At 72.0% G+C, this 56,164-nt stretch carries 46 protein-coding genes, 2 tRNA genes and 2 pseudogenes (1 of these 50 cut by a window edge); 23 read left to right on the forward strand and 27 right to left on the reverse strand.

The genetic code is table 11. The features are described from left to right. Positions 1 to 97: 97 nt before the first annotated feature. Both tig and ACZ53K_RS04135 read right to left on the reverse strand, forming a co-directional pair. On the reverse strand, positions 98 to 1,495 hold the full coding sequence (gene tig / locus ACZ53K_RS04130; RefSeq protein WP_468831925.1) for a trigger factor: 1,398 nt from the start codon (positions 1,493 to 1,495) through the stop codon (positions 98 to 100). A 292-nt stretch (positions 1,496 to 1,787) separates the two neighbouring features. After that, a tRNA-Pro gene (locus ACZ53K_RS04135) sits at positions 1,788 to 1,864 on the reverse strand. 213 nt (positions 1,865 to 2,077) lie between these two features. Here ACZ53K_RS04135 and ACZ53K_RS04140 point away from each other — a divergent pair. The 3 genes from ACZ53K_RS04140 to ACZ53K_RS04150 all read left to right on the forward strand — a co-directional run bounded on the left by ACZ53K_RS04140 (position 2,078) and on the right by ACZ53K_RS04150 (position 2,824). After that, positions 2,078 to 2,151, forward strand: a tRNA-Gly gene (locus tag ACZ53K_RS04140). 71 nt (positions 2,152 to 2,222) lie between these two features. Next, positions 2,223 to 2,411 carry a hypothetical protein gene (locus tag ACZ53K_RS04145; protein ID WP_468831927.1) on the forward strand — a complete coding sequence of 63 codons (189 nt, stop codon included), beginning with the start codon at positions 2,223 to 2,225 and terminating at the stop codon, positions 2,409 to 2,411. 35 nt (positions 2,412 to 2,446) lie between these two features. Further along, complete coding sequence (locus tag ACZ53K_RS04150) at positions 2,447 to 2,824, forward strand: arsenate reductase family protein (protein WP_468831929.1); 378 nt, start codon at positions 2,447 to 2,449, stop codon at positions 2,822 to 2,824. 53 nt (positions 2,825 to 2,877) lie between these two features. Here ACZ53K_RS04150 and ACZ53K_RS04155 read toward each other — a convergent pair whose 3' ends face one another. Beyond that, the gene (locus ACZ53K_RS04155; protein WP_030020551.1) at positions 2,878 to 3,072 is read right to left on the reverse strand and encodes a hypothetical protein; all 195 of its coding nucleotides are present in this window, start codon (positions 3,070 to 3,072) and stop codon (positions 2,878 to 2,880) included. Between the two features lie 574 nt (positions 3,073 to 3,646). Here ACZ53K_RS04155 and ACZ53K_RS04160 point away from each other — a divergent pair. After that, positions 3,647 to 4,813, forward strand: coding sequence for an acyltransferase family protein (locus ACZ53K_RS04160; protein ID WP_468831930.1), 1,167 nt, complete (start codon positions 3,647 to 3,649; stop codon positions 4,811 to 4,813). A gap of 30 nt (positions 4,814 to 4,843) precedes the next feature. On the opposite strand, the gene ACZ53K_RS04165 is transcribed toward ACZ53K_RS04160, so the two are convergent. Then, positions 4,844 to 5,638, reverse strand: coding sequence for an ABC transporter ATP-binding protein (locus ACZ53K_RS04165; RefSeq protein WP_468831932.1), 795 nt, complete (start codon positions 5,636 to 5,638; stop codon positions 4,844 to 4,846). A 322-nt stretch (positions 5,639 to 5,960) separates the two neighbouring features. On the opposite strand from ACZ53K_RS04165, the gene ACZ53K_RS04170 reads away from it, so the two are divergent. Continuing rightward, the gene (locus ACZ53K_RS04170; RefSeq protein ID WP_468831933.1) at positions 5,961 to 7,160 is read left to right on the forward strand and encodes a cation:proton antiporter; all 1,200 of its coding nucleotides are present in this window, start codon (positions 5,961 to 5,963) and stop codon (positions 7,158 to 7,160) included. Positions 7,161 to 7,192: 32 nt separating this feature from the next. On the opposite strand, the gene ACZ53K_RS04175 is transcribed toward ACZ53K_RS04170, so the two are convergent. Together ACZ53K_RS04175 and ACZ53K_RS04180 are read right to left on the reverse strand one after the other, a co-directional pair. Then, positions 7,193 to 7,654, reverse strand: a complete 462-nt coding sequence (locus ACZ53K_RS04175; RefSeq protein ID WP_468831935.1) for an SRPBCC family protein — start codon at positions 7,652 to 7,654, stop codon at positions 7,193 to 7,195. A gap of 43 nt (positions 7,655 to 7,697) precedes the next feature. Beyond that, positions 7,698 to 8,840, reverse strand: a complete 1,143-nt coding sequence (locus ACZ53K_RS04180) for a SpoIIE family protein phosphatase (RefSeq protein WP_468831937.1) — start codon at positions 8,838 to 8,840, stop codon at positions 7,698 to 7,700. 127 nt (positions 8,841 to 8,967) lie between these two features. Between ACZ53K_RS04180 and ACZ53K_RS04185 the strand changes: the two genes are divergently transcribed. Continuing rightward, complete coding sequence (locus tag ACZ53K_RS04185) at positions 8,968 to 10,197, forward strand: GNAT family N-acetyltransferase (RefSeq protein ID WP_468831939.1); 1,230 nt, start codon at positions 8,968 to 8,970, stop codon at positions 10,195 to 10,197. Between the two features lie 19 nt (positions 10,198 to 10,216). Here ACZ53K_RS04185 and ACZ53K_RS04190 read toward each other — a convergent pair whose 3' ends face one another. Together ACZ53K_RS04190 and ACZ53K_RS04195 are read right to left on the reverse strand one after the other, a co-directional pair. Further along, the gene (locus ACZ53K_RS04190) at positions 10,217 to 11,026 is read right to left on the reverse strand and encodes an Fpg/Nei family DNA glycosylase (RefSeq protein ID WP_468831941.1); all 810 of its coding nucleotides are present in this window, start codon (positions 11,024 to 11,026) and stop codon (positions 10,217 to 10,219) included. 86 nt (positions 11,027 to 11,112) lie between these two features. Beyond that, complete coding sequence (locus ACZ53K_RS04195; RefSeq protein ID WP_468831943.1) at positions 11,113 to 11,601, reverse strand: ribose-5-phosphate isomerase; 489 nt, start codon at positions 11,599 to 11,601, stop codon at positions 11,113 to 11,115. Between the two features lie 204 nt (positions 11,602 to 11,805). On the opposite strand from ACZ53K_RS04195, the gene ACZ53K_RS04200 reads away from it, so the two are divergent. Beyond that, on the forward strand, positions 11,806 to 13,317 hold the full coding sequence (locus ACZ53K_RS04200) for an amino acid permease (protein WP_468831945.1): 1,512 nt from the start codon (positions 11,806 to 11,808) through the stop codon (positions 13,315 to 13,317). On the opposite strand, the gene ACZ53K_RS04205 is transcribed toward ACZ53K_RS04200, so the two are convergent. Next, positions 13,278 to 14,921: a protein kinase domain-containing protein gene (locus ACZ53K_RS04205; protein ID WP_468831947.1), complete on the reverse strand. Its 1,644-nt coding sequence runs from the start codon at positions 14,919 to 14,921 to the stop codon at positions 13,278 to 13,280. The two genes, ACZ53K_RS04200 and ACZ53K_RS04205, sit on opposite strands and share 40 nt — an antisense overlap. 64 nt (positions 14,922 to 14,985) lie before the next feature. Between ACZ53K_RS04205 and ACZ53K_RS04210 the strand changes: the two genes are divergently transcribed. After that, positions 14,986 to 15,741, forward strand: a complete 756-nt coding sequence (locus tag ACZ53K_RS04210) for a hypothetical protein (protein ID WP_468831949.1) — start codon at positions 14,986 to 14,988, stop codon at positions 15,739 to 15,741. A 136-nt stretch (positions 15,742 to 15,877) separates the two neighbouring features. Here ACZ53K_RS04210 and ACZ53K_RS04215 read toward each other — a convergent pair whose 3' ends face one another. Continuing rightward, complete coding sequence (locus ACZ53K_RS04215) at positions 15,878 to 16,477, reverse strand: biotin transporter BioY (RefSeq protein WP_468831951.1); 600 nt, start codon at positions 16,475 to 16,477, stop codon at positions 15,878 to 15,880. A 310-nt stretch (positions 16,478 to 16,787) separates the two neighbouring features. Here ACZ53K_RS04215 and ACZ53K_RS04220 point away from each other — a divergent pair, with 310 nt between their 5' ends. The 4 genes from ACZ53K_RS04220 to ACZ53K_RS04235 all read left to right on the forward strand — a co-directional run bounded on the left by ACZ53K_RS04220 (position 16,788) and on the right by ACZ53K_RS04235 (position 21,126). Beyond that, positions 16,788 to 18,200, forward strand: a complete 1,413-nt coding sequence (locus tag ACZ53K_RS04220) for an amino acid permease (RefSeq protein WP_468831952.1) — start codon at positions 16,788 to 16,790, stop codon at positions 18,198 to 18,200. Positions 18,201 to 18,442: 242 nt separating this feature from the next. Further along, positions 18,443 to 19,888, forward strand: a complete 1,446-nt coding sequence (locus ACZ53K_RS04225) for an amino acid permease (protein ID WP_468831954.1) — start codon at positions 18,443 to 18,445, stop codon at positions 19,886 to 19,888. 228 nt (positions 19,889 to 20,116) lie between these two features. Further along, on the forward strand, positions 20,117 to 20,758 hold the full coding sequence (locus ACZ53K_RS04230; RefSeq protein WP_468831956.1) for a superoxide dismutase: 642 nt from the start codon (positions 20,117 to 20,119) through the stop codon (positions 20,756 to 20,758). Positions 20,759 to 20,907: 149 nt separating this feature from the next. Next, positions 20,908 to 21,126: a hypothetical protein gene (locus tag ACZ53K_RS04235; RefSeq protein WP_468831958.1), complete on the forward strand. Its 219-nt coding sequence runs from the start codon at positions 20,908 to 20,910 to the stop codon at positions 21,124 to 21,126. A 21-nt stretch (positions 21,127 to 21,147) separates the two neighbouring features. Here ACZ53K_RS04235 and ACZ53K_RS04240 read toward each other — a convergent pair whose 3' ends face one another. Next, positions 21,148 to 21,804, reverse strand: a complete 657-nt coding sequence (locus ACZ53K_RS04240) for a mycothiol-dependent nitroreductase Rv2466c family protein (RefSeq protein ID WP_468831960.1) — start codon at positions 21,802 to 21,804, stop codon at positions 21,148 to 21,150. A gap of 123 nt (positions 21,805 to 21,927) precedes the next feature. Here ACZ53K_RS04240 and pepN (ACZ53K_RS04245) point away from each other — a divergent pair, with 123 nt between their 5' ends. Further along, complete coding sequence (pepN, locus tag ACZ53K_RS04245) at positions 21,928 to 24,510, forward strand: aminopeptidase N (protein WP_468831962.1); 2,583 nt, start codon at positions 21,928 to 21,930, stop codon at positions 24,508 to 24,510. A 252-nt stretch (positions 24,511 to 24,762) separates the two neighbouring features. Beyond that, the gene (locus ACZ53K_RS04250) at positions 24,763 to 25,809 is read left to right on the forward strand and encodes a hypothetical protein (protein ID WP_468831964.1); all 1,047 of its coding nucleotides are present in this window, start codon (positions 24,763 to 24,765) and stop codon (positions 25,807 to 25,809) included. Positions 25,810 to 25,840: 31 nt separating this feature from the next. On the opposite strand, the gene ACZ53K_RS04255 is transcribed toward ACZ53K_RS04250, so the two are convergent. Continuing rightward, the gene (locus tag ACZ53K_RS04255; protein ID WP_468831966.1) at positions 25,841 to 27,613 is read right to left on the reverse strand and encodes a TIGR03767 family metallophosphoesterase; all 1,773 of its coding nucleotides are present in this window, start codon (positions 27,611 to 27,613) and stop codon (positions 25,841 to 25,843) included. A 401-nt stretch (positions 27,614 to 28,014) separates the two neighbouring features. Here ACZ53K_RS04255 and ACZ53K_RS04260 point away from each other — a divergent pair, with 401 nt between their 5' ends. Both ACZ53K_RS04260 and ACZ53K_RS04265 read left to right on the forward strand, forming a co-directional pair. Beyond that, entirely contained in the window at positions 28,015 to 31,344 is a 3,330-nt protein-coding gene (locus tag ACZ53K_RS04260; RefSeq protein WP_468831968.1) for a S8 family serine peptidase, read from the forward strand. Positions 31,345 to 31,427: 83 nt separating this feature from the next. Then, entirely contained in the window at positions 31,428 to 32,459 is a 1,032-nt protein-coding gene (locus tag ACZ53K_RS04265) for an aspartate-semialdehyde dehydrogenase (protein ID WP_468831970.1), read from the forward strand. Between the two features lie 70 nt (positions 32,460 to 32,529). Here the strand turns inward: ACZ53K_RS04265 and ACZ53K_RS04270 are convergent, their stop codons facing one another. From ACZ53K_RS04270 to ACZ53K_RS04280, 3 genes are all read right to left on the reverse strand, one after another. Then, positions 32,530 to 33,051 (reverse strand): DUF1203 domain-containing protein, encoded by a 522-nt coding sequence (locus ACZ53K_RS04270; protein WP_468831972.1) that lies wholly within the window; start codon positions 33,049 to 33,051, stop codon positions 32,530 to 32,532. Positions 33,052 to 33,148: 97 nt separating this feature from the next. After that, positions 33,149 to 33,496, reverse strand: coding sequence for a type II toxin-antitoxin system PemK/MazF family toxin (locus ACZ53K_RS04275; RefSeq protein ID WP_468831974.1), 348 nt, complete (start codon positions 33,494 to 33,496; stop codon positions 33,149 to 33,151). Beyond that, entirely contained in the window at positions 33,483 to 33,713 is a 231-nt protein-coding gene (locus ACZ53K_RS04280) for a ribbon-helix-helix domain-containing protein (RefSeq protein ID WP_468831976.1), read from the reverse strand. Before ACZ53K_RS04280 ends, ACZ53K_RS04275 begins: the two co-directional genes overlap by 14 nt. Before the next feature lie 112 nt (positions 33,714 to 33,825). Here ACZ53K_RS04280 and pepN (ACZ53K_RS04285) point away from each other — a divergent pair, with 112 nt between their 5' ends. Next, positions 33,826 to 36,402 carry an aminopeptidase N gene (gene pepN / locus ACZ53K_RS04285; protein ID WP_468831977.1) on the forward strand — a complete coding sequence of 859 codons (2,577 nt, stop codon included), beginning with the start codon at positions 33,826 to 33,828 and terminating at the stop codon, positions 36,400 to 36,402. 200 nt (positions 36,403 to 36,602) lie between these two features. Here pepN (ACZ53K_RS04285) and alc read toward each other — a convergent pair whose 3' ends face one another. The 7 genes from alc to ACZ53K_RS04320 form a co-directional block, all read right to left on the reverse strand. Further along, a complete protein-coding gene (alc, locus tag ACZ53K_RS04290) occupies positions 36,603 to 37,760 on the reverse strand; it encodes an allantoicase (protein WP_468831978.1) in 1,158 nt (385 codons plus the stop codon). A gap of 119 nt (positions 37,761 to 37,879) precedes the next feature. Next, positions 37,880 to 38,845, reverse strand: a complete 966-nt coding sequence (locus tag ACZ53K_RS04295) for a LysR family transcriptional regulator (RefSeq protein ID WP_468831980.1) — start codon at positions 38,843 to 38,845, stop codon at positions 37,880 to 37,882. A gap of 61 nt (positions 38,846 to 38,906) precedes the next feature. Further along, positions 38,907 to 39,881 carry an acyl-ACP desaturase gene (locus tag ACZ53K_RS04300; RefSeq protein WP_468831981.1) on the reverse strand — a complete coding sequence of 325 codons (975 nt, stop codon included), beginning with the start codon at positions 39,879 to 39,881 and terminating at the stop codon, positions 38,907 to 38,909. 196 nt (positions 39,882 to 40,077) lie between these two features. Beyond that, positions 40,078 to 40,320: a hypothetical protein gene (locus ACZ53K_RS04305; protein ID WP_073761391.1), complete on the reverse strand. Its 243-nt coding sequence runs from the start codon at positions 40,318 to 40,320 to the stop codon at positions 40,078 to 40,080. Between the two features lie 69 nt (positions 40,321 to 40,389). Further along, positions 40,390 to 42,090, reverse strand: coding sequence for an alpha-L-fucosidase (locus ACZ53K_RS04310; RefSeq protein WP_468831983.1), 1,701 nt, complete (start codon positions 42,088 to 42,090; stop codon positions 40,390 to 40,392). 128 nt (positions 42,091 to 42,218) lie between these two features. After that, on the reverse strand, positions 42,219 to 44,459 hold the full coding sequence (gene malQ / locus ACZ53K_RS04315) for a 4-alpha-glucanotransferase (protein ID WP_468831984.1): 2,241 nt from the start codon (positions 44,457 to 44,459) through the stop codon (positions 42,219 to 42,221). Next, positions 44,459 to 44,761 (reverse strand): hypothetical protein, encoded by a 303-nt coding sequence (locus ACZ53K_RS04320; RefSeq protein WP_468831985.1) that lies wholly within the window; start codon positions 44,759 to 44,761, stop codon positions 44,459 to 44,461. Before ACZ53K_RS04320 ends, malQ begins: the two co-directional genes overlap by 1 nt. 773 nt (positions 44,762 to 45,534) lie before the next feature. Between ACZ53K_RS04320 and ACZ53K_RS04325 the strand changes: the two genes are divergently transcribed. Then, entirely contained in the window at positions 45,535 to 48,660 is a 3,126-nt protein-coding gene (locus ACZ53K_RS04325; RefSeq protein ID WP_468832338.1) for a beta-N-acetylglucosaminidase domain-containing protein, read from the forward strand. 152 nt (positions 48,661 to 48,812) lie between these two features. Here ACZ53K_RS04325 and ACZ53K_RS04330 read toward each other — a convergent pair whose 3' ends face one another. Further along, positions 48,813 to 49,349 (reverse strand): HNH endonuclease, encoded by a 537-nt coding sequence (locus ACZ53K_RS04330; RefSeq protein ID WP_468831986.1) that lies wholly within the window; start codon positions 49,347 to 49,349, stop codon positions 48,813 to 48,815. A gap of 493 nt (positions 49,350 to 49,842) precedes the next feature. On the opposite strand from ACZ53K_RS04330, the pseudogene ACZ53K_RS04335 reads away from it, so the two are divergent. Further along, positions 49,843 to 50,256, forward strand: a pseudogene (locus ACZ53K_RS04335) (mechanosensitive ion channel family protein); the annotation flags it as partial. 322 nt (positions 50,257 to 50,578) lie between these two features. Here ACZ53K_RS04335 and ACZ53K_RS04340 read toward each other — a convergent pair. Next, positions 50,579 to 50,644, reverse strand: a pseudogene (locus ACZ53K_RS04340) (hypothetical protein); the annotation flags it as partial. Between the two features lie 141 nt (positions 50,645 to 50,785). Then, complete coding sequence (locus ACZ53K_RS04345; protein ID WP_468831987.1) at positions 50,786 to 51,244, reverse strand: hypothetical protein; 459 nt, start codon at positions 51,242 to 51,244, stop codon at positions 50,786 to 50,788. 50 nt (positions 51,245 to 51,294) lie between these two features. On the opposite strand from ACZ53K_RS04345, the gene ACZ53K_RS04350 reads away from it, so the two are divergent. Genes ACZ53K_RS04350 through ACZ53K_RS04360 form a run of 3 tightly spaced genes read left to right on the forward strand, consistent with a single transcriptional unit; the run spans position 51,295 to position 55,015 of the window. Then, the gene (locus tag ACZ53K_RS04350) at positions 51,295 to 51,843 is read left to right on the forward strand and encodes a (2Fe-2S)-binding protein (protein WP_468831988.1); all 549 of its coding nucleotides are present in this window, start codon (positions 51,295 to 51,297) and stop codon (positions 51,841 to 51,843) included. After that, positions 51,840 to 52,865 carry an FAD binding domain-containing protein gene (locus ACZ53K_RS04355; RefSeq protein WP_468831989.1) on the forward strand — a complete coding sequence of 342 codons (1,026 nt, stop codon included), beginning with the start codon at positions 51,840 to 51,842 and terminating at the stop codon, positions 52,863 to 52,865. Before ACZ53K_RS04350 ends, ACZ53K_RS04355 begins: the two co-directional genes overlap by 4 nt. Continuing rightward, complete coding sequence (locus tag ACZ53K_RS04360) at positions 52,862 to 55,015, forward strand: xanthine dehydrogenase family protein molybdopterin-binding subunit (RefSeq protein WP_468831991.1); 2,154 nt, start codon at positions 52,862 to 52,864, stop codon at positions 55,013 to 55,015. The genes ACZ53K_RS04355 and ACZ53K_RS04360 overlap by 4 nt, the downstream gene beginning before the upstream one ends. Here the strand turns inward: ACZ53K_RS04360 and ACZ53K_RS04365 are convergent. Together ACZ53K_RS04365 and ACZ53K_RS04370 are read right to left on the reverse strand one after the other, a co-directional pair. Beyond that, positions 54,987 to 55,184, reverse strand: a complete 198-nt coding sequence (locus tag ACZ53K_RS04365; RefSeq protein ID WP_468831992.1) for a DUF397 domain-containing protein — start codon at positions 55,182 to 55,184, stop codon at positions 54,987 to 54,989. The two genes, ACZ53K_RS04360 and ACZ53K_RS04365, sit on opposite strands and share 29 nt — an antisense overlap. Continuing rightward, on the reverse strand, positions 55,181 to 56,044 hold the full coding sequence (locus ACZ53K_RS04370) for a helix-turn-helix domain-containing protein (protein WP_468831993.1): 864 nt from the start codon (positions 56,042 to 56,044) through the stop codon (positions 55,181 to 55,183). The genes ACZ53K_RS04365 and ACZ53K_RS04370 overlap by 4 nt, the downstream gene beginning before the upstream one ends. Before the next feature lie 37 nt (positions 56,045 to 56,081). Here ACZ53K_RS04370 and ACZ53K_RS04375 point away from each other — a divergent pair, with 37 nt between their 5' ends. After that, positions 56,082 to 56,164, forward strand: the 5' portion of a protein-coding gene (locus tag ACZ53K_RS04375) for an ATP-binding protein (protein WP_468831994.1). 349 nt of this gene lie beyond the right edge of the window; only the first 83 of its 432 coding nucleotides appear in the window; the start codon lies at positions 56,082 to 56,084; its stop codon lies off the right edge, out of view.

Below are 56,164 nucleotides of genomic sequence, written 5' to 3' on the forward strand. Positions count from 1 at the left end.
TTCCCCCCCCCCCCCCTTCTCCCCCACCCTCCCCCCCCCCCCCCTCCCCCCTCCCCCCCCCCCCCCCCCCCCCCCCCCCCACCGGGACGACCGGGACTCAGCCCTCGGTCTTCTCGCTCTTCTCGGCGTCGGCGCCCTCGGTCTCGGAGGCCTCGACGGTCTCCGTGGTCTCGGCCGTCTCGTCTTCGTCGTCCAGGTCGACGACCTCGCCGTTGGTGTCCTTGACCGTGGCGGCCTCGACGACGACCGCGAGGGCCTTGCCGCGGGCGACCTCACCGACGAGCATCGGCACCTGGCCGCCCTCGACGACGGCCTGGGCGAACTGGTCGGGGGACATGCCGGAGGACTGCGCGCGGCGCATGAGGTGCTCGGTGAGCTCCTCCTGGCTGACGTTCAGCTTCTCCTTGTTGACCAGCTCGTCCAGGATGAACTGGGTCTTGATGCCCTTCTCGGCCTGTTCCTTGGTCTCGGCGTCGAACTCTTCCTCGGTCTTGCCCTGGATCTCCAGGTACTTCGCGAGGTCCAGGCCCATCTGGCCGAGCTGGTGGTTGACCAGGTTGTGCTTGCGGGTCTCGATCTCGTCCGCGAGCAGCTTCTCCGGCATCGGGACCTCGACCAGCTTGAGCAGCTCGTCGAGGACCTTCTCCTGGGCCTGGGTGGCCTGGTCGTACTTCTTCATCTGGGCGAGGCGCTTGGCGCTGTCGGCGCGCAGCTCCTCCAGCGTGTCGAACTCGCTCGCCAGCTGGGCGAAGTCGTCGTCCAGCGCGGGCAGCTCACGGGCGGCCACGGCGGTGACGTCGACCTTGACCTCGGCCTCCTTGCCGGCGGCGGAGCCGCCCTTCAGCTCGGAGGTGAAGGTGCCGGACTCGCCGGCCTTCAGGCCCTTGACGGCGTCGTCGATGCCGTCCAGCAGCTCACCCGAGCCGATGGTGTAGCTGACGCCCTCGGCGACGCCGTCCGCCAGCACCTCGCCGTCGACCTTGGCCTCCAGGTCGATGGTGAGCACGTCGCCGTCCTCGGCGGCGCGCTCGACCGGGGCGGTCGAGGCGAAGCGCTCGCGCAGCTGCTCGACGGACTTGTCGATGTCCTCGTCCGACACCTCCACGGCGTCGACCTCGACCTCGATGCCGGAGTAGTCCGGGATCTCCAGGGCCGGGCGGATGTCGACCTCGGCGGTGAAGGCCAGCAGCTCGCCGTCCTTCAGCTCGGTGATGTCGACCTCGGGCTGGCCGAGGACGTTCAGCTCACCTTCGTTGACCGCTTCGGTGTAGAACTTCGGGAGCGCGTCATTGACGGCCTCCTCCAGCACGGCGCCGCGACCGAACCGCTGGTCGATGACTCGGGCCGGGATCTTGCCCTGGCGGAAGCCCTTCACCGTGACCTGCTGGTTGATCTTCTTGTACGCCGCGTCGAGGCTGGGCTTGAGCTCCTCGAAGGGCACCTCGACAGTGAGCCGAACCCGGGTCGGGTTCAGGGTCTCCACGGCGCTCTTCACGGTTCGGTCTCCTTGGGGCTGACTTCTGGGGTTCTGCTTGAGATCTGCCGGCGCCCGGGGTCCAGGCGCCCTGCGGATCGCGCCCGGGAGAAAGACACACGGGCACGCAGCTTGCATAGTAACCGCAAGCGGGTTGGCACCCGCAATGTGATCTTGATGGGCCCCTTACGGGCCCGTCGGCACGGAGCCTCGGAGAGGGGGTGTGTGGTTGGGGCGCGCGCCGCGCCCGGAGGGCCGGACGGCCCCGGGCAGAGGGCCGGGACGCCGTACGGCTGAACGTGCAGAAACCTGCTGGTCGGGGTGGCCGGATTCGAACCGACGACCTTCCGCTCCCAAAGCGGACGCGCTACCAAGCTGCGCCACACCCCGTCGGTGCGACACGTAGGGTACATGGCCGCGGACGGTCCGGCTGCCGGATATCCACGGGGCGGGACCGCGGACAGGGAGCGCACACGGTGCGAGCGGGGGCGCGCGGGGCGGTCACGACCGGCCGCGACGGGCGACAACGGGCCGGAGTGTGCGGGGGCCCGGGTGACCCGCTACGATGCACTGCGTGCCGAGGTCACCCGACCGGCGGCGCATGCGGGCGTAGCTCAATGGTAGAGCCCCAGTCTTCCAAACTGGCTACGCGGGTTCGATTCCCGTCGCCCGCTCCATACGGTTCAGGGCCAGGTCAGAGGGTGTTCTCCCGACCTGGCCCTGAGTGTTTTGCAGGAGGGGCGAAGGCGTGGCCAGGAGGCGGTACGTCGCGCGAGGAGTGCCCGGCGGCTACCGGATCTGGGACAACCGGGGCCGGCGCTGGTGGGGCGACCTCTACGAGCTGTGCCCGGACGCCCTGGTCGCGGAGCTGAACGGCGGAGCCGACCCCGCGAAACTCACGGAGCTGCTGAAGCGGCACCGGGCCCGGAAGCGCTAGGGCGAGCCGCAACGCCTCCTGGCTAGGGTGGCCCCATGGAGATCTGGCTCAATCCCGCGTGTTCCAAGTGCCGTTCCGCCGTCGACCTGCTCGACGGGGAGGGGGTGCAGTACACGGTGCGCCGCTACCTCGAACAGCCGCCGACCGCCGCCGAGTTGCGGGAGGTGCTGGAGCGGCTGGGGCTGGAGCCGTGGGACATCACGCGCACCCAGGAGGCCACGGCGAAGGAGCTGGGCATCGGCGACTGGGAGCGCACGGACGCCGCGCGGGAACGGTGGATCGAGGCGCTGGCCGCGCATCCGGGGCTGATCCAGCGGCCGATCATCACGGCGGACGACGGCACGGCGCTGGTGGGGCGCAGCGAGGAGGCCGTACGGGAGGCGGTCGCGCGGAGCGGACGCGAGAGCCGCTGACATGCCGGTCGGGCCCGTGCACTGCGGGTGCCGGGGCGCGGGCCCGCGATGCGCTAGAAGCTGATGTTGTTGATCGTCTCGGCCACCGAGTTCAGGAACCGGTTGATGGACGGCGCGATGCCGGTCGAGGCGAGGAAGAAGCCGAAGAGGATGGCCACCAGCGCCGGTCCCGCCTTGAGTGACTTGCCGCGTATCAACACGATCATGATGATGCCCAACAACAGCACGACGGACAGCGAAAGAGCCACAACTGATCACACCCTCGGTCGGAACGCCTGGCCGGCCCCGGAAGCATGCAGCCGCGCACACCCCCGCTCGGCACCATCGTGCCACCAAGTCCTTGCCCAGTGGAGGCGGGTGGCGAATCATCGGCCAAGGCTTTGCCTGCGAACCGGACGGCCGCGCCGCCGGACGCGGCCGGACGCCGGTCCGCGGCGCGGGAATTGACGCCACGGAACGCAATCGGCCGCGCGACCGGAACCGTACGCGGCGCCTGGCCGGATGCCGCCGCAGGGACCGGCCCCCTTTTGTGCACACGTGAATTCATGAGGCGCGTGCGCGGCCGACGGACGTCCGCCGCCCCGACATACCGGTAGCGAAGCGGACATCGCCCCCGGGTCCACGACGGGGCATATGCCCTCACATAAGCGGATGACGCACCCCCGGACAGATATTCACCGGCCCTCCGGAAAACGCGCGAAAATGCACCCCGGATGCCTGACCGCCGCCACCCGAAAGGAAATTGCCCGGCGCGCCACGCCGTAATGCACATTCGGCGGTGAAGGTTTTACGCATTCCCCGGCCGCCACTAGGGTGCGTCAGATGTTTCCCGCTGCGCCGACCCCACGACGTGTGCTTCCCCCGGCCGCCGGGGCCCCCGGCCCGGACGCGGCGGCCCCCGCGGCGGGCACCGGGGAGCGCGGGCCGCGGCGCGCCGGACGGCCGGCGGCGGAGGCCGGGCGGCCCGGTGCCGGCGGCGGCCGGGACGCCTTCTTCGACAATGCCAAGTACCTGGCGATCGTCCTGGTGGCCATGGGGCATTCCTGGGAGCCGCTGACCGGGCAGAGCCGCGCCGCCGGAGCGCTCTACATGACGGTGTACGCCTTCCACATGCCGGCGTTCATCATCATCTCCGGCTATTTCTCGCGCGGTTTCGGTCTCCGTACGGACCGGCTGCAGCGGTTGATCACCGGTGTCGTGGTGCCGTATGTCGTGTTCGAGACCGCCTATACGCTCTTCGCGCGCCGGGTGAACCACGACCCGGATATGCCGGTCAGCCTGCTGGACCCCTGGTACCTGACGTGGTTCCTGGCGGCGCTGTTCGTGTGGCGGCTGACGACTCCCCTGTGGCGGATCGTCCGTTGGCCGGTTCCGCTGGCCCTGGCCGTCGCCGTACTGGCTTCCGTGTCCCCGGAGATCGGCGACGAGCTCGACATGCAACGGCTGCTCCAGTTCCTGCCGTTCTTCGTCCTGGGCCTGAACCTGCGTCCCGGGCACTTCGCGCTGGTGCGGCGGCGCGCCGTACGGATCGCGGCGGTGCCGGTCTTCGCGTGCGCCGTGGCGCTGGCCTACTGGGCGGTGCCGCGGATGACGTCGACGTGGTTCTACCACCGCGAGAGCGCCCAGGAGTTGGGGGCACCCTGGTGGGCGGGGGTGGTGATGACCCTCGCGATGTTCGGCTGCTCGCTGGTCCTCGTCGGCTGCTTCCTCGCCTGGGTGCCGGCCCGCCGCACGTGGTTCACGGTGCTGGGCGCCGGCACCCTGTACGGCTATCTGCTGCACGGCTTCCTCACCAAGGGCTCGCGCGCCTGGGGCTGGTTCGACGACCACCCGTGGCTGCACTCGCCGCCCGGCGAGGTCGTGGTGAGCCTGACGGCGGCGGCCGTAGTGACCGCGCTGTGCACCCCGCCGGTCCGCCGGGCCCTGCGCTGCGTGGTCGAGCCGAGGATGGCGTGGGCGTTCCGGAGGGAGCCGATGCCCCGGGGCTGACGTCCTGCGGCGCACCCCCCTCCCTCGCGCTCAGGCCGCTGCCGTCCGGCGCGCGTGGCCGGTCAGGGCCGCCATCCGGGCGGCGACCTGCTCGGGCGAGGGGCGCTCCAGGCTGCCGGCGAGCGCGCCGTCGGCGAGGAAGAGGACCCGGTCGGCCCAGGAGGCCGCCACCGGGTCGTGGGTGACCATGACGACCGTGGTGCCGAGCGCGTCGGCCGCGTGCCGCAGCAGGGCGAGGACCTCGGCGGCGGTGCCGGCGTCGAGCGCGCCGGTCGGCTCGTCGGCGAAGACCACGTCCGGCCCGGTGACCAGCGCGCGGGCGATGGCGACGCGCTGCTGCTGCCCGCCGGAGAGCTGTCCCGGGCGGCGTCCGGCGTGCTCGCCGAGGCCGACCCGGGCGAGTGCCTCGGCGGTGCGCCGCCGGTCGGCGCACTGTCCCGCGAGACGCATCGGCAGGGCGACGTTCTGCTCGACGGTCAGCGAGGGCAGCAGGTTGAACGCCTGGAAGACGAAGCCGAGGCGCTCGCGGCGCAGTGCGGTGAGGCGGTTCTCCCGCATCCGGGTGATGTCCGTACCGCCGACGCGGACCGTGCCGCCGGTCGGCCGGTCCAGGCCCGCGGCGCACTGGAGGAAGGTGGACTTCCCGGAGCCGGAGGACCCCATCACGGCGGTGAAGCTGCCGTACGGCAGGGCGAGGTCGATGCCGCGCAGGGCGTGCACGGCGCCGGCGCCGCGGCCGTACTGCCGCCGGACGCCGCGCAGCTCCATGGCGCAGGCGCCGCTCTCCCGCCCTCGCCCGTCCCGGTGTGTGTCGCGCTGGCCCATCGCGCCGCCCCTCGTCTCGTACGTCCGGTCGCCTCTCGACCGTACGGAGCGGGGGTGAACCTGGACCATGGCGGCTGCCGGTGGCTTCCGGGTGGGGAAAACCCCCGGCAGGGCTCTCGTCGGGAGGCCCGGGAAGATCCCGGAGGCGGGTCGGTGAAGGAGCGGGCAGGCGCCGGTGCGGCGGGTGACGGGCACGGGCGCACTGGACACGAAAAGTCGTTTGGTAAACTAACTACTAACGCTTTCTTGACTCCCCCTTGACCGAACACCGTCCGGCCGAACCTCTGGAGGAGCCATCGGACACGCAGAAACCCTCCTCGCGATGGGCGGGGCCTTCCTGGCCGCAGCCGTCCTCGCCCGCCTGGGCAGCCGCATCGGGCTCCCCACGATCCCCCTGTTCATCCTGGCCGGGATACTGCTCGGCCCGCACACCCCCGGCATCTCACTGGTCGACGACCCGCACGAGCTGGAGATGCTCTCCCTGCTGGGTCTGGTGCTGCTGCTCTTCTACCTCGGCCTCGAATTCCACATGGACGACCTCAAGGAGGGCGGCCGCAAGATGGCCGTCGCCGGGGCCGCCTATCTGGCACTGAACGTCGGCGCCGGTCTCCTCTTCGGCTTCCTGGTCGGCTGGGGCACCTCCGAGGCGCTGGTACTGGCCGGAGTGCTCGGCATCTCCTCGTCGGCCATCGTCACCAAGGTCCTCATGGACACCGGCCGGCTCGGCAACCCCGAGACCAAGCCGATCCTCGGCATCATCGTGGTCGAGGACATCTTCCTCGCGCTGTACCTGGCCGCCCTCCAGCCGGTGATCTCCGGCGCCGACTCGATGGCCACGGCGGCCCTCGACGCGGGCAAGGCGTTCGGCTTCCTGCTGCTGCTCGCGGTGGTCGCCCGCTGGGGCACGGCGGTGATCGGCAAGCTGATCGCCACCAAGGACAACGAGCTGCTGGTCATCTCCTTCCTCGGCGCCGCCGTCTTCGTGGCGGGCGTCTCGGAGTGGTTCGGCGTCGCGGACGCGATCGGCGCGTTCATGGTCGGTCTGATGCTCGGCAGCACCGGCTCCGGCAAACGGATCATGGAGCTGGTGCATCCGCTGCGGGACGCCTTCGGCGCGATCTTCTTCTTCGCGTTCGGCCTGTCCATCGACCCCGGCGACCTGCCGTCGGTGGTGTGGCCGGTGCTGATCGCGGTGGCGCTGACACTGCTGATGAACGTGGTCGCCGGGCTGGTCGCCGCCCGGATCTACGGCTTCGGGCCGGGCCCGGCCGCGAACATCGCCACCGCGCTGCTCGCCCGCGGCGAGTTCGCGCTGATCCTGGCGACGATGGCGGCGGGCGCCGGGCTGGACGAACGGCTGGCGCCGTTCATCGCCGGGTACGTCCTGATCCTGGCCGTACTGGGGCCGCTGGCGGCCGGCCGGTCCGCGTGGCTGGCACGGTTCCTGCCGGGCGGCGGACGGTCCGGTCCGGAGTCGCCGGCGGGCGGCGGGCAGCCCGAGCCCGCGGCCGCCGGACGGTAGGCGCGCTCACCTCGGCCGGGCGGGCCCGGTGGTCACGGCATCGTCCAGGGCTCGCGCGGCAGCGGGCGGCCGGTCTCCAGAAGCGTCTTGAGGTTGGCGAGCACCGCCTGCCAGCCCTGGGCCGCCGCGTCCCGCTGGGCCTCGTCGGCCAGGCCCTCGTGCGTCAGTGTCAGCCGGACGATCTCCTCGTACGCCTCGATGCCGAAGCTCACCCTGGAGACGCCGGGCCCGTCCTGGGCCGCCCCCGAGCCGGGCTCCGCCCACGTGGTCACCAGCCGCGTGGGCGGCGTGCTCTCCACGACCACGCCCTCGACGTCGGCGATGCCCGACCCGTCGGTGCGCCGGTGCTCCCAGCGGGAGCCGGGCCGCCAGTCGGAGACATTGCTGTGCCCCCAGTACGCGGCGGTCAGCTCGGCGTCGGTGAGGGCGTGCCAGACCTTGTCCGGCGTGCTCGCGAGGTAGGTGACGTGGACGAAGGTGAACGTGCCGGCCATGCGTCCTCCGTGGGTGGTCCGGGTGCCGGGACCACCGTACGGTTCAGTCGCGGCAGAGCAGCAGCAGCGCGCGGTCGTCGTTGACATCCTTGGCGACGGCTTCGATCAGATGCCAGGCCGCGCCGGCGAAACCGCAGGCCACATAGCGGTCGGCCTCGCCGGTCAGCCGGTCGATGCCCTCCGCGATGTCCCGGTCGGCGGCCTCGACCAGGCCGTCCGTGAAGAGCATCAGCACGTCGCCGGGGCGCAGCGTCCCTTTGACGGGGTCGAACTGCGCCCCGTCGTACACCCCGAGCAGCGGCCCCTCCGCGGCCTTCTCCTCCCAGCGGCCGGTTCCGGCGCAGAGCTGGAGGGCGGGCAGGTGCCCGGCGGAGAGCAGTTCGTAGTCGCCGGACTCCAGATCCAGGACGAGGTGGATGGAGGTGGCGAAGCCCTCGTCCCAGTCCTGGCGCAGCAGGTAGCCGTTGGCGGCGGGCAGGAAGCCGTGCGGCGGCAGCGAGCCGAGCAGGCCGCCGAAGGCGCCGGACAGCAGGAGCGCGCGGGAGGCCGCGTCCATGCCCTTGCCGGACACGTCGGTCAGCACCACTTCGAGGATGTTGCCGCCCTGTGTGCGGGAGGCCACCACGAAGTCGCCGGAGAAGGACTGCCCGCCGGCCGGCCGCAGCGCCATCTCCCGGTGCCAGCCGGCCGGCAGTTTGGGAAGTTTGCTCTGTACCCGGATGCGTTCGCGCAGGTCGAAGAGCATCGTGCCGCCGCGCCGCCACGGCACGCCGACCCGGCTGCGGAACTGCGCGATCAGCAGCCCGGACAGGCCGACCGCCGCGACCACCAGGACCGTGCCCGGGGTGATCCGGTCGCGGCCCTGGTCGTACGGGCCGAGCAGGGACGCCTCGATGATCAGCGCGGCGGCGGACGTGCCGTACAGGGCGAGCAGGTTGGCCGGGCGCAGCAGCAGTCCGCCGGCGATGACCGGCAGGACCAGTGCGGTGGGCGCGATCCAGTCGGGCCGCCAGATGGTGCCGCAGGCGATGGCGGGAATGGCGATCAACAGGGCGACCAGGGCGATCCAGTCGGAGCCGTCGCCGCGGAAGTAGTCGACCCCGGCCTTGCGCACGCTGATGCGGACCCGGTGCATCGCCTTGCGCCACCGGGCCGTCGGGGACTCCGCTCCCGTGCTGCTCGCCATTGTTCTGGGACCTTATCCACCCGTTCGGCGGCGCGTCGATTCGCGGCACGCCGCCTGGCGCAATCGCCGGGAAACGGCGTTCGAAAAACGGTCGCGCGGGCGGAAGGTGTCCTGCTACCCATGGCATATGACGACCGAGTTACGGCAGCTGCGTCCGGACGAGTGGGACGACTGGTACGACAAGCTGGAGCGGGCGTTCGGCGGCACCCCGGAAGCCCCCGAAGAGCGCGCCCTGTGGCGCGGCCTCGGAGAGCCCGAGCGCTGTCTGACCGTCCGGGACGACGGCGAGGTCGTGGGCACGGCGGGGGCGTTCACCTTCCGGCTGTCGGTGCCCGGCGGCGCCGTCCTCCCGGCGGCCGGCGTCACGCTGGTCAGCGTGCAGCCCACGCACCGGCGGCGCGGCATCCTGCGCACGATGATGCGCCACCAGCTCGCGGACGTCCGGGACCGGCGCGAGCCGCTGGCCGTGCTGACCGCCTCCGAACCGGCCATCTACGGGCGCTTCGGGTACGGCGCGGCGACCGAGGCGGTGAGCCTGACGCTGGACACGCTGCGCCAGTCGGTCAGCGTGCCGGACGGCGCCGACGGCGTACGGCTGCGGCTGGTCGCCCCGGAGGCCGGGCTGGCGGACTGCGAGAAGGTGTACGGGCAGCTGGTCACCGGCCGTCCGGGGATGCTCGCGCGGCAGCCCGGCTGGGAGCGGCTGCCGCTGCTCGACCCGGAGGCCGACCGGGACGGGGCCGGGCCGCTGCTGTGTGTGCTGGCCGAGGTGGCCGGGGAGGTGCGCGGGTACGCGCGCTACGCGGTCAAGGCGGTCTGGGACGGGGGCGGTCCGGACGGGACCGTGGTGGTGCGGGACGTCGAGGCGCTGGATCCGGTCGTCTACGCGGCGCTGTGGCGCTATTTGTTCGGTATCGACCTGACGTCGAAGCTGACGGTGCGCAACCGGCCCGCCGATGATCCGCTGCTGCACCTGGTGGACGACATGCGGCGCTGCCGGATCGCGGTGCGCGAGTCGCTGTTCGTGCGGCTGGTGGAGGTCGGCGAGGCGCTCGCGGCGCGTACGTACGCGACGCCGCTGGACGTGGTGCTCGACGTGGCGGACCCGTTCTGCCCGTGGAACGAGGGCCGGTGGCGGCTCACCGGCGACGAGAAGGGCGCTTCCTGCGAGCGGACCACGGACGCGGCCGACTTGGCGCTGTCCGTGCGGGAGTTGGGCGCGGCCTACCTGGGCGGGTTCTCGCCGGCGGCGCTGGCCGGGGCGGGGCGGGTGCGCGAGCTGCGGCCCGGCGCGCTGCGGGAGGCGTCGATGGCGTTCGGGACGCAGCTCAAGCCCTGGCTGCCGCACGGGTTCTGAGCACCGCGCGGGCCGGGGCTCACTTCTGCTGGCAGCCGGGGCACCAGAAGAGGTTGCGGTTGGCCAGGGCGGCGGTGCGGATCTCGGCGCGGCAGATGTGGCACTCCTGGCGGGCGCGGCGGTAGACGTAGACCTCGCCGCCGTGGTCGTCGACGCGCGGCGGGCGGCCCATGGCCTCGGGGAGGTGTTCGGCGCGGACCGTGTCGATGCGGTTGTGCCGGACGCCTTCCCGCATGAGGGCGACCAGGTCCGCCCAGATGGCGTCCCATTCGGACCGGAGGAGATCACGTCCGGCGTGGTACGGGTCGATGCCGTGCCGGAAGAGGACCTCGGCGCGGTAGACGTTGCCGACGCCCGCGATCACCTTCTGGTCCATCAGCAGCGCCGCGACGGACGTACGGCTGCGGGAGATCCGGGCCCAGGCCCGCTCGCCGTCGTCCTCGGGACGCAGCGGGTCGGGTCCGAGCCGTTCGTGTATCGCCTGCTTCTCGGCGTCGGTGAGCAGCGCGCAGGCGGTGGGCCCGCGCAGGTCCGCGTAGGCCGTGCCGTTGGCCAGCCGCAGCCGTACGGTGTCGGTGGGCGGCGGCGCCGGGGCGTCGCCGAAGTTCAGCTTGCCGAAGAGGCCGAGGTGGATGTGGACCCATCCGGCGGGCCCGAAGCCGAGGAAGAGGTGCTTGCCGTGCGCCTCGGCGGTGGTCATGACCTGGCCGTCGATCAGCGCCGCGCTGTCGGAGAACTTGCCCTGAGGGCTGCTCGCCCGGACCGGCGCGCCCTCGAAGAGCGCACGGTGGTCCAGCGCGAGGCGGTGGATCGTGTGCCCCTCGGGCATGGGTCGACGCCTCCTCGGCGGAGTGGGAAGGGACCGTACGGCGACCGCCCGCGCCGGCGGCGGCGCGGGCGGGACGGCGGGTGGGTTCAGCCCTGCTGCGGGTGGTGCGCCGGGATCTCCGGCAGCTCGCCGGTGGTCTCGTAGCGGGAGAGCATCTCGATGCGGCGGGTGTGCCGCTCCTCGTTCGAGTACGGCGTGGCGAGGAACGCCTCGATGAACGCCGTCGCTTCGTCCTGGGTGTGCATCCGGCCGCCGACCGAGATCACGTTGGCGTTGTTGTGCTCACGCCCCAGCTTCGCGGTCTCCTCGCTCCAGGCGAGCACCGCCCGTACGCCCTTGACCTTGTTGGCGGCGATCTGCTCGCCGTTGCCCGAGCCGCCGATGACGACGCCCAGGCTCTCCGGGTCGGCCGCGGTCCGCTCGGCGGCGCGCAGGCAGAACGGCGGGTAGTCGTCCACGGCGTCGTAGATGTGCGGGCCGCAGTCCACGGGCTCGTGGCCGTGGGCCTTGAGCCACTCGACGAGGTGGTTCTTCAGTTCGAAACCGGCATGGTCGGAGCCGAGATACACGCGCATGTGCCGAGTGTTGCACGGACGTGTCGTCCGCCGGGCCCGGGGTAGGTGCCGCCGGGTCCCCCCGCCGCCATACGTGCGGTGTACACGCGATGACGTGCGGAAATGAGATCCACGCAACGATCCGGATTCAGATCTTCCAAAACGAGCGTTAACGCAGTTCTAATGCGGGGAATCGACACCGAGAACCACAGAAGGACGGTGCACATGGGCGCGCATCCGCCGACCATGAACGCGGGCAAGGCGGCCGGTGACCCCGGCGGCCCCGGCGGAGGCCAGTCACCCGACGGTCTTCAGGCAGGTCTCAAGAACCGCCATCTGTCGATGATCGCCATCGGCGGCGTGATCGGCGCGGGCCTGTTCGTGGGCTCCGGCGCCGGTATCGCGGCTGCGGGACCCGGCATCCTGATCTCGTACGCGCTGACCGGCCTGCTGGTCGTCCTGGTGATGCGGATGCTGGGCGAGATGGCCGCCGCCTCCCCCACCTCCGGCTCGTTCTCCGCGTACGCGGACCGGGCGCTGGGCCGTTGGGCGGGCTTCACCATCGGCTGGCTGTACTGGTTCTTCTGGTCGGTCGTGCTGGCCGTCGAGGCGACCGCCGCCGCCGGAATCCTCACCGGCTGGGTCCCCGCCGTCCCGCAGTGGGCGTGGGCGCTGCTGGTGATGATGGTGCTGACCGGCACCAATCTGATCTCCGTCGGCTCGTTCGGCGAGTTCGAGTTCTGGTTCGCCGGGATCAAGGTCGTGGCGATCGTGGTGTTCATCGTGGTCGGCGCGCTGGCGATCTTCGGGCTGCCGCCCGGCGACCACGCGGTGGGCCTGTCGAACCTGACCGGCCACGGCGGGTTCCTGCCGAACGGGCCGGGCGCGATCCTCTCCGGCATGCTGCTGGTGGTCTTCTCCTTCATGGGCAGCGAGATCGTCACCCTGGCGGCGAGCGAGTCGCCCAACCCGGTGCAGGCCGTCCGCAAGGCCGTCAACAGCGTCATCTGGCGGATCGCGATCTTCTACCTCGGCTCGATCGCGGTGATCGTGACGCTGCTGCCGTGGAACGACAAGGCGCTCGACAAGAGCCCGTACGTGGCCGTGCTGAAGTCGCTGGACATCCCGGCGGCCGGCACCGTGATGGACGTCGTGGTGCTCACCGCCGTGCTGTCCTGCCTGAACTCCGGCCTCTACACCGCCTCCCGGATGGCGTTCTCGCTCGGCGAGCGCGGCGACGCGCCGAAGTCCTTCACCCGGGTGAACAAGGGCGGCGTCCCGGCGACCGCCATCTGGGCGTCCGTGGCCTTCGGTTTCGTCGCGACGATCTTCAGCTACACCTCGAAGGACACCGTCTTCGACTTCCTGCTGAACTCCTCCGGCGCGGTGGCGCTCTTCGTCTGGCTGGTCATCTGCTTCTCCCAGCTGCGGATGCGCAGGGTCATCGAGCGGGACATGCCGGAGCGGCTGACCGTACGGATGTGGCTCTACCCGTACCTGACGTACGCGACGATCGCGCTGATCCTCTTCGTCGTCGGCTACATGTTTTACAACCCCGACGGGCGCAAGCAGATGGTGCCGTCGGTGGCCGTGGCCGTGGTCGTCCTGGTCGTCGGACTGGTGCTGGACCGGCGGCGGCGTGCCGCGGGCGGCGCGGCGGGCGGCGCCGGTGCCGTGGACGGCGGCGGCCCGGAAGGTCAGGACGACGCGCGGAAGGACTCCTTGACCCGGTCGTAAGCACGCAGGGCGGTGGCCTCGGCGGAGTCCAGGTACCAGAGGTTGAGCTGGTAGGTCCGGTTCCCGGTACGGAAGCCCAGCTGCCGCCCGTGCGCCGGTTTGCCGTCGCGGGTGTACGCGAACTCCCACACGACGGCGGGGTGCCCCTGGAAGGTGGTGCGCTCCAGCCGGATCCTGCGGTAGCCCGGCACGTCGTGCTGCTGCGCCTCGTACTGCCGCCAGATCGTCAGCAGATCACCGCCGGAGGACGGGTCCTGCCGCGCCGAGACGAGCGTGGACCCGTCCTTCGTGCTGTAGGTGACGTCGCTGGTGGACTCCTCGGTGCGGTTCCAGCCGGTGGGCGGCACCCAGCTGAAGCCGTTCTCGGTACGGCGGGAGCCGGCCGGGTCCGAGGGGCTGCCGGTCCCGGTCCCCGTACCGGCGCTCGTGCTCGCGGTGGGCGGGCGCCCGGTGCCCGTCCCGGCTCCGGCCGTGCCGCGGGAGTCGGGGCCCTGTGTCGCGACGATGATCACCACGACCGCGGCGGCCGACGCGAGGACGCCGGTGACGGCGAGCAGGGCGGGCCGCTTGGCTCGGGAACGGGCGGACGGGACCGAAGGGGCGGCGGGAGCGATGTCGGGCTGCGGGCCGACATCCGTTCGCGGCGCAAGGGCCCGCACCTCGATGCGGTCCGGCGCCGGATCGGCCACCGTCGGCGTACGGACGTCCACCACCTCCGCCGAGTCCAGCGGCGCCGTCGGGTTCGCCGCCGCGGCCCGGCGCACCAGCGGATCGAGCAGCGCCTCGACCTCGTCGAGGGTGGGGCGCGCCTCGGGCGCCTTGTTCAGCAGGGCGGTCAGCACCTCGCGCAGCGGGCCCGCGGCGGGCGGGATGGCGGGCTCCTCGTGCAGCACCGCGTGCAGCGTGGCGAGTGTCGTGGCACGGGTGAACGGCGACTGTCCCGCGACCGCGGCGCACAGCGTGGCGCCCAGCGACCACAGGTCCGACGGCGGGCCCTGTTCCTGGCCCGCCACCCGCTCGGGCGCCATGTAGTCCGGCGAGCCGATGAGCATCCCGGCCATGGTCAGCGCGGTGGCGTCCTGCATCGCGGCGATGCCGAAGTCGGTCAGGACCACCGCGCCGCGGTCGTCGATCAGGACGTTGCCGGGCTTGATGTCCCGGTGGAGCACGCCCACCGCGTGCACTTCGCGCAGGGCGCGGGCCAGTCCGGTGCCGACCCGGGCCGCCGCGTCCGGGGCGAGCGGGCCGTCCTGGGTGAGGATCTGTTCCAGGGAGCGGGCCTGCACCAGCTGCATGACGATCCACAGCCGGTCCCCCTCCTCGGCCACGTCATGGACCCGCACCACATTCGGATGGTCGATACGGGCGGTGGCGCGGGCCTCGCGCAGACTGCGTTCGCGCTGCACCACGCTCTCTTCGCCCGCGCGATCGTCGATACGTATTTCCTTGACCGCGACACACCGGTCGAGCATTTCGTCCTGGGCGCGCCAGACCCGTCCCATTCCGCCGCGTCCGATCAATTCCAGCAGGCGGTAACGGCCGGCTGCCAGACGCCCGGGCCCCACCTCGCTCGCATTCCCCACCATGCCCAGCCCCCACAGCACCCGCGGAATCTTGTGGTACCCATCAAATACCTCAGCCGAGGATGTGGAAAAGGGGGGTTCAAGAATGTACACGACCCGACAGGGAAAACGCGCGTTCGTGGTGGCCGCGGCGGCGGCCGCGCTGGCGCTGCCGGTCGGCTCCTCGGCCCTGGCGGCCGATCCCGTACCGGGCAGCAGCGCGGGCGGCAAGGCCGGTCCGAGCGCGCCGGCGGGCTACCGGATCACCACCGAGCTGCCGGAGCGGATTTCCGTCGGCAACAGCACCGGGAAGACCTCGCTGACCGCCAAGGTCACCAACAAGGGGACCGCCGGGACGGGGGCCGTGCGGCTGACGGTCGCCGGTTTCCAGGGTTTGCGGGTCGAGAACGTGGCCGGGTGTTCGAAGGTGCCCGAGGCGCGGCTGCCGGAGGGCGCGAACAGCGCGTACTCCTGTGCCATCAGCTCGCTGGCGAGCGGAAAGAGCCGTTCGTTCGACGTCACCGCGCATTTCGATCTGAAAAAGCAGGGGCAGATCTGTCTGCCGGTGACACTGGGAAACACCGAAACGCTGTTGTGGCAGCAGGGCCCGGTCAATTTCGGCACCCGTAATCCGGTGTCCGACGCGCCCGACACCCCGCTGATGCTCAACACCGTGAACGTACCGGCCGGCTCGGCGACCACCACACCCTCCCCATCGGAGTCGGGGTCCACGGCCCCGGAGGAGCGGCTGCCCGAGACCGGTACGCCGTCGGTCCTCCCGCTGGCGGGCGCCGCCGCGGGCCTGCTGCTCCTCGGCGGCGCCGGGGTGTGGGTCACCACCCGCCGGTCGACCCGCAGGTGAGCACCGCCCGTACGGCCTGATCAGACGCGCTGTACGACCCGTACGGAGACGGAAAGCGGCCGGGCCCCGTACCGCCACGCGAGGTGGTGGTGCGGGGCCCGGTCCGGGTCCGTACGGAAGGACGGCGCGCGCGGTGTCAGCCGCGGCGGCCGAGCAGCTTCCACGCGGTGGGCAGCGCGCCCATCGCCAGCGCGGCCTTGAGGGCGTCACCGATCAGGAAGGGGACCAGGCCGGCCGCGACCGCGGCGCCGAACGACATGCCGGTGCTCAGCGCGAGGAAGGGCACGCCGACCGCGTAGATCAGGGCCGTGCCCACCGCCATCGTGCCGGCCGTGCGCAGCGCGCCGCGGTCGCCGCCGCGGCGGGCCAGCGCGCCCACCGCGGTCGCGGCGAGCAGCATCCCGAGGACGTAGCCGAAGGTCGCGCCGCCCGCGCCGGAGGCGCCGTTCGCGAACCAGGGCAGCCCCGCCATGCCGAGCAGCGCGTACAGCGCGAGCGACACGAAGCCGCGGCCCGCGCCGAGCGAGGCGCCGACGAGCAGGGCGGCGAAGGTCTGGCCGGTCACCGGGACCGGGGAGCCGGGGACCGGGACGGCGATCTGCGCGGCGATGCCGGTGAGCGCGGCGCCGCCGACGACCAGTGCGGCGTCGCGGACGCGGGCGCGGGTGGCGCCTGCTGCGGGCAGCAGATCGGCGAGGACCGCACCGGGCCTGGTGGTTGCGTCGGCAGTGCTCATCGGAACTCCGCGGGGTGTGAGGTGGAGCGGGGACAGGGGGACGCGTTGACGTTAGTCCAGCGCCCCGGAGCCGATCATCGTGTGGCGGCGACAAAGGCGCAATGGTGTCCTTGGAGAGTTCCGTGCAACGCAGCGGCCGTCGGGCCGTACCGCCTCGTCAGCGGTCTTCGCAGGTCACGTGATGCTCGTCACGGCCCGCTCCCCGGACGGGTGCGCATTTTGTGGTAGCGCGCGGCCGGCGGGGAAACTGAGGGGACAACGCGGGACCCTGTGGGGTTCCCCCAAAGACCCCTTGCGAGAGTACGAGCCCATGCACGACGCACCCACCGCCACCGGAACGCCACCGCCGGGCGAGGGCGCCGGCGAGCGAGAACCGCTGTCCGCCGGGCTCAAACAGCGCCACCTGACCATGCTCGGACTGGGCGGGGTGATCGGCGCGGGGCTGTTCGTGGGCTCCGGCGTCGGTATCGCGGTGGCCGGTCCCGGCATCGTGCTCTCGTATCTGATCGCGGGCGCGCTGGCCATGCTGATCATGCGGATGCTGGGCGAGATGTCCTCGGCGATGCCCGCTTCCGGTGCCTTCTCGGTGCACGCCGAGCGCGCGCTGGGCCGCTGGGCGGGCTTCAGTGTCGGCTGGCTGTACTGGTTCCTGCTGGTGGTGGTGCTGGCGGTGGAGGCCACCGGCGCGGCGCAGATCGCCAACGGGTGGCTGCCCGCGGTCCCGCAGTGGGGCTGGGTGCTGATCTTCATGCTGGTGTTCACCGCCGCCAACCTCACCGCGGTCAAGAGCTTCGGCGAGTTCGAGTTCTGGTTCGCGACGCTGAAGGTCGCCGCGATCGTGCTGTTCCTGGCGCTCAGCCTGCTCGCGATCTTCGGGGTGCTGCCGGACACCGACGCGGTCGGGCTGGCCAATCTGACCGGGCAGGGCGGCTTCCTGCCCAACGGCTGGCAGGGCGTGGTCTCCGGTGTCCTCGCCGTCGCGTTCGCCTTCGGCGGTCTGGAGGTCGTCACCATCGCCGCGGCCGAGTCCGACGACCCGGCGCGCAACGTGGCGCGCGCGGTGCGCAGCGCGGTGTGGCGCATCCTCTTCTTCTACGTGGGCTCGATGCTGGTCGTCGTGACTCTGCTGCCCTGGTCGTCGATGCAGCCGGGCAAGAGCCCGTACGTGGCGGTGCTCGACAGTATCGGCGTGCCGGGCGCGGGCCAGATCATGAACGTGGTGGTCTTCGTGGCGCTGCTGTCGGCGCTCAACGCGAACCTCTACGGCTCCTCTCGGATGGTCTTCTCGCTGGCGGAGCGGGGTGAGGCGCCGCGTTCGCTGCTGAAGGTGACGGCGGGTGGCGTGCCGCGCCGGGCCGTGCTGTCGTCGGTGGCCTTCGGCTTCGTCTCGGTGCTGCTCAATCTGCTGTGGCCGGACACGGTCTTCCTCTACATGCTGAACGCGGTCGGCGCGGTACTGCTGTTCGTCTGGGCCCTGATCGCGGTCTCGCAACTGCGGCTGCGGCGGCAGCTCGAACGGACGGCGCCGGAGAAGCTGACCCTGCGCATGTGGGCGTTCCCGTATCTGACGTGGACGGCGCTGGCGGCCATGGTGGCGGTGCTGGTGCTGATGCTCACCGACGACGGGGCGCGGCCGCAGTTGCTGTGGTCGGCCGCCGCGACCGGTGCGGTGCTGGCCGTCGCGGGTCTTCGGGAGCTGCGGGCGCGGCGGTCCGGCCGCTGACGGGCGCCCGTCAGCGGCACCGCGGGAGCGTGGGGGCAGGCCGGAATCGGCCGCCCCACTTCCGCTCCGGAAACACCCAGGGTCACGTCTCACAACGGTGTGAATACGGCCGGTCACGATCTCGTCTGAATACCGAACATCTGCTGCACGACTGTTGCCCTCAGCGGACACAGACACTCAAACTGAGCGCGTTTTCCGTCGATCGTCTCGCTCCGCTCTCACTTAATGGGACAGGTACGACCATGAATCGGACACCTTCGTCCACCACGCCCGAGCGCGAGCAAACGGGCCAGGTGCAGGGCACCGGCGCCACGGCGGCTCCGGAGACCGGCACCCCGCTGTCCAACGGACTCAAACAGCGCCATCTGTCGATGATCGCGCTCGGCGGTGTGATCGGCGCCGGGCTGTTCGTCGGCTCCAAGGAGGGCATCGCGGCGGCCGGCCCGTCGATCGTGCTCGCCTACGCCGTCTCCGGCTGCCTGGTCATGCTGGTGATGCGGATGCTCGGCGAGATGGCGGCGGCCAGCCCGGCCTCCGGCTCCTTCTCCGTGCACGCCGGGCGCTCGATCGGCCCGTGGGCGGGCTTCACCACCGGCTGGATGTTCACCGCGCAGCTGTGTGTGGCGGTGGCCGCCGAGGCGATCGGCGCCGCCGGGATCATGACCGGGTGGTTCCCGGACACGCAGCCCTGGATGTGGGTGCTGCTGTTCATGGTGGTCTTCTGCGGCGCCAACCTCGCCGCGGTCAGCAATTTCGGCGAGTTCGAGTTCTGGTTCGCCGCCCTGAAGATCACCGCGATCGGCATCTTCCTCGTCCTGGGCCTGCTCGCCATCTTCGGCGTGCTGCCCGGCACCTCGGCGCCCGGCGCCGCCCATCTGACCGGCGACGGCGGTTTCCTGCCCAACGGCTCGGACGGCCTGGTGATCGGCCTGCTGGCCTCCGTCTTCGCGTACGGCGGCCTGGAGACCGTGACAATCGCCGCGGCCGAGTCGAAGGACCCGGTCCGCGGTGTGGCCAGCGCCGTGCGCACCGCGATGTGGCGGATCGCCCTGTTCTACGTCGGCTCGATGGCGGTCATCGTCACCGTCATCCCCTGGAACAACGCGGACATCGCCAAGAACGGCCCGTACGTCGCGGTCCTGGACTACCTGCACATCCCCGCGGCCGGCCAGATCATGAACGTCGTCATCCTGATCGCGCTGCTGTCCGCGATGAACGCCAACATCTACGGCTCGTCCCGGATGGCGCACTCCCTGTCCGCCCGCGGCCAGGGCCCGCGCTTCCTGCGCACGGTCAGCGGCGGCGTGCCGCGCCGCGCGGTGATCCTCTGCTCCGCCTTCGGGTTCCTCGCGGTGCTGTTCAGCTACTGGTGGCCGGAGACCGTCTTCCAGTGGCTGCTGAACATGGTGGGCGCGGCGATCCTCGTGGTGTGGGGCTTCATCGCCGTGGCCCAGCTGCGGATGCGCCGCCGGCTGGAGCGCGAGGAGCCCGGGAAGCTGGTCGTGCGGATGTGGCTCTTCCCGGTGCTGACGTGGGTGGCGCTGGCCGGCGTGGTGGCGGTGCTGCTGCTGATGCTGCGGGACGAGAACCAGCGCGTCCAGCTGTACTTCACCGGTGGGTTCGGGCTGGTGCTCGTCGCCATCGGTCTCGTCAAGCAGCGAATGGCGCGTCAAAAGCCCCTCGGCTAAGTGCAAGTAAGGCTTACCTCACCAAAAGCAGAAGTGCGGTAAGGCTTACCTCACCAGAATGCATCGCTCTTTTCCGGAGGCGGTGCCGGACCTCGGACCGGGGTCGGGCACCGCCTCCTTCTTTTGGCCCAGACCCCGCCCCTCGGCGGGTTCGTGATCACTCATGCTGGTAGCGTGCAGTTGCAAGTGGATTGCAATTAAAGGTCGTAAGCAGCTGGAGGGCTCGGCATGGCCACCTACAATCTTCCGGAACTTCCGTACGACTACGCGGCGCTCGAACCCGTCATCAGCCCCGAGATCATCGAGCTGCATCACGACAAGCACCACGCCGCATACGTCAAGGGCGCCAACGACACCCTGGAGCAGCTCGCCGAGGCGCGCGACAAGGACCAGTGGGGCTCGATCAACGGCCTGGAGAAGAACCTCGCGTTCCACCTCTCCGGCCACATCCTGCACAGCATCTACTGGCACAACATGACCGGTGACGGCGGCGGCGAGCCGCTGGAGGCGGACGGCGTGGGCGAGCTGGCGGACGCCATCGCGGAGAACTTCGGCTCGTACGCCAAGTTCAAGGCCCAGCTGACCAAGGCCGCCGCCACCACCCAGGGCTCCGGCTGGGGCGTCCTCGCCTACGAGCCGATCACCGGCCGCCTGATCGTCGAGCAGATCTACGACCACCAGGGCAACGTCGGCCAGGGCTCGGTCCCGATCCTGGTCTTCGACGCCTGGGAGCACGCCTTCTACCTCCAGTACAAGAACCAGAAGGTGGACTTCATCGAGGCGATGTGGCGCGTCGTCAACTGGCAGGACGTCGCCAAGCGCTACGCGGCCGCCAAGGAGCGCGCCAACGTACTGCTGATCGCTCCCTGAGCCCGGCGCCCGATGGCGCCCTGGTGAACGTCCTGCCTCGTGATCGTCTTCTCAGCCTTCACCCGGCAGGCGGATGAAGGAAGGACCCCCGTGAGGACATGACTCACGGGGGTCTTTCTGTACGCCGCGGCGCGGAGCATGGTGGACCCATGCCGGACGAACCGAAGCTGTACTGCTCCACGTGCGACGCGGACGAGCCGCACCGGTCACCGGAGGGCGAGCAGGAGCGGGAGTGGCTCCGCAAGCTCACCGGCAAGCGGTACGTCGAGGACTACTGGATCTGCAAGCGCTCCACCTGCCGCAACATCCGCTACCGGTGGGAGGGCAGGACCTTCGACCCGCCCGAGCGGATGCCCGTCTTCGACTGAAGCAGCACACGCCGCCCCGGCTCAGTCGAAGACCGGCCCCAGCGTCCGCGTCCGCTTGATCTCGTAGAAGCCCGGGATGGACGCGACCATCAGGGTGCCGTCCCAGAGCTGTGCGGCCTGCTCGCCCTTGGGGGCCGGGGTGACGACCGGGCCGAAGAAGGCGATCCGCTCGCCGTCGGGGCCCGGGACGGCGATGACCGGGGTGCCGACCTCCTGCCCCACCAGGTCGATGCCCGCCTTGTGGGAGGCGCGCAGCTCCTTGTCGTACGTGTCGGTGTCCCCCGCGTCGGCCAGCCCGGCGGGCAGCCCGGCCGCCTCCAGGGCGGCCGCGATCGTCTCCTTCGTGCGCGGCAGGCCCTGATTGTGGAAGCGGGTGCCGAGCGCCGTGTAGAGGCGGGCCAGGGCCTCCGGGCCGTACTGCTGCTCGGCGGCGACACACACGCGCACCGGGGCCCACACCGGGCCGCCGGGGCGGTTCTTCTCGCGGTACTCCTCCGGCAGCTGGTCGAGCTTGTCCTCGTTCAGCACTCCCAGGCTCATCACGTGCCAGCGCACGTCCACCGGGCGCACCTTCTCCACCTCCAGCATCCAGCGGGAGGTCAGCCAGGCCCACGGGCAGGACGGGTCGAACCAGAAGTCGGCCGGAGTGCGGTCGGTTGCGGCGGCGGTCTCGGACACGGTTGCTCCTCGGGCGTACGGGCCGGCGGCCGATCGGAGGATCGGTCACCCGCTTCAACCGGGGTCCGGCGTGCCATGATTCCCAGTGTTCGATATACGAGACGAGGACGAGGGAGTCGCGTCGTGCCCGGTGAGAATCTGACCCGAGACGAGGCCCGCGAGCGGGCCGCACTGCTGAGCGTCGACGGGTACGACGTGGCGCTGGACCTGCGGTCCGCGGTCCGGGAGGGCGAGGCCGCGCGGACCTTCCGCTCCCGCACCACCCTCCGCTTCCGGTGCGCCGAGCCGGGGGCCGCCACCTTCGCGGACCTGGTGGCGCCGTCCGTCACCGCCGTCACGCTCAACGGCCGGGAGCTGGACCCGGCGGAGGTCTTCGACGGCACCCGGGTCGCCCTGGCGGACCTGGCCGCGGAGAACACCCTGGTCGTCGACGCGCAGTGCGCGTACAGCCGGACCGGCGAGGGCCTGCACCGCTTCGTGGACCCGGAGGACGGCGAGGTCTACCTCTACACGCAGTACGAGCCGGCCGACGCCCGGCGGGTCTTCGCCAACTTCGAACAGCCCGACCTGAAGGCACCGTTCCGCTTCGAGGTGACCGCGCCCGACGGCTGGGTGGTGCTCAGCAACGGCGCCCAGGTGGGCGAGCCCGAGGCGGGCACGTACCGGTTCGCCGAGACGCAGCCGATCTCGACGTACATCACGGCCGTCGTCGCCGGCCCGTACCACTACGTCTCGGACACCTACCGGCGCACCCTCGACGACGGCACCGAGCTGGAGATCCCGCTCGGCGCGCTGTGCCGCAAGGGCCTGTCCCGGCACTTCGACCCCGCGGACATCTTCACCGTCACCAAGCAGGGCCTGGACTTCTTCCACGAGCACTTCGACTTCCCGTACCCGTTCGGCAAGTACGACCAGGCGTTCGTGCCCGAGTACAACATCGGCGCGATGGAGAACCCTGGCTGTGTCACCTTCCGTGAGGAGTTCGTCTTTCGCGGCAAGGTGACCGAGGCGTCCTACGAGCGCCGCGCCAACGTGATCCTGCACGAGATGGCGCACATGTGGTTCGGCGACCTGGTGACCATGCGGTGGTGGGACGACCTGTGGCTCAAGGAGTCGTTCGCCGACTTCATGGGCGCGCTGTCCCTGGTCGAGGCGACCCGCTTCACCAACGGCTGGATCACCTTCGCCAACGGCCGCAAGGCCTGGGCGTACCGCGCCGACCAGCTCCCCTCCACCCACCCGGTCACCGCCGACATCCGTGACCTGGAGGACGCCAAGCTCAACTTCGACGGCATCACGTACGCCAAGGGCGCGGCCGTCCTCAAGCAGCTCGTGGCGTACGTGGGGCGGGACGCGTTCCTGGAGGGCGCGCGGCGCTACTTCAAGCGGCACGCGTACGGCAACACCCGCCTGGCCGACCTGCTGTCCGTCCTGGAGGAGACCTCGGGACGCGACCTGGCCACCTGGTCGCGCGCCTGGCTGGAGACCGCCGGCGTCAACGCGCTCACCCCGCAGGCCACGTACGACGCCGAAGGCCGCATCACCGAGCTGAGCATCCTCCAGGAAGCCACCCCCGAGCGCCCCGAACTGCGCCCGCACCGGGTGGCCGTGGGCCTGTACCGGCGGGAGAACGCGGACGGCGAACTGATCCGCTACGCCCGCGCCGAGCTGGACGTCTCCGGCCCGCGCACGGTCGTCACCGAGCTGGCCGGCGCCGACCGCCCGGAGCTGGTCCTGGTCAACGACGACGACCTCACCTACTGCAAGGTCCGCTTCGACGAGCGGTCGCTGGCCACGCTGCGCGGCCACCTCGGCGAGATCACCGAACCGCTCTCGCGCGCGCTGTGCTGGTCCGCGGTGTGGGGCCTGACCCGCGACGGACTGATGCCCGCCCGCGACTACCTCGACCTCGTACTGCGCTTCGCGGGCCGCGAGTCGGACATCGGCGTGCTCCAGTCGCTGCACGCCCAGGCCGGTTACGCGCTCACCCACTACACGGCGCCGGACCACCGCGACCAGGCCGCCCAGGAACTGGCGCAGGGCGCGCTGCACGAACTGCGGCTGGCCGAGCCGGGCAGCGGTCACCAGCTGTCATGGGCGCGGTTCTTCGCCTCGGTGGCCACCACGGCCGCCGACTTCCAGCTGCTCCAGGGCCTGCTGGACGGTACGGCGAAGATCGACGGCCTGGCGGTGGACCAGGAGCTGCGCTGGACGTTCCTGGAGCCGCTGGCCGCGCACGGCGCCGCCGACGAGGCCGCCCTCGACGCCGAACTGCGGCGCGACGACACCGCCTCCGGCCGCCGCCACCACGTACGGTGCCTGGCCGCCCGGCCCTCGGCCGAGGTCAAGGCGCGGGCCTGGGCGGACGTGGTGGAGTCCGACGAGCTGTCCAACGCGCTGGTCGAGGCGACGATCTCCGGCTTCGTGCAGGCGTCGCAACGCGAGCTGGCGGCCCCGTACGCGCCGCGGTACTTCGACGCCGTCGAGCGGGTCTGGCGCGAGCGGTCGATCGAGATCGGCATGGCCGTGGTCCGGGGGCTCTTCCCCCTCCACCAGGACCGCCGGGAGACGCTGGACGCGGCGGACGCGTGGCTGGCCGGGCACCCGGAGGCGCCGCCCGCGCTGCGGCGGCTGGTGTCGGAGTCGCGCGACGACCTGGCGCGGGCGCTGCGGGCGCAGACCTGCGACGCGCAGGCGGCGCGGTAGCCGGCGGGGCTCGCGTACGCGGGCAGTCGGCGCCTGCGTACGTGAGCCGACGGCGCCGGCGTACGGCGGACCACTGACGCCTGCGTACGGAACCCGGCCGTGTGTCCGGGTCCCGCGCACAGCCGCCGACTCCGGCCGGACCAGCCATTTTCGGCGCTCGAACGCCCGTACTTTAGGACGGCGTTGTCCGGGTTTGTCGACGGGCGTGTAACAGGCGTTAGGGGGCGGGGCGGCAGCGGGAATGGCCGGGGCATGAACCACACTTCCCCAACCTCCGGCGGGGAGTCCCCCACCCCGCTCTCCCCCCGCCCGCTGCACAGCCGCTCCGGCGCCGGGCCCCGCGTACTGACGACCCGCCAGCTGCGCGAGCACGGCATCAGCCCGTCGGAAGTCGCCGACCGGTGCCGCCCCGGAGGCCCCTGGCAGCAGGTGCTGCCGGGCGTGCACCTGCTCCATCCCGGCCCGCCCACCAGCGAGGAACGCCTGCACGCGGTGCTGCTCTACGCGGCGAGCCGGCCGCCCGCGGTCCCTCCGCAGGGCGGCACGCCGCCCACCGAGGCGCCGATGATCACCGGGCTGGCGGCGCTGGCCCTGCACCGCTTCGCCACCGCTCCCCCGCTCCTCTCCCTGGACCGCATCGAGGTCCTGGTGCCGCGCACCCGGCGGCTGCGCACCACCGGCTTCGCGCTCGTCGTACGGGCGCAGGTCATGCCGCCGGCCCAGCAGATCACCAAAGTGCCGGTCGCCCCCGTGCCCCGGGCGCTGGCCGACGCCGTCGGCGGGCTCACGGACGCCTGCACGGTGAGCCGGCTGCTCACCGAGGCGGTACGCGGCGGCCACTGCGAAGCGACCGCGATCGTTCGGGAGTTCAGCCAGGCGCGGCTGCTGAACCTGCCGCACGTGGTGGACGCGGTGCACGCGCTGCTCGCCGAGGGCCGCGCGCTGGCCGAGGGGCGGCTGTACGAGCTGGTGCGGGAGTACGACCTGCCGGACCCACTGTGGAACGTGGACCTGCGGCTGCCCGGCGGCCCGCAGCTGGGCGGGGTGGACGCGTACTGGCCGGAACAGGCGGTGGCTGTGGAGATCGACGCGCGGGTGCCGCGCCAGGAGGAGGACGCGATGTGGGCGGAGTACGCCCGCAAGCGTGAGCACCTGGAGCGGCTGGGGATCACCGTCGTCCACGTCACCCCGCGCGCACTGCGGGAGGCGCCGGAGCAGCAGGCCGCGGTGGTCCGTACGGCCCTGATGGCGGCGGACGACCATGAGCCGGGGTCGTACGTGGTGGTGCTGCCGCGCTGACACCGGCCGTTGCTGTGTGTGGGGGCATCGCTCAGCGCCGTCTCAGCAGCAGCTCGGTGTTGCGGTCGCCCGGATCACCGGCGAGGTCGCTCCGGGCTCCGGGGGCGTTGCAGGACAGTTCGCGGTAGAGCGCCGCCAGGCCCCGCTGGGAGAGATCGCCGAAATCCGTACGGTGCGGAGCCTGCGACTCCACGAGGGTGGTGAACAGGGACAGCGTGCCGTCGCGGTTGTCCGTCACCTCCACGATCCGGGCCAGCTGGGGGAAGTCGATGTGCGAGGCGGTGGTGACCTCCCAGAAGGTGCCGTGCGGGGTGATGCGGTTGCGGTGACTGTGCCCGTTGATCCACGCCAGCACATTGCGGTGCCGGGAGAGCAGACCGGCCAGCTCGGGCCCGCTGTGCCGCCGCTCGGCCGGGCGGGACGGGTCGGGCAGCGTGTTGTCCATGGACGTACTGGTGTGGTGGCTGAAGACGAGGACGTGCTCGTACGCGTGCGCCCGCAGCGTACGGTCGAGCCAGCGCAGCTGACCCGATCCCACGGAGCCGGTGTGGTGGCCGCCGGGGTCGGTGGTGTCGAGGCTGACGCCCACCACGTTCTCCGCGATGCGGAACGTGTAGTACAGCCGGTCCGCCGCGAGGTCGGCGGCCGTGTAGCCGTGGCCGTGCGGGCCCGGTCCGGTGTGCCGGGGGTCCAGGTGCGCGCGCAGGTACGCGGCGCGGGTGAAGGGGACACGGCGCTCGTCCGGGGTGACGGAGCGCGCCCGCTTCCCGTGCGCCCTCAGCAGGCCGGCGAACTCCCGCCGGTCCGGGCCCGGTCCGCGGCGCACCGCCAGGTACGCGCGGATCGCCTCGTCGGCCGGCAGCAGTTCGAGCTTGCGCCCGCCGGTCGCGATCTCGGCCAGGAACGGATCGTCGGGGGCGCAGCAGCCCGCGGGCAGCGAGTCGTGGTTGCCGACGGTCGAGTACCAGGGCAGGCGCAGCCCGGGGCTGGTGACGGTACGGGTCGCCGCTTCCAGGAAGCCGGGTACGCCGGGGAAGCCGCGCAGCTTGTCGGCGTCGCGCAGGGCGCTGTCCGGCTGCCAGTAGAGGGGGTGGCCGCTGTTCTGGACGCCTTCGTAGTGCCGTGGGTCGCCGGAGTTGGGGGTGATCCGGCCGCCGCTCATCGCGGTGAGGAACCAGTCGAGTTCGATACTGGCGTTGTTGTCCGTGTTGTCCCCGGTGGTCATCGCGAAGGACAGCGGCGTCCCGGTGGCGGGCGCGCCGGGCAGGCTGTTGACGCGCTCGACGAGGGAGACCGCGCCGGCGACGGACAGCGCCTCCTGCGGGCGCCAGGCACCCGCGGACCGCACCCGTAGGTACTCATAGCGCAAAGGATTCTGCACATCGACCACGTGCAGGTCGGTGAGCTGCACGAACGCGGCCAGTACGGTACGCCGGTCATCCCGGCCGGGGCGCGCGGCGGCGAGTTCACGCCGTACGACACGCCCCCAGCCGGGGCCTTCGGCGAGCCTGCGGTACCCGGCCGGGGCGCCGCGCGGGGTGGCCACCGAGGCGAGGGTGGTGCCTTCGGCGTAGGGCACGGGGGGAACGGGCGGCGCGGCGACCGGTTCGGGTGCGACGAGGGGCGCGGTGGATACGACAGACCCGGCGCCGGGCCGGGTGACGCCGGTTCCGTACGCCAGCGCGAGCGCGGCCGTGGCGCCGACGGCACCGGTGGCGGCGAGGAAGGCGCGGCGGTCGACGGTGGGCCTGGCGGTGGCGTTCGGAGAGGCGGGGGTGGGGGCGGCGGACCGTGTACGGGACATGCACGAGCTCCCTGGTACGGACGGGGCGGCGGCGAGGGCGGCACGGAACACCGCAACCGCCCTCTCACCAGGGAGCGTTGGCAGCGGGTATGGCCCTCGGGTGAACCGCGCCGCAACGCCCGCCGCCGATCGCCGGACAGGGATCACGGCGGGCGCCGATGGTCACCGGGCCCTCGGACCGGGGGCGGCCGGCGGTCACCGGAGGTTCACCTCACGGGGTAGGCGGGCGGCGGCCCGGACCGGCCGGACGCCGGGGGCGGCACCGGCCGTACGCCCCGCGCATCCCGCGCGAATGTTCACAAACTTGTGATCACCCCCCTCCCCAAACACCAATCCCTTACGTCATATTGAGCGGTCATACGGGTCCGATTTCCGGACCCTTCACCCTGAAGAGGTGCGCCATGACCCCCGACACAGGACGTCCGCCCACCGGCCGGGCGAGACGCACGGCCCGGCTCGCGGCCGTCGCGGCCGTCGCGGTCGCGACCGCGGCCGGGCCCTTGCTCGCCGCCGGCCCCGCACTCGCCGCGGACCGGGACGGCGCCCGAATATCCGCCGGCACCGACTCCGCGCCGAAGGCCCCGCACGACAAGCTCGGTTCGCAGGACGCCGAACTGCTGGCCCGCGCCAAGTCCGGCGGCGCCCGGTTCGTCTCGATGATGCTGGCCACCGCGCCGGGCTCCACCGAGCAGGCGGCCGCCTGGCTGGACTCCCTGAAGGGCGCCTCCGTCGGGCGTACGGACGACAAGCTCGGCTACGTCCGGGCCACCGTGCCCACCGCCCAGGCCGACGCGGCCATCGCGAAGATGCGCGAGCTTTCGTCCGTGCACGCCATCGACCTCCGGCAGGAGATCAAGCTGCCGGACCCGCGGCCCGGTGCGGACCGCGGGGCCAAGGGCAAGCCGCAGGCCGGAAGTTACCCGGCGCCCGGCAAGGACACTCCGGCGAAGAACCCGTACCAGCCGTCCTTCGAGACCGGCGCGGTGGACTTCGTCCGCGACCACCCGAAGGCCGACGGCCGCGGCGTGACCATCGGCGTCCTCGACTCCGGCGTGGACCTGGCACACCCCGCGCTGCAGAAGACCACCACCGGCGAGCGCAAGATCGTCGACTGGGTCACCGCGACCGACCCGATCAGCGACGGCGACCAGACCTGGCGCCCGATGACCACCGCCGTCTCCGGCCCGTCCTTCACCTACGGCGGCCGGACCTGGAAGGCGCCCGAGGGCGCGTACCGGATCAGCACCTTCGCCGAGGCCGCCACCACCGGCGGCGACATGAAGGGCGACCTGAACCGCGACGGGGACACCACCGACCGCTGGGGCGTGCTGTACGACCCGGCCACCGGCACGGTCCGGGTGGACCTCAATGACAACGGCGACTTCACCGACGATGCGCCCATGAAGCCGTACAAGGACGGCTTCGACATCGGCTACTTCGGCAAGGACGACCCGAGCACCCCGATCGCCGAGCGCATCCCCTTCACGGTGGAGATCCGCAAGGACGTCCCGATGGACCCGCTCGGCGGGGACTGGGCGGGCAAGAAGGCCGACTTCGTCAACATCGGTGTCGTCGAGTCGGAGCACGGCACGCACGTCGCGGGCATCACCGCGGCGAACGGCCTGTTCGGCGGGAAGATGAACGGCGCGGCGCCCGGCGCCAAGCTGGTCTCCTCGCGCGCCTGCACCTGGAGCGGCGGCTGCACCAACATCGCGCTCACCGAAGGCATGATCGACCTCGTCACCCAGCGCGGTGTCGACATCGTCAACATGTCGATCGGCGGTCTGCCCGCGCTCAACGACGGCAACAACGCCCGCGCCGAGCTGTACACCCGGCTCATCGACACCTACGGCGTCCAGCTGATCATCTCGGCGGGCAACAGCGGCCCCGGCGCCAACACCATCGGAGACCCCGGGCTGGCCGACAAGGTCATCAGCGTCGGCGCGTCCATCTCCAAGGAGACCTGGGCGGCGAACTACGGCTCGGCGGTGACGCGGAAGTACGCCATGCTCCCGTTCTCCTCCCGCGGCCCGCGCGAGGACGGCGGCTTCACGCCGGTCATCACCGCGCCCGGCGCCTCCATCAACACCATCCCCACCTGGGAGCCCGGCGGCCCCACCGCCGAGGCGGGCTACGAGCTGCCGCCCGGCTACGCCATGCTCCAGGGCACCTCGATGGCCGCACCGCAGGCCACCGGCGCCTCGGCGCTGCTGCTGTCCGCCGCGAAGCAGCAGCGGGTCGCGCTGCCCCCGGCGAAGCTGCGCACCGCGCTGACCTCGACCGCGAAGCAGATCAAGGGCTTCCAGTCGTACGAGCAGGGCTCCGGTCTGATGGACATCCGCGCCGCCTGGTCCGCGATCCGGCACGGCGCCGCCGCCCATGAGTACACCGTCCGCGCCCCGGTGAAGACGGCCCTGTCCGACTTCCTGAAGACGCCCGGCTACGGCACCGGCCTCTACGACCGCGAGGGCGGCCTGAAGGTGCGGCAGTCCCGGACGTACGAGGTGACGATCACCCGTACCACCGGCCCCGACCGCCCCGTCCGGCACGAGCTGGACCTGATCAACAACGACGGCACCTTCGACCTGCCGGACGAGGACGGCGCGGTCTGGCTGCCGCTGAACCGCCCCGTGACCTTCGAGATCACCGCGAAGCCGCGGACCGCGGGCCTCCACAGCGTCACCCTGGACGTGGACGACCCGCGCACCGAGGGCGTCGACCGCAAGATCCTCGCCACCGTCGTGGCCGCCGATCCGCTGGCCGCGCCCAGCCACGCGGTCGCCAAGTCCGGCACCATCCAGCGCAACGCCACCACCTCCCACTTCATCACCGTCCCGAAGGGCGCCAAGGCCCTCCAGGTATCGATGAGCGGGCTCGCGGCGGGCAGCCAGACCCGCTGGATCGCGATCACCCCGCAGGGCGTCCCGGCCGACCCGACCGGCACCCCGAACTGCTACCCGAACTACCCGAACCCCGCCAACACCTGCGACCCGACCCGGCGCACCTACAAGAACCCGGCGCCCGGCGTCTGGGAGATCGAGGTCGAGTCGCGGCGCACCTCGCCGCTGCTGGACAACCCGTACACGGTCACCGCGGCCACCCTCGGCACCACCTTCGACCCGGCCGTCCGCGTCCTGCCCGAGGCCGAGGTCGGCAGCCCGGCCCCGGTGGCGTGGAAGGTCACCAACGCCTTCGCCGCCGTCGAGGGCACCCTCAAGGGCGGCGAGCTGGGCTCGTCCCGTACGGAGCGCCCGACGATCAAGGAAGGCGAGTCGCAGCGGTACGAGATCGTCGTGGGCAGCGGCGTGTCCCGGCTGGACGCCGCGATCGGCGCGCCCGCCGACGCCAAGGCCGACCTGGACCTGAGCGTCCTGCTCGGCGGCAAGGTCGTCGCCTCCTCGGCGACCGGCACCTCGGACGAGGCGGTCAGCATCGCCAAGCCCGCGCCCGGCACGTACACCGTCGTCGTGGCCGGCTACGCGATCCCCGCGGGCAGCACCGCCTACGACTACCGTGATGTGTATTACTCCGCCGGACTCGGTTCGCTCAAGACGGACGAATCGAAACCCGTAAAGCTGGGTAGCGGAGCATCGACGCAGGTCACGGCCGAGGTCTCGGTCGCGGGCCCGGCCCCCGCGGGACGCGAGTTCTTCGGCGAGGTCCAGCTGCTGAACGCGTCCGGAACGGTCACGGGCAGCGGCGGCGTGCGCATCGAAAAGGTCGTGTCGTAACGGCCTGAGATAGTGGACAGTAACGGGGCGGGTGCCCTGGAGGGCACCCGTTCCGCTGCTGTACGTACCGAACAAGGAGTGCCATGAGGATCGGAATCGTCGGAGCCACCGGTCAGGTCGGCGGCGTGATGCGGGGCATCCTCGCCGAGCGGAACTTCCCGGTGGAGCAGCTGCGACTGTTCGCCTCGGCCCGCTCCGCCGGGCGTACGCTCCCGTGGCAGGACACCGAGATCACGATCGAGGACGCGGCCACCGCGGACTACTCCGGCCTGGACATCGTGCTCTTCTCCGCCGGCGGCTCGACCTCCAAGGCGCTGGCCCCCAAGGTCGCCGACGCGGGCCCGGTCGTGATCGACAACTCCTCCGCCTGGCGGATGGACCCCGACGTCCCGCTGATCGTCTCCGAGGTCAACCCGCAGGCGATCTCCGAGCGCCGCAAGGGCATCATCGCCAACCCGAACTGCACGACCATGGCCGCCATGCCGGTGCTGCGCCCGCTGCACGCCGAGGCCGGGCTGACCGCGCTGGTCGTCGCCACCTACCAGGCGGTGTCCGGCAGCGGACTGGCTGGCGTCGCCGAGCTGGACGAGCAGGTACGCAAGGCCGTCGAGCAGGACGCGACCAAGCTCACCCACGACGGTGCGGCCATCGACTTCCCCGAGCCGGACAAGTACGTCCGCCCGATCGCCTTCAACGTGCTGCCGATGGCCGGCTCCATCGTCGACGACGGTCTGAACGAGACCGACGAGGAGCAGAAGCTCCGCAACGAGAGCCGCAAGATCCTTGAGATCCCGGAGCTGAAGGTCTCCGGCACCTGCGTGCGCGTCCCGGTCTTCAGCGGCCACTCGCTCCAGGTCAACGCCCGCTTCGAGCGCGAGATCACCCCGGAGCGCGCCAACGAGCTGCTGGGCGGCGCCCCCGGCGTGGCCCTCTCGCACATCCCCACCCCGCTCCAGGCCGCCGGCCAGGACGCGCCCTACGTGGGCCGGATCCGCAAGGACGAGACGGTCGACCACGGCCTGTCGCTGTTCCTCTCCAACGACAACCTGCGCAAGGGCGCGGCGCTGAACGCGGTCCAGATCGCGGAGCTGGTCGCGGCGGAACTGCGCGGCTGAGACGTTTCCGCACGCGTCGCGGGGCCCGTACGGACATGCCGTACGGGCCCTGCGGCGTCGTCGTGCCGGGCTACGGCCGCCGCACCTCGAAGTGGAAGCACCCGTACTCCAGCGCCCGGACGTGCACCAGCGCCACGTCCGGCTGTGCGAACGCCTCCGCGAAGGCCGCGTCGAATCCGGCATCCGCGTCCTCGGGAATCTCGAAGAGCCGCCCGCCGACGATGTGCCCGTCCGCGTCGTAGCGCCGCAGGGTCCGCAGGGCCCCCGGCCGCGCGAAGGGATATCCCGTGCGGCTGCCGTCCGGCCCGCCGCACTCCCGGGCGTGAATGAACACCGGCCCGCACTCGTCGTACGCCCCCGGCCGGGCCCACCGCTCCTCGGCCCACCGCCGCAGCGGCGCGTACGAGACGAGCGCGACCCGCTCCCCTTCCTCGATGCCCCGCAGACAGCAGCGCAGCGGACTGCCCGCACTGTCCACCCGGTCACTCGCGGACCCCGCGGCGAAGGGCTCCATGGCCCGGCCGGAGTCGTCCGCGATACGCAGTTCCTTGAGGGCGGCTTCAGGGATGGGGAGGGGTGTGTACGTCGTCATACGTACAGGGTGGGCGTACGCCAGGACGGTTTCCGGCGGGAATCGGACGGGGAGGTGGGGCGACTCAGGGCGGACCACCCCAGGTGGGCCGGCGCGCTCAGAGCGCCAGGTGCCTGCGCAGGGCCGCGTCCAAGCCGACCATCACCCGCGCCGGAACGCTGCCGACCCGCCGCCCCAGCCGCTCGACGGACACCGCGCGCACCTGCTCGCACTGGGCCTTGGAGTCCTTCGGAAGCCCGCTGTCGTCGGCGCTCAGCAGCACCTGGAACGGGAAGACCCGCGTGACGTTGGACGTCACGGGAACCACTGTGAGCACGCCTCTCCCGGCCCGCTGCACGGAACGGTTGGCCGCGTCATTGGACACGAGCACCGCAGGACGCAACTTGTTGGTCTCACTCCCCCGGACCGGCTCCAGGTCGACCAGGTAGATGTCACCGCGCCGCATCGGCGATTCCGTCCCCCGAGACCTGGTCCCACAGCCGCGCGTCGTCGCTCTCGCCCCACTCCTCCCATGCCGAGGCGTAGTCCGCCTCCAGCTCGGAAGCGCGCAACAGTTCCACCGCCGCGTGTATCACGGCCGAGCGCGATTCGGCGTCCGTCTTCTTGCCGTACGTGTCGAGGAACGCGATGTCCTCTTCCGGCAGGCTGACACTAATCTTCATACCCTCGATACTACTCTGGTCGGACTACCATTACCACCCCGATTGCCACCCTCCGCGACCGGATGCCTCCATGGAAAGATGGCCCAAAGTCCGATGCGAAGGAGATGAACGGGTGCCTGGCACGAATCTGACCCGCGACGAGGCGCAGCAGCGGGCGCGGCTGCTGCGTGTGGACGCGTATGAGATCGATCTGGACCTCTCCGGTGCGCAGGAGGCGGGTGAGGGCGGCACCTTCCGGTCGGTGACCACGGTGCGCTTCGATGCCGCCGAGGCGGGGGCGGACTCGTTCATCGACCTGGTGGCGCCGGCCGTGCGCGAGGTGGTGCTGAACGGCGAGAGCCTGGACCCGGGTACGGTCTTCGCGGACTCCCGGATCGCGCTGGCGGGGCTGCGCGAGGGCCGCAACGAGCTGACGGTCGTCGCGGACTGCGCCTACACCAACACCGGTGAGGGCCTGCACCGCTTCGTCGACCCGGTCGACCAGCAGGCGTATCTCTACACGCAGTTCGAGGTGCCGGACGCCCGCCGGGTGTTCGCCAGCTTCGAGCAGCCGGACCTGAAGGCGACGTTCACCTTCACCGTGAAGGCTCCCGAGGGCTGGACGGTGATCTCCAACTCGCCGGCGGCCGAGCCTCAGGACAACGTGTGGCGCTTCGAGCCGACGCAGCGGATCTCCACCTACATCACCGCGCTGATCGCCGGCCCCTACCACAGCGTGCACAGCACCTGGGAGGGCAACGGCCGCTCGGTGCCGCTGGGCATCTACTGCCGCCCGTCGCTGGCCGAGCACCTCGACGCGGACGCGATCTTCGAGGTCACCCGGCAGGGCTTCGACTGGTTCGAGGAGAAGTTCGACTACGCCTACCCCTTCGCCAAGTACGACCAGCTGTTCGTGCCGGAGTTCAACGCCGGCGCGATGGAGAACGCGGGCGCGGTGACCATCCGCGACCAGTACGTCTTCCGCTCGAAGGTGACCGACGCCGCCTACGAGGCGCGCGCCGAGACCATCCTGCACGAGCTGGCGCACATGTGGTTCGGCGACCTGGTCACCATGGAGTGGTGGAACGACCTGTGGCTGAACGAGTCGTTCGCCACCTACACCTCCATCGCCTGCCAGGCGGCGGCGCCCGGCAGCCGCTGGCCGCACGCCTGGACCACCTTCGCCAACTCGATGAAGACCTGGGCCTACCGCCAGGACCAGCTGCCCTCCACCCACCCGATCATGGCGGAGATCCGCGACCTGGACGACGTGCTCGTCAACTTCGACGGCATCACCTACGCCAAGGGCGCCTCCGTCCTCAAGCAGCTGGTCGCCTACGTCGGCCGGGAGGAGTTCTTCCAGGGCGTGCAGGCCTACTTCAAGGCACACGCCTTCGGCAACACCCGCCTGTCGGACCTGCTCGGCGCGCTGGAAGAGACCAGCGGCCGGGACCTGAAGACCTGGTCGAAGGCGTGGCTGGAGACGGCCGGCATCAACATCCTGCGCCCGGAGCTCCAGCTCGCCGAGGACGGCACGGTCACCTCCTTCGCCGTACGCCAGGAGGCCCCGGCACTGCCGGTCGGCGCCAAGGGCGAGCCGGTGCTGCGCCCGCACCGCATCGCGATCGGCTGCTACGACCTGAAGGACGGCAAGCTGGTCCGCACCAACCGCATCGAGCTGGACGTGGACGGCGAGCGCACCGAGGTGCCCTTCCCCGCCAACACTCCGCGCCCGGCCGTCATCCTCCTCAACGACGACGACCTGTCGTATGCGAAGGTCCGGCTGGACGAGGACTCGCTGCGCGTCGTCACCGAGCACCTGGGCGACTTCACCGAGTCCCTGCCGCGCGCGCTGAGCTGGGCCTCGGCCTGGGACATGACACGCGACGGCGAACTGCCCACCCGCGAATACCTCGAACTGGTGCTGTCCGGCATCACCAAGGAATCCGACATCGGCGTCGTCCAGTCCCTCCACCGCCAGGTGAAGCTGGCGCTGGACCTGTACGCGGCACCGGACTGGCGGGAGACCGGCCTCGCGAAGTGGACCGAGGCGGCGCTGGAGCAGCTGCGGGCCGCGGCCCCCGGCAGCGACCACCAGCTGGCCTGGGCCCGCGCGTTCGCCGCCGCGGCCCGTACCGACGCGCAGCTGGACCTGCTCCAGGGCCTGCTGGACGGTACGCAGGAGATCCCCGGCCTGGCCGTGGACACCGAGCTGCGCTGGGCGCTGGTGCAGCGGCTGGCCGCGACCGGCCGCGCCGACGAGAAGGTCATCGAGGCGGAGCTGGAGCGCGACCGGACCTCGGCGGGCGAGCGGCATGCCGCCGCGGCCCGCGCGTCCCGGCCGACCGCCGAGGCGAAGGCGGCGGCCTGGGCCTCGGTCGTGGAGAGCGACAAGCTGCCCAACGCGGTGCAGGAGGCCGTCATCGGCGGCTTCATCCAGACCGACCAGCGGGAGCTGCTGGCCCCGTACGCGGAGAAGTACTTCGCCGCGGTCAAGGACGTCTGGAACGCGCGCAGCCATGAGATGGCGCAGCAGATCGCGGTCGGCATGTACCCGGCCCTCCAGGTCTCCCAGGAGACCCTGGACGCGACCGACGCCTGGCTCGCCTCGGCCGAGCCGACCGCGGCTCTGCGCCGCCTGGTGACGGAGTCCCGCTCCGGCATCGAGCGCGCGCTGAAGGCACAGCGGGCGGACGCGGCCGCCGCGTAACGGCACGCCGGACTCGACGAGGCGCCCCGGGCCGGATGGTCCGGGGCGCCTCGGCGTACGGGGGGCGGGCCGGGGCCCGGTCCGCGTACGCCCCGGCCATGGAGACGCCCGGCAGGCGGCGCGTCGGGCGCTGCCGTCTGCCGGGCGGACCGGTGGCTGCCGGGCCCCGCTCCCCTCCGGCGGGGCCCGGCGGGGCGGTGTCAGCCGTTCAGTTCGTCGAAGCGGCGGACGAGCTCGGCACGGCCGGCGTCGGTGAGGTCTCCGTGCAGGCGCATCCGGGCGAGGCCGCCGTCGGGGAAGACGTCCAGCCGTACGTGGGTCGCGGTCACCGGGCGCGGGAGTGCGAAGCGGTGCGGGGTGTCGGGCTGGAGCCTGGTCTGCGGCAGGATCTCGAACCAGGCGTCGTCGTCGGCCGGATCGGCGGTCGCCGCGTCGCAGCCGTGGAGCGCCGCCCAGCCCGCCGAGTTGCCCTTCAGGTACGCGGTGTCGATCTCGACGGCGCGTATCTCGCCCTGCGCGGCGAGGCGGAACCGTACCCAGTCGTTGGTGTCGCGCACGCGGCGGCGGCGGTTCTCCCAGCCGTCGTCCATCTTGCGGGACAGGCCGGGCTGGATGATCTGGGCGGGCGAGGAGTAGAAGCGGTCGGAGGCGTCCTCGACGACGCCGCCGTGCATGACGGACGCCAGGTCGACGGTGCCCAGCACGTCCAGCCACGCCGGGTCGGGCACGACCTCGCCGTACACCCGCAGCCGGGCGATGCCGCCGTCGGGGTGCTGCTTGAGGCGCAGGTGGGTGAAGCGGCGTTCGGCGGTCACCTCGAAGCCGTTGGCGGCGTGGCCGCGTACGGGCGTACGGGGGACCAGTTCCTCCCACTTCACGTCACCGGCGAGCAGGTCCTCGGGGCCCGGGCTGCCGGGGACCGCGGTGGCTTCGACGGTGATCTGCTGCGGGTAGTTGCCGCGGAAGTGGGCGGTGTCGACGATGACGCCCCGGACGACGCCGGGGGCGGCGAGGCGGATCAGCGCCCAGTCGTGCTCGTCGTCGGCGGGGAAGGGGTGCGCGCCGTCGGCCCCGCGCCGCCGCCGGGTCTCCCAGCCGTCCATGATCTTGCCCTTGTGGCCGAAGCGCTCCGGGTCGAAGACCGCGGGCTCCGGCTTCAGCAGGTTCTCGCGCTCGGCGAAGAACTCGTCGTTCGCGGCGATCACCCCGGCGCCGAAGCGGCGATCGGCGAGGTCGACGAGCGAGGTGAAGGGGAAGTCCCCGCCGCGGTAGTCCGCGTACGGGTCGCCGCCGCCGTACGGTGGGGCGTCGTTGGCGTGCGGGTCGGTGGAGGAGGCAACGGCCGGAGTGCTGGTCATCTCTGCCCTTCGGTGAGGGGACGATGTGACGCGGACTCCTTGACGATTGCAGGATCGTTTAGTCCAGGTCTATCGAAAGTTTCTGGAGGTTACGTTCAGGCGGGCTGAATGGTCCGCGCTCAGCAGGCTGCCTCGCCCGGGGGTACGGCCGCCTGCTCGGCGACCCGCCGGAGCGCGGCCAGCACCCGCGCCAGGCCCGGCGCCCCCTCCGCCCCGCGCCGTACCGCCGCCACGACATGCCGCCGCGGCTGATCGGCACGGAGCACCCGCACCGCCACCGCGGCGGCGCCGCCCTCACCCCGTACGGGCTCGGACCGGCCCCGCGCCCCCGACATCGCCATCCGGGGCACCAGCGCGACCCCCATGCCCGCGCCGACCATCGCCAGGATCGCGTCCCAGTCGGCCGCGGCATGCGCGCGCTCCGGCACGAAACCGGCGTGCTCGCACGCGGCGGTCGTGATCTGCGACCAGGGGCCGCTGCTGCCGTAGATCCACTGCTCGCCCGCCAGGTCGGCCAGCCGCAGCCCCGGCTCGTCCGCCAGCGGGTGCCCGGCGGGCAGCGCCACGTCCAGCGGGTCGGCGAGCAGCGAGAGCCGGGTGAACTTCGGGTCGCGCGGCGTCGGCGCGTGCGCGGCCAGCGAGAGCGCGAGGTCGACGCTGCCCTCCGCCAGCAGCTCGTACGCCTCCGCCGCCTCCGCCTCCCGTACGGTCACCACCAGGCCGGGGTGCGTGCCGCGCAGGTCCCGCACGGCGGGGACCACCAGCGCGGGGATCGAGGTGGAGAACGCGCCGACCCGCACCTCGCCCGCCTCGCCCTGGAGGTAGCCGAGCAACTCGGCGTCCGCCCGTTCCAGTTGTGCGAAGACGGCTTCGGCGTGCCGCAGGACGAGGTGCGCGGCGTCCGTCAGGCGTACGCGCCGGCCGTGCGCCTCCAGGAGCGTCACCCCGAGCTGCCTGGCCAGCCCGGTCAGCTGCTGCGAGACGGCGGAGGGTGTCAGGTGCAGCGCCTCGGCGGCCGCGGTGACCGTGCCCAGCTCGTGGAGGGCGCGCAGGACGCGCAGCTTCTTGATGTCCCAGTCGGCCATGCGGGCAGCGTACGCATCGGGCGCGCCGGAGGGCCGCCGAACGGCGGCCCGTGGCCGCGTACTAGCCGCGTGCCGCCCGGCGGGCCTCCCGGGCCGCCAGCCGCTCGTCGAACTTGCGCGCCTGGTCGTCCAGCCCGCCCATGTACAGCCCCAGCTCCTCCTGGGCCCGCAGTCCGGCCGGGCCGAGGCCGCCGATCTCCAGGACCTTGAGGTAGCGCAGCACCGGCTGGAGCACGTCGTCGTGGTGGATGCGCAGGTTGTAGATCCCGCCGATCGCCATCCGGGCGGCGGCGCGCTCGAAGCCGGGCATGCCGTGTCCCGGCATGCGGAAGCCGGTGACCACGTCCCGTACGGAGCACATGGTCTGGTCGGGCGCGAGCTCGAAGGCGGCGGCGAGCAGGTTCCGGTAGAAGACCATGTGGAGGTTCTCGTCGGTGGCGATGCGGGCCAGCATCCGGTCGCAGACCGGGTCTCCGGAGTGGTGGCCGGTGTTGCGGTGCGAGATGCGGGTAGCCAGCTCCTGGAAGGCGACGTACGCGATCGAGTGCAGCATGCTGTGCGCGTTGTCGGACTCGAAGCCCTCCGACATGTGCGCCATGCGGAACCGCTCCAGCTCGACCGGGTCCACGGCCCGGCTGGTGAGCAGGTAGTCCCGCATGACGATGCCGTGCCGGCCCTCCTCCGCTGTCCAGCGGTGCACCCAGGTCCCCCAGGCGCCGTCGCGCCCGAAGAGGCTGGCGATCTCGTGGTGGTAGCTGGGGAGGTTGTCCTCGGTCAGCAGGTTGACCACCAGGGCGATCCGCCCTATGTCGGTGACCTTGGACTGCTCGGGGGCCCACGGTTCGCCGCCCATGACGCCGTCGAAGTTGCGGCCGTCGCTCCAGGGCACGTACTCGTGCGGCATCCATTCCTTGGCGGCCTTCAGGTGCCGGTTCAGCTCCTTCTCGACGACCTCTTCGAGCGCGAACAGCAGCCGGGTGTCGCTCCATGCGGCCTGGCCGTGCTCTCCGGCGTGGCGGTCGGGGGCGATGGTCACGGGGACTCCTGGGGACGGGGGTACCTACGGCTCCGTAGGTTACGTCATCGTAGGTTAGGTCCGCGTGAAAATCGTCATCGGCGGAATCCCGCCCTCCGCCGGCACCGGGCGGTCCGCGCCGCACGCAAAAAAGGGCGCCCGCCGGTTCTCGCGAACCTGCGGGCGCCCTCGAAGAGGCGTGAAGTAGAGCCCTGGATCAGCCCTTGGACTGCTTGCGGGACTTGTCGCCGGCCATGACCAGGCCGGCGATGACCAGGAAGAGGACGATGGGAGCGGCGACATAGAGGCCGAGCGTCTGGACGACACTCAGGCCCGGACCCGGGTCGTCACCATCGTCGCGGGTGAGCGCGAACGCGGGGGACGACATCAGCAGCATCAGCGCGGTGCCGGCCGTGATGGTTCCGGCGCGCAGGGCGTTCTTCTTGACCAGATTGCTCACGTGGTCAACGTATCGGACGCGATTCACCCTCGCGCGCCCGGGGTCGCCTAACGGCTGACCCGGGTCCGGTCAGGGCCGGGACCGGTGCGCGGTCACCGGCTTGAGACGCGGGGCGGCGCGGGCCGCGAGGACCCGTACGCGGACGGCGTCGGCGGTCACCGGCGCGGGCAGCGCCAGGATGCGCCGGTGGCCGACGGTCGTCCCGCCGGCGATCCGCCGCCACGTCCCGGCGGTCCGCGCCTCGACGGCGAACCGTTCCACCCGCTGCCCGTACCGCAGCTCCTCACCGAGCCCGACCCGGTCGAACGTGACGCCTCCCGGGCGCGCGGCCGCACCCCGGCCGCCCTCCAGGAGATCCTTCCCGTACGTCGCCCGCACGGCCCGCCCGAAGCCGGTGAGGGAGGCGACGTCGGCCGCGTCGATCCGGCCGTTCCGGCCCGGCGGCACGTTGAGCAGCAGCGACGCGTTGCGGCCCACGCTCTTCTCGTACAAGGACAGGAGCCGGGCCGGCGTCTTGGGCCGCTCCCAGGGGTGGTGGAACCAGCCGGGGCGAATCGATACGTCCGCCTCCGCCGGATACCACTGGAGGTACTTGGTGGTGGGCGCGAGCAGCTTGGCGCGGGAGCCGATGTCGGCGTCGGAGGAGTCGTTGGGCAGGCCGCCGGAGAGCACCGACCAGGGATCGACGGCGGACGGGGTGACACTCCACTCCGTCTCGCGCGCCACGCCCCGCTCGTTGCCGACCCAGCGCACGCCCTGCGGCCCCTGGAAGACGACGGTGCGCGGCGAGAGGCGGCGGATCGTCTCGAACCACTGGCGCACGTCGTACTTCTGTGTGATCCCGGCGTCCGCCCAGGGGTTCGCGCCGTCCAGCCACAGCTCGTCGACCGGGCCGTACTGGGTGAGCAGTTCGTAGACCTGGTTGAGGTAGTACGCGTCGTAATCGTCGGCGCGGACAGTGAAGGAGGGCAGCCGGCCGTCGCGTACGGCGTCGGCGCGGTCGTCGCCGGCGACGAGGGTGGGGATGGTGCGCTCGGTGACGGCGCTGCCGTTGCCGAAGCGGCCCAGCCCGGCGGGAACCCGGCCACGGTCCTCCAAAGCGACCCGTTCGGGCAGGCTGAGCGGCTTGCCCTCGGCCTGCTTGCGCCGGACCTCCTCGACCCAGCGCGCGTGCCGGGCGTGCGGCAGCTCGGCGCCGTCGGACGGGGAGAGGTAGAGGCCGACCTTGAGCCCGGCCTTGCGGGCGGCCCGCACGTACGCGCCGACGACGTCCGGCTGCCCCGGGCCGGCCCGGACGGTGTGCGGGGTGTAGCGGCTGGGATAGAGCACGAAGCCGTCGTGGTGCTTCGCGGTCAGCATGACCTGCTCGGCGCCCGCCGCCTTGTATGCGCGCATCCACTGGTCCACGTCGATGCGCGACGGCGCGAACCACTTCGGGTCCTCGGTCCCGGAGCCCCACTCGCGGCCGGTGTAGGTGTTCATGCCGAAGTGCGTGAACGCGGTGACCTCCCGCTGCTGCCAGGCGCGCTGGGCGGCGGTCGGTACGACGTTCGCGGCCTTCTCGATGATCCGCGCCGGGGTGTCGCAGGGCTGGACGGTCATCTGCGAGGCGGGACGTACGGGGCCGTGACAGGGGGGCGCGGCGGGCCGGCGGGCGGAGACCGGCTGACTGTCGGCGGCGGCCTGGAGCGTGGCCGGTGGGGCGAGGGCGACGGCGAGGGTGAGCGCGAAGACGGTGCGGAAGCGGGCGCGTGGCCGGCGTCTTGCCATGGTTCCCTCCAACTCCCCGACCCCGATTGGTCGGATCTCTTGGATGGCGTCCACGGCATGGTCCCGTACGGCCGATGCGACCGGAAGACCGGCGCGGGCAGCCGGTCAGCCGGCCGCTCCGGGCCCGACTACCGCTGTGGGGTGCGCAGTTCACTCATCAGCGCATGGAGCCGGGGCGACGCGGCAATCTCCTCCAAGGACAGCGGGCGCCCTGCCGGATCGGTGATCGGCAGCCGCCAGTTGGGATATTCGTCCCATGTCCCCGGGAGGTTCTGCGGACGCCGGTCCCCCACCGCGTCCGGCAGCCACACCCCGACCATGCGGGCGGGCGTGCGCAGCAGATAGCGGTGCAGCGCCTTGACCGCCGCCTCCTCGCTCCCCCGCCCCTCCGGCAGCAGCCCCAGCCGGTGCAGCACCTCCAGCCACTCGCCGACCTCGACCGCCTCCGCCGCCTGCTCCTCCCGGAGGGAACGGTCCAGCAGCCCGAGGCCGTGGCGGAGCGCGGCGTGCTGCCCGGTCAGCCGGGCCGCCGTACTGGGCAGGTCATGCGTGGTGACCGTGGCCAGGCACCCGGCGCGCCAGTCCCCGGGCGGCAGCGGCCGGGCCGGTTCCTTCGTGTAGTCGCGCTCGAACCACAGGACGGACGTGCCGAGCACGCCCCGTTCGGCCAGCTCCGTACGCACCACCGGCTCGACCGTCCCCAGGTCCTCGCCGATCACGGCGGCCCCCGCGCGGTGTGCCTCCAGGGCGAGAACGGAGAGCATCGCCTCCGCGTCGTACCGCACGTACGCGCCCTCCGTCGGCGGCCGGCCCTCCGGCACCCACCACAGCCGGAACAGGCCCATGACGTGGTCGATGCGCAGGGCGCCCGCGTGCCGCAGCATGCCGCTCAGCAGACCGCGGTACGGAGCGTAGCCCTGCGCGGCCAGCGCGTCCGGCCGCCAGGGCGGCAGGCCCCAGTCCTGGCCGCGCGAGTTGAAGGCGTCGGGCGGCGCGCCGACGGACATGCCGGCCGCGAACGCGTCCTGCTGGGCCCAGGTGTCGGAGCCGGAGGGGTGCACGCCGACGGCCAGGTCGTGCACCAGCCCGATGGCCATTCCCGCCTCGTCCGCGGCGCGCTGGGCGGCAGCGAGCTGCTGGTCGGTGTACCACGCGAGCCGGCTGTGGAAGTCGATCCGGTCCAGCAGGGAGCCGCGCATCCGTGCCGTACGGGCCGAGCGCGGGTCGTCCAGGCCGGCGGGCCAGCCGCGCCAGTCGGAGCCGTACCGCTCGGCCAGCGCGCACCAGGTGGCGTGGTCCTCCAGGCCCGTGCCCTGGTCGGCGAGGAAGTCGCAGTAGGCGGCGCGGCGGCCGGGGCTCAGCGGCACCTTCCAGAGCAGCTCCAGCGCTTCCCGCTTCAGTTCCCACACGGCGTCCCGGTCGATCAGCGCCCCCTCGCGGAGCACCGATTCGCGCAGCTTCCGGGCCCGTACGAGCAGCGCGTCGATCCGGGAGCGGGCCGGGCCTTCGAGGATTCCGAACTCGGGGATGTCCTCGATGCGCAGGTGGACGGGGTCGGGGAAGCGGCGGGAGGAGGGACGGTACGGCGAGGGGTCGGTGGGCGCTCCGGGCACGGCGGCGTGCAGCGGGTTGATCTGTACGAAGCCGGTGCCGAGCGCGCGTCCGGACCAGGCGGCCAGGTCGGCGAGGTCACCCAGGTCCCCCATGCCCCAGGAGCGGCCGGAGAGCAGGGAGTAGAGCTGCACCATGAAGCCGTGGGTACGGCCGGGCGGCGCGGGCATCCGGCCGGGGGCGACGATCAGGTGGGCGCGGGCGGAGCGGCCGTCGGGGGTGTGGGCGCGCAGGATGTGGACGCCCAGGGGAAGGCGGCCCACGTGGTCGCCGGGGCCTCGGGCCGGGGGCCTGCCCGGCGTGCGGGCGGCACCGGGGCTCCGGGCGGGAGACCGGCGCGGCATCCGGGCGACACCGGGGCCGCGGGCAGCGGCCCTGCGCGGCGTCCGGGCGTCGTCAGGGTTCGGGTCCTGGGCGGGCGGCTCGTACGCGTAGTCCGGGGGACCTGATGGGTCCGGGCCCCAGTCGAGCACCTCGCCCGACTCGGTCTCCACCCGCAGGGCGGTGCCCTCGGGCAGACGCGACAGGTCCGGGGGGCGCCCGGGGCGCACCACGACGGTGGGCGGAAGCAGGGCACGGCCCACGCCATGGTCGTACGCCTCCAGCGCGGCGCGTACGGCGTGCGGAGTCGACGCGTCGACCCCCAGCGCGGCGAGAACGGCGACGACGGTGTCGTCACCGACATGTTCGATACGTCCCGGTGCGGGCTCATAGGACGTGCACACACCGTGCAGACCGGCGAGCCGCGGTCGGCCCATCAGACCTCCATGGACTCCGTGCCCAGGCCGGCCGCGGTGGGCTCGCTGGTCAGCGGCAGCTCGGCGGCGATCGGGGACTCACTGGTGAGCGGGGCGGCGTCGGCGAGCGGAGGCTCGCTGGTCAGGGGCGGTTCGCAGAAGCAGAGCGAGCCGGATCCGTCCAGGCCGGAGTCGGGGTCGGACACCCCGGCGAACAGATCCGGCTCGACAGGTTTCTCCGGCTCGGAGGGTTTGACGCGCTCTGCCGGGTACTCGGGGGCGGACGACAGTGCGTCGAGGAGGAGCTGAGCGGACGCGGCCACGGAGGGCCTCCCGTTCGTCGGTAGTGGGACACGACCTGCCCTACCCAGTCCGGGCGGTCGCAGACGTACCCATTCAACCAACGTGGCCCAGGTCACACATCCCTCGTGCAGGCGATTTGCCGGTGGCGGACGGGTGACGGCGCAGGGATGCCCCTCGGACGGGCCTTCCGGAGGAAGTCCTTCAGCACCCCGGCCCGCCCCGGGAGCACCCCCGGAACACACCGCGACACGCCGGTCCCACAGGGCAAACCCGGCACTTCGCCTGCTGCCGTTGACACCCTTACCGCCACAGTGGTGGGCTCACTGCCGAAGGCTGGTCCGGCGGGGTTCCACGGGGTACGAGGCCCCCGCCGCGACAGTCGGCTCAGGGGCGCGCGGCCGCGGGGCGGCCGGGCTGCGGCCGTCCGGTGCGTCACCGGCCGGCCGGTGCGTTGGAATACGGGGACTGAGGAGAGACCGTGCGAGTCCGGAGCGGCGTTCGGGACGGCGGAAGGGTCGGCAGACAGGGCGAGGGGGCGGGTGGCGCCACGGGTGACGAGCCCGGTGGTGGTACGCGCTCGGGGTCGGGCCCGGCCTCGGGCCCGGTCTCAGGCCCGGCCGGAGATCGCGGCGCCGTCGGGACCGTAGCCACCGTCACCCGCCTGGCCGGGGACACCGACGCCCGCCCGGCCGGCCCCACCAGCATCGGCACCGGCAGCGTCGGCCGCTTCGGCGCCGTACGGGTACGGGCCCGTACGCGCGTCGCCGGGGCCACCGCCCTCGCCGCCGCCGTCATCGGCGGCCTCCTCGGAGGCACCGCTCCCGCCCACGCGGCGCCCGCCGACCCGGTCGTCGGCACCCCCGACCTGCCCGGACAGGCGGACGGCACCGGCGGCACCGGCCGGACCGTTTCCGCCGGGCAGCCGCCCGCCGTGTGGCCGCGCCCGCAGTCGATGCGGTCGGCCGGCGCGTCCGTACCGCTGGGCGGCGAGGCCACGGTCGTCGCCGCGCCGGACGCCGACCCGTACGCCCTGGACGCGCTGCGCGCCCTGCTGCGCGACGCCGGAGTCCGTACGGTCCACGACACCGCCCCAGGGCAGACGCCGCCCGGCAAGGGCCCGGTGTTCCGCGTCGGCGGCCCGGACGCCGAGTCCGCGCTGCGGGCCTTGCGCGCGCCCGCCCGCGGGGACTTGCCCTCCGGCGGCTACCGTCTCGCAGTCGGCGAGACCGCGGGCCGCGGCACGGTCGCCCTGGACGGCGTCGGACCGGACGGCCTCTTCCACGCCGTACAGACCCTGCGCCAGCTCGTCGTGGAGCGCGCCAAGGGCGACGGCCGGAAGGACGGTGGCGACGACGGCGGCAAGGAGCTGGCCGCCGTGGTCGTACGGGACTGGCCCGGCACCGCCGTACGCGGCATGACCGAGGGCTTCTTCGGCCGGCCCTGGACCCGCGAGCAGCGCCTGTCCCAGCTGGACTTCATGGGCCGTACGAAGCAGAACCGCTACCTGTACGCGCCCGGCGACGACCCGTACCGCCAGTTCCGGTGGCGCGAGCCCTACCCGGCGGCGCAGCGCGACGACTTCCGCGCGCTGGCCGAGCGGGCCCGCGCCAACCACGTGACGCTGGGCTGGGCCATCTCCCCCGGCCAGGCCATGTGCATGTCCTCCGAGGACGACCTGAAGGCGCTGCGCCGCAAGGTGGACGCGATGTGGGCGCTGGGCGTGCGCGCCTTCCAGCTCCAGTTCCAGGACGTCAGCTACAGCGAGTGGCACTGCGACGCGGACGCCGACACCTTCGGCTCCGGCCCCGAGGCCGCCGCGAAGGCGCACGCCAAGGTCGCGGACGCGCTCGCCGACCACCTCGCCGAGCGGCACCCCGAGGCGGCGCCGCTCACCCTCATGCCGACCGAGTACTACCAGGACGGCTCGACCGCCTACCGCGAAGCGCTCGCGGCCGCGCTGTCCGACCGGGTCGAGGTGGCGTGGACCGGCGTCGGCGTCGTCCCCCGTACCATCACCGGCGGCGAACTGGCCAAGGCGCGCGAGGTGTTCGGCCACCGGTTGGCCACGATGGACAACTATCCGGTCAACGATTACGCGCAGGAGCGTATCTTCCTCGGCCCCTACACGGGCCGCGAACCCGCCGTCGCCACCGGCTCCAGCGCGCTGCTGGCCAACGCCATGGCGCAGCCCACCGCGTCCCGCGTCGCGCTGTTCACCTCCGCCGACTTCGCCTGGAACCCGCGCGGCTACCGGCCCGGCGCCTCCTGGCAGGCCGCCATCGACGACCTCGCCGGGGACGACGCAGCCTCCCGCGCCGCCCTGCACGCCCTGGCCGGCAACGACGCCTCCTCGGTCCTCGGCACCGACGAGTCCGCGTACCTCAAGCCCCTGATCGAGGCGTTCTGGAAGGCCCGCGCCGACGCCACCGACAGCGACGACCGGGGCGACGACGAGCGCTACACCAAGGCCGCCGCCCGGCTGCGGGCCGCCTTCCACACGATGAGCGGCGCGCCGGAACAGCTGTCCCCCGGCCTCGCCGACGAAGTACGTCCCTGGTCTCGCCAGTTGGCGCGTTACGGCGCGGCGGGCGAGCGCGCCGTGGACATGCTGACGGCGCAGGCCCGCGGGGACGGCTCCGCCGCCTGGACCGCACAACGCGCCGTCCAGGACCTGCGCAAGAAGATCAAAAAGAGCCCGGCGACGGTCGGAAAGGGCGTTCTGGGGCCCTTCCTCGACCGCGCGATGACCGAGTCCGACGCGTGGACCGGTGCCCGCTCCGATCGCTCCGACACCGCCCCGGCGCCGGACAAGGACGCCCACCCCACCTCCCTGACCGTCCCCTTCGGCCGCTCCCGCCCGCTGACCGCGGTCACCTCGCTCACCGAGCCGAGCCCGTCCGCGGCCGCCGTCTCCGTGGAGGCGCACGTACCCGGCGAGGGCTGGCGCCGGCTCGGCAGCCTCTCCGGCACCGGCTGGACGCAGACCGAGGCGCGCGGCCTGAAGGCCGACGGGGTCCGGCTGGCCTGGAAGGACGGCGGCACCGCACCGTCCGTGCACTCCTTCACCCCGTGGTTCGCCGATACCCCGGCGGCGGGCCTGGAGCTGGCCCACGACGAGATCGACGCCGACACCGGCGGCACCTTCTCCGTGGACGCCCGGATCTTCTCCCGCCGCCCCGCCGACGTGGAGGGCAAGCTCACGGCCAAGGCGCCCAAGGGCTTCACCGTACGGGCACCGGAGCACGTCACCGCCCCGCGCGGCGGCACGGCCACCGCCCGTATCGAGGTCACGGTCGCGCGCGATGCCAAGTCCGGCACGTACGAGATCCCGGTCACCTACGGGGACCAGAAGCGGACGCTGACCGTCCGGACCTACCCGCCCACCGCGGGCCCCGACCTGGCCCGCGGCGCCACCGCCACCTCCTCCGGCGACGAGACCCCCGAGTTCCCGGCCTCCGCCGTCACCGACGGCGACCCGAAGACCCGCTGGTCCTCCCCCGCCCGGGACGACGCCTGGCTCCAGCTCGAACTCCCGCGCCCCACCCGCCTGGGCAAACTCGTCCTCACCTGGCAGGACGCCTACGCGACCGGCTACAGGGTCCAGGTATCCCCGGACGGTACGACCTGGCGCACGACGGCCACCGTCCGCGACGGCAAGGGCGGCCGCGACACCGTCCGCATGGACGCGAAGGACATCCGCTTCGTACGCGTCCAGGGCGACAAGCGCGCGACCCGCTTCGGATACTCACTGTGGGACGTACAGGCGTACGCGGTGAAGGGCTCGGACACACCGGCCCCGCCGCCCGCCCGGCAGCCCGGCGGCTCCGACCCCGGCACACCCGCCCGGCCGGGCTCCACCGGTGCCACGCCCAAGGGCGCGCCGTCGGCCCACGAGGCATGGCCGGCGGAAACCCGCTGAGCCATCCGCCTAGCCGACCGGTTAACCGTCCGCTGAACCGACCGCCGGGGCAGCCACCGACCACCTGAGAACGACCCTCGACCGCCCGCAGCCGGGCCCGGACTCCCTCCGAACCCGGCCGCGGATGGCCCTCTCCATGCAAAAACCCGGACCTAAGCCGATACGGCATCGATCCGGGCCAGCGCGTCATCCGCCCCATACGGCTGCAGATATGGCAGCCATTGGGGGTCCCTATGCCCCGTGCCGATGATCCGCCAGGCCAGACCCGACGGCGGCGCGGGCTGATGCCGCAACCGCCAGCCGATCTCGGCGACATGCCGGTCGGCCTTGACGTGATTGCAGCGGCGGCACGCGGCGACCACGTTCTCCCAGGTGTGCTGCCCGCCACGGCTGCGCGGAACAACGTGGTCGACGCTGGTTGCGACGCCACCGCAGTACATGCACCGCCCACCGTCCCGGGCGAACAGGGCACGGCGGGTCAACGGGACGGGACCGCGAAAGGGCACCCGCACGAACCGCTTGAGGCGGACCACACTCGGAGCGGGCAACACACGGGTCGCGCTGTGCATCAGGGCGCCGGACTCCTCAAGGCTGACGGCCTTTTCGTTGAGGACGAGGATGAGCGCGCGGCGGAGCGGTACGACGCCGAGCGGCTCGTACGACGCGTTGAGGACCAGGACATGCGGCACGGGTGCCTCCTTGTACGCCGGCGGCGCGTGGCTCGCGCCGGGACGATCTCTCCACAGTGTCCCCCGGTGCCTGGTCGCAGCGCCACCATCACCGGGTAACGGGCCCGAGGTGTTTTCGACCACACCGCTTTACTTCCCCCCAAACAGACCCGTAATTGGTCCGGTCACTCTCGAACACCGGCGCGGACCGCCCCCGTTGCCCCGTTAGTGTGGTTGGTCTGCCCGGGGCACGGTAAGCACCGACCCGGGTCTGCTGTCCCACACGGAGGTTCCTGCTGTGTTCTGGTCCGCTTCCCCAGCCGCCACGCCGCCCGGCGCGCATCGCCGGGCGTCGCTCGACGACGCCACGGAGAAGGCCACCAACGCCGCCGGATGGGTGGAGGAGAACTGGGCGACCTGGCTCACATCCGGCCTGCAGATCGCGCTGATCATCGTGATCGCCGTGATCCTGCGGCATGTGATCCGGCGCACGATCACCAAGCTCATAGAGCGGATGAACCGCACCGCGACGGCCGCCCAAGGCACCGCGCTGGGCGGGCTCCTGGTCAACGCCGAACGCCGCCGCCAGCGCTCCGAGGCCATCGGCTCGGTCCTGCGCAGCGTGGCGTCCTTCGTCATCATGGGCACCGCCGCCCTGACCGTACTGTCCGTCCTCAAGATCAACCTGGCCCCGCTGCTCGCCAGCGCCGGCGTCGCGGGCGTCGCCATCGGCTTCGGCGCCCGCAACCTCGTCACCGACTTCCTCTCCGGCGTCTTCATGATCCTGGAGGACCAGTACGGCGTCGGCGACGAGATCGACGCGGGCGTGGCCACCGGTACGGTCGTCGAGGTCGGCCTGCGCGTCACCAAGCTGCGCGGCCCCAACGGCGCCATCTGGTACATCCGCAACGGCGAGGTCAAGCGCATCGGCAACCTCAGCCAGGGCTGGTCCACCGCCGCCGTCGACGTCATGATCGCCCCGGACCAGGACCTGGACCGCGCCCGCGAGATCATCACCACCGCCGGCGAGGAGATGTCCAAGGCCGAACCCTGGAACGAACAGCTCTGGGAGGCCGTCGAGGTCCTCGGCCTCAGCGAGGTCCACCTCGACTCCGTCACCATCAGCGTCTCCGCCAAGACCATGCCCGGCAAGGCCCCCGGCATAGAACGCGAACTCCGCTGGCGCATCAAAAAGGCCCTCGACGCGGAAGGCATCACCCTGGCCCCGCGCCCCCTCGCCGACACCCCCGACGAAACAGCCCCAGACCCCGCCGCCGCGGTAGCGGCCCCGTCGGCCCTCGCCAGCCCGACGTCACCGCAGTCGCTGGCTACTACGCCTATCCCGGCGCCCAATCTGGGGAAGTAGCGCCGTCGGGCCATCCACTCGCTCCGGTCCGAGCAGTTCCGCGGACCGGAGCAAGCGGCTTCCCCAGGCCGTGGCCATGAGACCGGCGCCCCTACTCCACATCCCCCCAGCTGACGTCTCCGTCAGGCGGCCACGGCTGCGTGAAGTCGAAAAGTGTGGGCGCGTCGATGTCCCGGACGGCTCGTCTCCATGACGGGCGGCCCGAGACGAGAAACCCCCGCCCGTTCCCGGACTTCAGCGTGTAGGTGATGCCGGCCTCGGCAGCCACTCCATGCTTCGCCGCGATCTCGGCGACCTCTCCCTCGTCGGCGGGTGCCACTGTCAGACCACGCATCATCGAGTGCAGAAACATGGTCTGCACACCGCCCACATGGATTTCGATGCGCGGTGCGGTGTTCATGGCCAGATCCGTGTCACTGCGAAGCAACAGGGTCTGGTGGGAGACGGTGTACTCCCACACTTTGAAGAGACGGTCCGGCTCCGCGAGCATCATTGCCTTCCTCCACTGGAGAACCTGCTTCAGCGTCTGCGGCGCCGCAGCGATTCCCACTCCCCCGTCCCCCATCACCTGTATGCAGTCGTTTACCACCCCATCTCCGGGTGACTCGGCTGACCATGGAGACCGAGATCAGGCTGCGCGTCGACGGGCAGGCGTACGAGGTGACGGTGGATACGCGGACCACCGTGCTCGACGCGTTGCGGGAGCGGCTGGGGATCACCAGCCCCAAGAAGGGGTGTGATCACGGGCAGTGCGGGTCGTGCACCGTGCTGCTGGACGGGCGGCGGGCGACGACTTGTCTCGCCTTGGCCGTGTCGTACGACGGGGCGGAGATCACCACGGCCGAGGGGCTGGGTGAGGGCGACGGGCTGCATCCCGTACAGCAGGCTTTTGTGGATCACGACGCGCTGCAGTGCGGGTACTGCACCCCGGGCCAGGTGTGCTCGGCGGTGGGTGTGCTGCGGGAGGCGGCACAGGGGTGGCCGAGTGCGGTGACCGAGGTGGGGGCGGAGGGCGGCATCGCGCCCGAAGCGCTGGGGCATGACGAGATCGCCGAGCGGATGAGCGGCAATCTGTGCCGTTGCGGGGCGTATGTGAATATCGTTCCGGCTGTTGCGGCCGCTGCCGAGGCTGAGGGGGCGGACCGATGAAGCCCTTCCGGTACGAGCGTGCCGCCGACGCCGCCGGGGCCGTGGCCGCCGTGGCGGCGCACCCCGGGGCCGCGTTCCTGGGCGCCGGTACGAATCTCGTCGATCATCTGAAACTCGGGATCACCTCCCCCGACCTGCTGGTCGACGTCACGCGGCTGCCCATGGACCAGGTGGAGGAGCTGGACGGCGGCGGCCTCCGGATCGGGGCGAACGTGCGGAACGCCGATCTCGCCGCCCATCCCGCCGTACGCTCGCGCTATCCGGTTCTTTCCCAGGCCCTGCTCTCCGGGGCCTCCGGACAGCTGCGCAACCTTGCCACCACTGGCGGCAACCTCCTGCAGCGCACCCGTTGCGCCTACTTCCAGGACCCCAGCACCCCGTGCAACAAGCGCGACCCCGGCTCCGGCTGTGCGGCCCTGGAAGGCTGGACCCGCTACCACGCCGTCCTGGGCGCCTCCTCGCACTGTGTGGCCGTGCATCCGTCCGACATGGCGGTGGCGATGACCGCCCTGGGCGCGGTGGTCGTGACGCTCGGCCCGGACGGCGAGCGTCGCATCCCGCTCACCGAGTTCCACCGGCTGCCCGGTGACGCGCCGCACCGCGACACGGTCCTGCGGCACGGCGAGCTGATCACCGCCGTCGAGCTGCCCGCCCTGCCGTACGCGGTCCGCTCGCGCTACCGCAAGGTCCGCGACCGTGCCTCGTACGCGTTCGCGCTGGTCTCCGTGGCGGTGGCGCTCGACCTGGAGGACGACGGCCGCACCGTACGGGAAGCCCGCATCGCGCTGGGCGGGATCGCGCACAAGCCGTGGCGGGCCGAGCGCGCCGAGCAGGCCCTGCGCGGGCTCCCGGCCACCGAGGAGAGCTGCCGTACGGCCGCCGACGCCGAGACGGCGGACGCGCATCCGCTGCGGGACAACGCATTCAAGATTCCGCTGGTCCACAACACGCTGGTCACCGTCGTACGCGAGCTGGTGCCGGAGACGCCGGCGGTTCCTGGCGGCCTGGAGGGAACACGATGACTAGTACGTCCGAGAGCCGGACCGCGGACCCGGCTCGCCCCCGTGCCGTCGGCGCGGACCAGGAGCGCTCCGACGCCCGCGACAAGGTGCTCGGCCGGGCCCCGTACGCCTTCGAGCACCCGATGGAACGTCCCTGCTACGCGCACGCCGTGCTGTCCACCATCCCCCGCGGCCACATCACGGCCATCGACACGGAGGCCGCACAGCAGGAGGACGGCGTCATCACCGTACTGACGTACGAGAACGCCGAGCGGCTGGCGTCCACGGACGACGCTGAGCTGGCGATCCTGCAGGAGCCCGAGGTGGCGTTCCGTGGGCAGATCGTGGGGGCGGTGATCGCCGAGACGCCGGAGGCGGCGCGGGAAGCGGCGTCGCTCGTACGGATCTCGTACGCCGAGGAACCGCACGCATCCGAACTGAAACCGGGCGAGAGTGAGCTGTACCGGCCGGAGACGGCCAACGGTGGTGCGGGCACGGACAGTGAGCTGGGCGACCTGGACGCCGCCATGGAGGCGGCCCGGGCGGACCCGGGCGCGGTCGCGCTGGACGAGACGTACGTGACCGCGATGACCCACTGCAACCCCATGGAGCCGCACGCCACCATCGCCGTGTGGCAGGGAGACGAGCTGACGCTGTACGACTCCAGCCAGAGTGTGCACGGGCACCGCGACACACTGGCCGAGGTGTTCGGCCTCGACCGGGCGCGCGTCCACATGATCTGCCCGTACGTCGGCGGCGGCTTCGGCTCGAAGGGCGAGCCGCACGGCCACTCGGTGCTGGCGGCGCTGGCCGCGCGGGCGGTCTCCGGGCGGCCGGTGAAGCTCGCGCTGACCCGGCAGCAGATGTTCACCCTCGTCGGCTATCGCACCCCCACGTACCAGCGGGTCCGACTCGCGGCGGGGGCCGACGGGCGGCTGACCGGCATCGGCATGGACGCCGTCGAGCAGACCTCGCGCATCAAGGAGTTCGCCGAGCAGTCCGCCAACCCGACACGGACCATGTACGCGGCACCGCACCGGAAGACCACCCACCGCCTGGCCGCCCTCGACGTTCCGGTGCCGTCCTGGATGCGGGCGCCCGGCGAGTGCCCCGGCATGTTCGGGCCCGAGGTGGCCATGGACGAACTCGCCGAACGCCTCGGCCTGGACCCGGTCGAGGTGCGCGTCCGCAACGACGCGCCGACGGACCCGGAGACCGGGAAGCCCTTCTCCAGCCGCAACCTGGTCGCCTGCCTGCGCGAAGGCGCGCGCCGCTTCGGCTGGCAGGACCGCGACCCGCACCCGGGCGTACGGCGGGACGGCCGCTGGCTGGTCGGTACGGGCGTCGCCTCCTCCGCCTACCCGGTCAACCGCGTGCCCGGCTCGGTCGCCGCGGTCCAGTACCGGGACGACGGGCACTACCGGGTCGACATCGGCGCCGCCGACCTCGGCACCGGCGCCTGGACCGTACTGGCCCAGATCGCCGCCGACGCGCTGGACGTCCCCTACGACCGCGTCGAACTGCGCCTCGGTGACACCGCCCTCCCGAAGGCCACCGTCGCCGGCGGGTCCTCGGGGACGGCGATGTGGGGCTCGGCGATCGTGGCGGCGGCGCAGACATTCCGTGAGCGGCACGGGCACGACCCGTCCCCCGGAGACCACGCCCAGGCCGAGACGCCCGCCAATCCGCACGCCGAACGCTTCGCCATGCACGCCTTCGGGGCCCAGTTCGCCGAGGTACGGGTGGACGCCGATACCGGCGAGGTGCGCGTCCCCCGCCTCCTCGGCGTCTTCGCCGCCGGCCGCGTCATCAACCCGCGCACCGCACGTTCCCAGCTCATCGGCGGCATGACGATGGGCCTGTCCATGGCCCTCCACGAGGAAACCGTGACGGACCCGCGCTACGGCCTCCTCGTCAACCACGACCTGGCGAACTACCACATCACGGCCAACGCGGACGTCCACAGCATCGAGGCCCACTGGATCGACGAGGACGACCCGTACGTCAACCCCCTGGGTGCCAAAGGCATCGGCGAAATCGGCATCACGGGCACGGCTGCGGCCGTCGTCAACGCGGTGCGGCACGCGACGGGGGTGCGGGTGCGGGAGGTGCCGGTGACGTTGGACAAGGTGCTGGAGGGACTCAGTAACGGTCCGCCTTCACGGCAGTGAGGAAGGCAGCCCAGGCCGGAGTGGGGATCAGCAGGTGCGGGCCGCCGGGACGCTTGCTGTCACGTACGAGGACGGGTGAGCGGGCGGGGAGGCCGTCGGCTATCTCCAGGCATTCGTCCTGTCCACCGCTGTAGGTGCTCTTGCGCCAGGTGATGTCTGTGGGGTTCACGCTCGGTACTCCTTGGCGACGCGCTCGATCCGGGCCACTGATTCCGCAGGCGAAAGTGCAGACGTACGGGCGTCGGCGAACAGCTCGCGGTAGCGCGATACTTCCGGCTCCCGCTCAAGCCAGACCGCTCCGGTGGGGTTCTCCGCACGAACAACGTCCAATGCCGACACCTGCGGGAAGCTCAGCAGCAGGTACGGACCGAACATACCTGCGTGTGCGCCTCGGGAAAACGGCAGCACCTGGACCGTGACGTTCGGTTCCTCGGACATGGCCGCAAGGTGTTCGAGCTGGGCCCGCATCACTGTCGGGCCGCCGACCTGCTGGTGCAGCACACCTTCGGTCACCACGGCCCACATGGTGAGTCTCGGATCGTTCGTGAGGCGTTGCTGACGAGCCAGTCTGACCTGGACGAACTGTTCGATCTCGTCCGGAGAGTGCCACGCTCTGGATGCCACGGTCACGGCACGCACGTAGGCCGGTGTCTGCAGAAGGCCCGGAACGAGTTGGCATTGGAAGGTCTTGACGGAGTCGGAGACCGCCTCCAGTGCGATGTAGTCGCGGTAGGTGTCCGCAAGAACCTCCCCGTACTGGTTCCACCAGCCATCTCTGCGGCGGCGGTTCGCGATCCGCGCCAAGGCCGTGAGGCGCCTCAGCGTGTCCGCGTCCCGCACACCGTACGCGTCCAGCAGCGCCACGAGGTCCGGCGTACGGAGCGGCACCCGGCCGTTCTCGATACGGCTGATCTTTCCCTTCGTGCAGTCCAGCGCTTCAGCCGCCAGGGCTGTGGACAGCCCCGCCGCCTCGCGAAAGTCACGTAGCTCATCGCCCAGTTGCCTGCCGAGGACGGTCGAGGGACGCACCGCCGGTTCGTTCTCGCACCCTCAGAGCGGTTCCGTCATGGCCGAGAGCCTGCTTCCCCCTGCCCGCGTGACCCACCACTTCCCCCGCCACCGGCGCAGCCCTCGTCTGGCGCGAGCGGC

Source organism: Streptomyces sp. NPDC033221 (genome assembly GCF_055577005.1).

What these genes read in the sequence shown, in the direction of transcription:
- ACZ53K_RS04150 (WP_468831929.1), top strand. Translation starts at nt 2,447, where the DNA reads ATGGAGATCTGGCTCAATCCCGCGTGTTCCAAGTGCCGTTCCGCCGTC.
- ACZ53K_RS04160 (WP_468831930.1), top strand. Translation starts at nt 3,647, where the DNA reads ATGTTTCCCGCTGCGCCGACCCCACGACGTGTGCTTCCCCCGGCCGCC.
- ACZ53K_RS04165 (WP_468831932.1), bottom strand. Translation starts at nt 5,638, where the DNA reads ATGGGCCAGCGCGACACACACCGGGACGGGCGAGGGCGGGAGAGCGGC.
- ACZ53K_RS04170 (WP_468831933.1), top strand. Translation starts at nt 5,961, where the DNA reads ATGGGCGGGGCCTTCCTGGCCGCAGCCGTCCTCGCCCGCCTGGGCAGC.
- ACZ53K_RS04175 (WP_468831935.1), bottom strand. Translation starts at nt 7,654, where the DNA reads ATGGCCGGCACGTTCACCTTCGTCCACGTCACCTACCTCGCGAGCACG.
- ACZ53K_RS04180 (WP_468831937.1), bottom strand. Translation starts at nt 8,840, where the DNA reads ATGGCGAGCAGCACGGGAGCGGAGTCCCCGACGGCCCGGTGGCGCAAG.
- ACZ53K_RS04185 (WP_468831939.1), top strand. Translation starts at nt 8,968, where the DNA reads ATGACGACCGAGTTACGGCAGCTGCGTCCGGACGAGTGGGACGACTGG.
- ACZ53K_RS04190 (WP_468831941.1), bottom strand. Translation starts at nt 11,026, where the DNA reads ATGCCCGAGGGGCACACGATCCACCGCCTCGCGCTGGACCACCGTGCG.
- ACZ53K_RS04195 (WP_468831943.1), bottom strand. Translation starts at nt 11,601, where the DNA reads ATGCGCGTGTATCTCGGCTCCGACCATGCCGGTTTCGAACTGAAGAAC.
- ACZ53K_RS04200 (WP_468831945.1), top strand. Translation starts at nt 11,806, where the DNA reads ATGGGCGCGCATCCGCCGACCATGAACGCGGGCAAGGCGGCCGGTGAC.
- ACZ53K_RS04210 (WP_468831949.1), top strand. Translation starts at nt 14,986, where the DNA reads ATGTACACGACCCGACAGGGAAAACGCGCGTTCGTGGTGGCCGCGGCG.
- ACZ53K_RS04215 (WP_468831951.1), bottom strand. Translation starts at nt 16,477, where the DNA reads ATGAGCACTGCCGACGCAACCACCAGGCCCGGTGCGGTCCTCGCCGAT.
- ACZ53K_RS04220 (WP_468831952.1), top strand. Translation starts at nt 16,788, where the DNA reads ATGCACGACGCACCCACCGCCACCGGAACGCCACCGCCGGGCGAGGGC.
- ACZ53K_RS04225 (WP_468831954.1), top strand. Translation starts at nt 18,443, where the DNA reads ATGAATCGGACACCTTCGTCCACCACGCCCGAGCGCGAGCAAACGGGC.
- ACZ53K_RS04230 (WP_468831956.1), top strand. Translation starts at nt 20,117, where the DNA reads ATGGCCACCTACAATCTTCCGGAACTTCCGTACGACTACGCGGCGCTC.
- ACZ53K_RS04235 (WP_468831958.1), top strand. Translation starts at nt 20,908, where the DNA reads ATGCCGGACGAACCGAAGCTGTACTGCTCCACGTGCGACGCGGACGAG.
- ACZ53K_RS04250 (WP_468831964.1), top strand. Translation starts at nt 24,763, where the DNA reads ATGAACCACACTTCCCCAACCTCCGGCGGGGAGTCCCCCACCCCGCTC.
- ACZ53K_RS04255 (WP_468831966.1), bottom strand. Translation starts at nt 27,613, where the DNA reads ATGTCCCGTACACGGTCCGCCGCCCCCACCCCCGCCTCTCCGAACGCC.
- ACZ53K_RS04260 (WP_468831968.1), top strand. Translation starts at nt 28,015, where the DNA reads ATGACCCCCGACACAGGACGTCCGCCCACCGGCCGGGCGAGACGCACG.
- ACZ53K_RS04265 (WP_468831970.1), top strand. Translation starts at nt 31,428, where the DNA reads ATGAGGATCGGAATCGTCGGAGCCACCGGTCAGGTCGGCGGCGTGATG.
- ACZ53K_RS04270 (WP_468831972.1), bottom strand. Translation starts at nt 33,051, where the DNA reads ATGACGACGTACACACCCCTCCCCATCCCTGAAGCCGCCCTCAAGGAA.
- ACZ53K_RS04275 (WP_468831974.1), bottom strand. Translation starts at nt 33,496, where the DNA reads ATGCGGCGCGGTGACATCTACCTGGTCGACCTGGAGCCGGTCCGGGGG.
- ACZ53K_RS04280 (WP_468831976.1), bottom strand. Translation starts at nt 33,713, where the DNA reads ATGAAGATTAGTGTCAGCCTGCCGGAAGAGGACATCGCGTTCCTCGAC.
- alc (WP_468831978.1), bottom strand. Translation starts at nt 37,760, where the DNA reads ATGACCAGCACTCCGGCCGTTGCCTCCTCCACCGACCCGCACGCCAAC.
- ACZ53K_RS04295 (WP_468831980.1), bottom strand. Translation starts at nt 38,845, where the DNA reads ATGGCCGACTGGGACATCAAGAAGCTGCGCGTCCTGCGCGCCCTCCAC.
- ACZ53K_RS04310 (WP_468831983.1), bottom strand. Translation starts at nt 42,090, where the DNA reads ATGGCAAGACGCCGGCCACGCGCCCGCTTCCGCACCGTCTTCGCGCTC.
- malQ (WP_468831984.1), bottom strand. Translation starts at nt 44,459, where the DNA reads ATGGGCCGACCGCGGCTCGCCGGTCTGCACGGTGTGTGCACGTCCTAT.
- ACZ53K_RS04355 (WP_468831989.1), top strand. Translation starts at nt 51,840, where the DNA reads ATGAAGCCCTTCCGGTACGAGCGTGCCGCCGACGCCGCCGGGGCCGTG.
- ACZ53K_RS04360 (WP_468831991.1), top strand. Translation starts at nt 52,862, where the DNA reads ATGACTAGTACGTCCGAGAGCCGGACCGCGGACCCGGCTCGCCCCCGT.